This is a genomic window from Gordonia asplenii (genome assembly GCF_012933505.1).
Taxonomy (GTDB): Bacteria; Actinomycetota; Actinomycetes; order Mycobacteriales; family Mycobacteriaceae; genus Gordonia; species Gordonia asplenii.
Map to the genome: position 1 here is coordinate 1 of NZ_JABBNB010000040.1, position 55,662 is coordinate 55,662.

Genomic DNA, 55,662 nt, shown 5'->3' on the forward strand with positions numbered 1-55,662 from the left:
TCCGGCTTCACCCAACCACTCCGAGGCATACCCAAACCATACCCCTTAACTAAACGGTATTGGGTTGAGCCTGGATCCACCGACCGAAGCGTCCCTCTGCTGGTTGAGCCGGACGAGGCGCTAGCCGAGTCCGTGTCGAAACCTCTCAGCCACAACGACTTTCGATGATGCGCGCCAACATCAGAGATGTCACCCGGCAAGTGAGGCGTGTGCACCTACGGGTGCACATGCCTCGATGTTCGATACCATCACAGTTCGACAAGTGCGCTACCATCAAATGCATTGTGGTACAGGGGTTTCGACACGCTCGTCGCTAGCGCTCCTCGCGGCTCAACCAGCAGATGGAGTGGCCCCGACCGGTGAAACCAGGTTGAGCCGGTCCGAGCGCCGTGCTGAGCGAGGCACGAGCTTCGGTGTAACCGCAGTGCTGAGTGACCGCGAGGCACGAGCGTTGTCGCGAAGCAGAGGGCTGGTGAGACGCCGACACAACGCACTCGAACACATTGCACGCAAGAGACTTTCGTCGCCCGCGACCTCTGGTTACGTCGACGAATCCGGCTCACGGCGTCTCGATACACCGTCGAGCTCGTCCCTCGCCACGACGGCACTCGACGAGCGGAATAGGGACGCCCCGCCACTCCCCGGCTACATCAACGAGCGGAAAGGACGCCGTAGCTCCCGTGCGTCGAACCGCACCAGCTGGGTCTGACCACTGCGGGCTCATCTCCCGGGTTACCCTCGACGTCGTGAAATCTGTTCCGCGGCTTTCGAATTGGCGAGCGTTTCCGCGTAATGCCGTGCCGAATCGATCTTCACGAACAGCGCCCGACCGCTGGCGACCGCTTCGGCGCCGGCGTCGACGAGCGGATCGGCAAGGTAGGCAACGACTTCGGTGTACAACTTGCGCCGCTGCCTACCGAGCAGGCGCCCTTCGAAGTAGAGCGTCGACCCGACCGGAATCCCCGCGGCGAAGTCGACTTGAAGGTGCGCGGTGACGCAGTGGCCACCGACGAGAAGGGGCAGGTGGGACATCACTTCGTCGAATGCGGTAGCCAGTATTCCGCCGTGGATCTGTCCTGGGCCGCCTTCCATCCGAGGCTCGACGAGCATTCTGGCCCGCACGGTGAACCCGTCGCCGGCGAAGATCTTGATGTGCAGTCCCTCGGGAGCGTCGTCGCCGCAACCGTGACATTGCGTGTGATGCAGGTTGATGGGTTCGCCCGGCTGACTCGCCTTGGGGTGGCGGGTCAGTGCGTCGAGATCATCGGGCACTACGAATGTACTAGTCACGCCCATATACCCTATCTTCATGCCCGATGTCGTGAAATCCGGTGCCAACCGGGAAAAACCCATGTCAGATCTGACGCGGGCAACGCTTGCGCGTGTCTCCCCGGGCAGCGGACTGCGCGACGGACTCGAACGCATCCTGCGCGGCGGCACCGGCGCCCTCATCGTCCTGGGCCACGACTCCGACGTCGAGCGGATCTGCGACGGCGGCTTTCACCTCGACGTCGAGTTCGCCCCGACACGCCTGCGTGAGCTGTGCAAGATGGACGGTGCGGTGGTGCTGTCCACCGACGGTAAGCGGATCGTTCGCGCGAATGTTCAATTGGTCCCCGATCCGACGATCCCCACCGAAGAATCCGGCACCCGCCACCGCGCCGCCGAGCGCACCGCCATTCAGACCGGCTACCCGGTGATCTCGGTGAGCGCGTCGATGTCGATCGTGAGCGCGTACGTCGACGGGATCCGGCGGGTCGTCGAATCGCCCGATCCGATCCTGTCGCGCGCCAACGTCGCGCTGGCGACGCTGGAACGGTACAAGTCGCGCCTCGACGACGTCAACGCGCAGTTGTCTCGCGCCGAGATCGAAGACTATGTGCTGCTGCGTGATTCGATGAGTGCCGCGCAACGCATGGAGATGGTGCGGCGCGTCTCGGTGGAGATCGACGAGTACGTCCTCGAACTCGGTATCAACGGGCGACAGGTGAGTTTGCAGCTCGAGGAACTCATCAGCGACAACGACACCATGCGCGAACTCCTTGTGCGCGACTACTATTCGGGGCCGGAACCCGCCACCACCGAGGAAGTGCGGATCGCCCTCGAAGCGCTCGAGGCGCTCACCGACGCCGACCTGCTCGATCTCACGCTGATCGCCGGCGCCTTCGGATACCCCACAACTGTTGAGGCACAAGACAATCCGATGAGCCCTCGGGGTTACCGCCTACTCGCACGGGTCTCGCGGCTGCAGTTCGCCCACATCGACCGACTGGTCCGGCATTTCTCGACGCTGCAAGCGTTGCTGGCCAGCAGCGCCGCCGATCTACAGTCGGTCGAAGGGATCGGCAGCATCTGGGCGCGACATATCCGCGAAGGACTGTCGAGGTTGGCCGAGACGAGCATCGAGCGGTACTGAGGCCGCACCTCAGCCTGACGACAGGCGAATCAAGGCCGGCGTAGCAGCCGATGGAGCCTGTAGTCCGTTCAATCCAATTTCTCCCTTTCCCGCGCCGCCTGCCGGGCCATGCGAATAGCTTCATGTCTTCAGCCAGAAACGGAGATGTCGCATGAAGAATTCACGAACAGTCCTCAACGCTGCCGTCGTCGCCCTCGGTGTGGCCGCAGGAAGTGTCCTGCTGACACCGGCGACAGCCCACGCGGCGCAGTCTTACTCGAACTGTTCGGCCATGCACGCCGACTACCCGCACGGCGTCGGCAAAGCAGGTGCTGTCGACTCGACGTCGAAGAAGACGCCGGTCACCGACTTCACCGTCGACAACGACCTCTACTCCGCCAACTCGAGCCTCGATCGCGACGGCGACGGAATCGCCTGCGAGAAGTAGCCGCCGTCAGACACCCACCAACCACGCCACCGGATCGCTGCCGTCGGTCCAGTACCCGGCAAGCGTCGCGACCGCGTCGCTTGGCGGTGCCGACGGAAGCAGGTGCGGTACGACCACGTCGGTTTGTGCAACCTCGCCGAGCGGACCACTGCCGCGCACCTGCACCCCACTCGGCACCGAGACTCCGTGATTGTCGCCGCCCGAGATGATCTGCTCGGTCTCGTGGCCCCGCTCCAGCATGGCGGTGGTGAACGCTTGAACGAACACCGGATCCGACGGCCCCTCGTAGATGTAGCGCAGGCCCAGCACCGAGTGCTCCATCGTGGTCATCAAACGCCCGCCGACGAGCTCGGCGCCGCGATAGGTCATCGGAACCTGGTAGATCTGACCGTCGACCTGACCACGGACCAGGATCGTCTCGATGCCGACCTCCCCGGCGGGGTCGTCGAACCGGTATGACCCGACCCGCTTGAAACGCTGATCCGGTTCACCGGAATACCAATCCTGATCGTGCAGCCAGGTGGTGACCAACTCGATTTTGCCCGGCTTGATGACGGCTTGCGGGTAGACGATGGACATGAGCGCTCCTCGTAGGCGTGACAGCTCGGGTGTCTCAGGGCTCCTGGGCGGGCGCCACCACGTTGAATGTGATCGGCGCCGACTCACGTTCACCGATCTTCCCGGTTGCCTGGTACGCGCCGATCGGAATCTGCACGCGCGGCGTCTTGCACCCCGGGCTCGACGTCGTGCCCGACCAGGTCACGGTGTCGCGGACCTGTTGAGCAGGTTGCAGCAGTTGGTTGTTCACCGTCTGCAGCGGAGAGCAGTCCCGCGCCGACCATAGGGTTCGAGTGCCGTCGAGCGTACGCACGACGACATTCTGCGCGGCCTTGCCGACGTCACGGGTGCACGCGGTCAGCCCCGCGTTGGTGGTGACGATGGTGAATTGCGGCTGGTCGCCGACCTTGTAGGTCGGCTTGTCGGTGTAGAGGACCACCGAGATGTTCTGGTCGGGGCACAGGCCCGACGCCGGAACCGGGGCGGGCGTCGTCGCTGCTGCCTGGGTCTGTCCCGGCGTCGTAGCCGCCGACGTCGACGACGCGGTCGTGGTGGCACCACCGTTGCCGTTGCCACCACCGTTTCCACCGCCGCCCTGATCGCCACCGGTGTTGCCGGGGGCCGGCGCCGCGCTGATCGGCGACGTCGGGGCGACGGTCTGCGAGGTCGATGGCGTTGCGGCGGTCTGCTTGGGGTCGCCGGAACCGGACGTGGTCCAGATGATCAGTCCGACGACCAAACCGACGACTGCCAATGCACCGACGCCGGCCACGACGCGGCGTCGCCAATAGACTTCTGGCGGCAAAGGTCCATGCGGTTCAATCACGGTGCCAACGCTAGCCGCCCCGCGCGGCCGGTTACTTTACCCAATGCGGCGTGTCGGGAGATTAAGACTCGCCGATGTCGCCCACGACGCCACGAAGTTCGACGTGACCGTCGCTGAGGCGGTAGGTGAGTCCGACAATCGCAACCTCACCTTTGTCAACACGATCCGCGATCAGATTGCTGCGCTGAGTGAGCAGCGTTCCGGTCTCCTCGACGTGACGTGCGACGAACTGGTCGACCGTCTCGAGTCCTTCACTCTTTCCGGCGAGCACACTCGGTGCGATCTTCTCGACGACGGTCCGGATGTGTCCACCCGGGATCTCCAGATCATCGATCGCGTTGACCGTAGCGGTGACGGCTCCACAGGAGTCGTGTCCCATGACCGCGATGAGCGGGACCCCGAGGACCTCGGTGGCGTATTCGATCGAGCCGATGACCGACGAGTCGACGACGTGTCCGGCGGTGCGGACGACGAACATGTCGCCGAGCCCCTGGTCGAAGATGATCTCCGCGGCGACGCGCGAGTCCGAGCAACCGAACATGACCACGCCGGGCGACTGCCCGTCGGTCAACCGCGAACGGTCTTCGATACCCTGGCTCGGGTGTATCGAGTGACCCGCGTAGAACCGGTCATTGCCGTCCCGCAGTCGCTGCCATGCCTGTGCTGGAGTGAGTCTCGTCATGTCTAGCAGTTTGCCACCTCGGCGAATTCTCGCTTGGTTCGACCTCGTCGAGCGCGATCTGCCCTGGCGTTCACCCGATGTCACTCCGTGGCAGATTCTGGTCAGCGAGATCATGTTGCAGCAGACTCCGGTCGCACGGGTCGTAGGGCCGTGGACCTCGTGGATCGAGCGCTGGCCGACGCCGTCGGCGCTGGCCGCGGCATCGACCGCGGACGTGCTGCGCGCTTGGGGCAAACTCGGTTATCCCCGACGTGCGTTGCGACTTCAGGAGTGCGCGGCCAGATTGGCCGCCGACCATCACGACACCGTTCCCGACGACGTCGACACCATGCTGACACTGCCCGGCATCGGCGACTACACGGCCCGTGCCGTGGCGTGTTTCGCTTACGGACAGGCCGTGCCGGTGGTCGACACCAATGTTCGACGCGTCATCGCCCGCGCGGTGCACGGACGCGCACTGCCCGGCGGGCCGTCGCGCAACGATCTGGCCGACGCCGACGCGCTCGCGCCGCGCACGGCGTCGGGGCGGTATGCGGCGTCGGCGCCACGCTTCTCGGCCGCCCTGATGGAACTCGGCGCGCTGGTGTGCACCGCCCGCACGCCCGACTGCGCATCGTGCCCGATCCGTTCGACGTGTGCATGGGTCGCCGCGGGCAGCCCCGCACACGACGGGCCGCCACCACGCACGCAGAAGTTCAAGGGAACCGACCGCCAGGTCCGCGGTCTGTTGCTGGATGTGTTGCGCGACAACACTTCTCCCGTCACGCGCGCGCGGCTCGACATCGTGTGGCCCGACGCCGGACAGCGCAACCGAGCGCTGGACTCACTGTTGGTCGACGGCCTCGTCGAGGTCAGCGCGGAGCAGCTGTATTCGCTGCCGGGCGGATAGCGGCAGGTAGGCGTCCCTCGACATGAACTGGCGTCCCCTTCACCGCGATCCGAGGGCAATATGCCCTTCGCCCACCACCACGGGGACACCAATTCACCCCAATTCACCCCCATCCCCCATAGCCATCTTGGCAAGCCGTCGGCCAATCCAGACTCGGTCAGCGGCGAAGCCCGGATAGGAACGCCTCGACCGCGCCGCGGTAGAAGTCGGGAGCGTCGTCGTGGACGAGATGCCCGGCGCCGCGGGCGAACACGTGACACGCGTTGTCGTTGTCGGCCAACATCTTTCGCATCTGGCCGGCGGGTGTGACGCTGTACTCGGCCTCGATCAGCAAGGCGGGCACCGATACCGAACGCCACTGCGCCCAGAAGTCTCGGTGGCCCCACTCCTCGGCGATGGCCGCCCACACCGGCAGGGTGCCGTGCAATCGGCCGTCGTCGAATGCCTCGTAGAAATAGCGACCGGCTATGTCGCCGAACATCTTTCGCGCGTCGTCGAGCGATTCGAAACGCTCCGGCCAGGAATCGAACCACGGCGTCCACGTCTTGGTGGTCTGCCCGCGGAAGTCGGGGGCCATGTCTTCGACGACGATCGCCGAGACCAGTTCCGGGTACTGCGCCGCGGTGCACCATGCGTGCAGCCCACCCATCGAGTGACCGACGAGGACGGCCGGGCCCTGGTCGATCCAGGTGAGTATCTCGGCGAGGTCGGCGATGAACCGCTCGGTGGCGATCTCATCCGGCGCGATGAGCGACGGATCGTCGGGCACGTCGTCGGCACCGGTGTGCCACTCGGAGTCGAGCGTGAAGACGCGCCCGTAACCGCGCAGCCAGGGGATCTGCCGACGCCACGTGCGGCCACGGCCCATCAGACCGTGCAGCAGGACGATGGGCGCGGCGTCCCGCCCGTCGTCCCGGCCGCCGTAGTCACGCAATCCGGTGTCTGGCTCGGTCACAGCGCCACTCTAGATGAGCGCCCGCCATCGTTGCCCTGACTGCGCCTCGACGCACCCCCGCGCCCGACTGCCTCCTCGAATCAACCGTCGAGCGCCGCTTCGGCGAGCGCCCGGTCGATGAGCGCATGCGCGGCCCACACCATTGTGGCGACCCGGTCGTCGGAGGGAAGATCACGGATGTCGGCCAGCACAACCTCGGCCTCCCAGCCGATGGTCACCGACAACGCCGACACCAGCCGCGCGAACCGCGTCGGCGAGAGTTGATCACGGACCGGTTCGATCGCCTGCTCGATCCAGTCGATGCGACGGTAGCCGCGTCGCGGTCCCGAGCGCGATTCGGCGTCGGCGACGGTCAGCTTGATGAGTTGCCGCCCCAAGGGCAGCGTGTCGGACACTCGCTCGGCCAGCGCCCGGATCATCGCCTCGACCCTCGCGTGGACATCACGGCCGCCGGGGTCGGCGGCCGCCACCGCGTCGGCCACCGATCGAGCGCTGAGCAGACCCACGGTCGCGTCGATCAACAACTGATCGACGTTGGGAAAGTGCAGGTAGACAGTCCTTCGGGACATGTCGGCCGCCTCAGCTATGTCGGTGATCGTCGGCTGCGCACCGTCTTCGAGAAGGCGCATCGTCGCATCGACGATCGCCGCCCTCGTGCGTCGACGTTGACGAAACCGGCCGCTCTCGTCGTCTGATCCGTCGGTCATCGCGTTCCCGTCTACCCATTGACATCGCTCCCGTGCCACGTAAGTATACATCAGGTAATTGAATACACACATGTGAATTGAAGGCACACAAATGAATCACGACTCCACGCCCGACCCCGACGATCCGTCGACTCCGGTCACCTTGATCAACTCGTTCACCGTCGCCGCCGGCCGCGACGACGCATTCCGCGCACTGTGGACAGCAACCAGCACGTACTTTCGAGGCTGCCCCGGTTTCGTCGACCTCCGGCTGCACAGGGCCGTCGACGCCGGCCCCGAAGCTCGATATGTGAACGTCGCACGCTGGGCCAGCGCGCAGGATTTCGCCGATGCGCACGCCGGGGAGACCTTTCAGACCCTGGTCCGTGACAGCGCATGGCAGGAGTTTCCATCGAGTCCTCGCCTCTACCGATGTGAGGCCGAGCTCGGCCCGGCCGACCGCCCATGATCACGACACGGACAATCGGGGCGATCACCGTCGCCGTAGCGATATTCGCGTCGACGATCGGATGCGCGACGTCAAATCAGTCGCAAACTCGCCTGGGACCAGCGCAGCGACTCGGCCACGGGGTCGTCCGGACGTACGCGGTCACCGACTCCACCGGTCAGATGACAGGTCTGGGAGTCGCCGTCACCGCCGCGGCCCTCGATGGCCTTCCCGGCGGGAGCACCGCCACGACATTGATGCTCGACCTACCTTCCGGCCTTCCCGCCGAGCCGTTCACCTGCGTCATGCTGAATTGGAACCCCCGTGGCCATCAACCAACCGCCCTGTTTGGAAAGCCCCACTTCGACATTCATTTCGACATGGTGACCATGAGCGACCTACAGGCGATCTCACCGTCGAGCCCCGGCTTCGCCGCCAAGGCCGCGCATCTGCCCGACGCCGCGCACACCCCACAGGGCTTTGCCCCGCTGCCCGGTCCGCCCCTGGCCGCCCAGGCCGTGCCCGGCATGGGACTGCACCTCGCCGACGCCGGCAGTCGGCCGACGCCGGGACACTACAACTTCCAACACATCCTGCTCGCCGGCTCCTGGGACGGCCGTTACACGTTCATCGAGCCGATGATCGCGCGCGACTGGTTGCTGGCCCGCCGACCCTACGCGGAGTCAGTCCACCAACCGGTCGCCTATCAGCACGACGGACGCTATCCTCTTCGGTACTCGTCGCGGTTTGACTCGGGCGACGACACCTACCGCGTCGAATTGTCGGACTTCGTCACTCGTCGCGCGAGCTGATCTCAGCTTGCGCGCACCCCGCTTCGCCACATCCTGCTGGTTGAGCGAGGCGAAGCCGAGTCGAAACCACTGCGACGCTGCGGGTTGCGTCATTGCCCGGCAGGTGGGGTTTCGACTCGCTCCGCTCACTCAACTCAACCGGCAGAGAGTTGGCCCACCATCGGTAGATCCAGGCTTACCGGCAGAGGAACGCAACGGTCATACAACTTCTCTAAGTGCGACGCACTAGCTGGGCCGGGCGTCGAGCACTACCTCAAACTCCAGCAGGTCGGCGCCGCTGGCGACTGGCTTGGCCCGTTCGCCGGAATGAGCCTCCCGCGCGGGACCAGACACCCACGCCTGGAAGTCCTCCTCGGTCTCCCACTGCGTCACCACGAAGTAGCGGTCGTCGCCCTTGACCGGGCGCAGGAGCTGAAATCCGAGAAAGCCCTTCGAGCCGTCGACGGAATGCGCACGGTTGGCGAAGCGCTTCTCGAGTTCCGGGCCGGCACCCTCGGGAACGGAAATGGCATTGATCTTCACAACAGTCATGCCACCCATTCTTACAGGCCGGGGAGCAAGAACCCCCTAGCCCCGAACTAGAACGTGTTCTACTATTGATGGAAGCTGCGTGAGCGAGTTCACAGCCGGAATCGAAACGCCACAATCATATGGAGCACACATGACCGACACCGTCGAAACGCCCGCCACCGATCTCGTCGGCGGAGGCGACCAGCCGAATCTGTACATCGGCGGCGAATGGGTGACACCGCACTCGACGACGATCCTGGAGGTCTTCTCGCCCGCTACCGGCGCCCGGGTCGGGTCGACCCCGCATGCGGACGCCGTCGACGTCGACGCCGCGGTGCGCGCCGCTCGCGCGTCGTTCGATTCGGGCGTGTGGCGCGACAAGACCCCGGCCGAGCGCGCCGCGGTGATCAACCGCGCCGCAGAGCTGATCAATGAGCGCGGAGCCGACATTCAGAACCTCGTCTCAGCCGAGATGGGCGCCTCGCCCACCGACGTCGCGACCCTGCAGCAGATCGCCGGCACCGGAGTGCTGAACGGATACGCCACCGCCGCAACCGAATACCCGTGGGAGGAGAAGCGCACCGGATTGTTCGGCGAGACCCTCGTCGTCCGCGAGGCGGTCGGCGTCGTCGGGGCGATCACCGCCTGGAACGTTCCGCTGTTCCTGCTCTGCAACAAGCTCGGCCCCTCGTTGGCGGCGGGTTGCTCGGTGGTGCTCAAGCCCGCTCCAGAGACACCGCTCGACGCCAACCTGATCGCCCAGATCTTCGCCGACGCCGGTGTGCCGCAAGGGGTTATCTCCGTTGTCCCAGGTGGGGCGGAAACCGGCAAGGCGCTCGTCGAGCATCCCGAGGTCGACAAGATCACTTTCACCGGGTCGACCGCCGCCGGACGCGCCATCGGTGCGCGCTGCGGTGAACTGCTCAAGCGCTGCTCGCTGGAGCTCGGCGGAAAGTCGGCGGCGATCGTGCTCGACGACGTCGACATCGCCTCTGCCGCACCGATGCTCGCCTTCTCGGGCCTGCTCAACGCCGGCCAGGCCTGTGTAGCGCAGACCCGTATTCTGGTGCCCCGCTCGCGTCACGACGAGATCGTCGAGGCAATTGTCAACGTGGCCAAGACTTTTGAGGCCGGCACCAATCTGGGACCGCTGATCACCGAGAAGCAGCGCAACAAAGTCGAGGGCTACGTCAGCAAGGGCAAGGACGAGGGCGCGACCGCAGTCCTCGAGGGTGGTCGGCCCGACGGACACGAAAACGGATTCTTCGTCACCCCAACGGTTTTCACCGGCGTCACCAATGACATGACGATCGCCCGCGAGGAGATCTTCGGCCCCGTCCTGGGCGTCATCGCCTATGACACCGTCGAGGAGGCGATCGCCATCGCCAACGACTCCGACTACGGACTGGCCGGGTCGGTGTGGACCACCGACATCGACCGCGGCGTGCAGATCGCCAAGCAGGTGCGCACCGGAACCTACGGAATCAACTGGTACGCAATCGATCCCACCTCACCCTTCGGCGGCTACAAGAATTCCGGAATCGGCCGCGAGAACGGCCGGGAAGGTTTGGAGTCGTACCTGGAGCACAAGTCGATCCTGATGCCGATGGGCTACACGTCGTAGACGCCGGCCTGACATCAGCACGATAATGACCCGCCGAGGGCAGCTTGCCCTCGGCGGGTCACCTGTTTACCGATCTCTGCCAGACCTACCCGGTCGGCGTGGGCACCGCCGGAACGCTCGACGGCGCACCGGAAGCGGGCAGCGTCGTGGCCCCGGCCGGCGCCTTGGTGTCCTTGGAGATCAACTGCCGCAACGTCGTATCGGTGAGGACGTCGATGCTGTCGATCTTCCAGTCGTCCCCTTGGCGCACCATGTTGAACGTGACACGGCTCGGGTCGATGCGGACGTCTTCCTTGTTTCGTGACACCGATTGATTGATGAACAGCAGGACGGTGGCGGTGTCGCGGGTGTTCTCGACGACGCCCGCGTCTTGAATCGTCGCGGTGGACACGATGTTGTCTTTACGAACGGTGTTGCCGTACTTGGGGTCGACGGTCCACTGCTTGTACTGCGCCGCCGCTTCACCGGTGACGAAGGTCTGCGATCGGGTGATGTGGTCGTCGATGTTCTTCGGGGTATAGCCGAACATCGTTGTGGCATAGTCCTTCGCCGAGGCGAGCGCCGAGTCCCGCGCCTTCTCGGTGCTGCGGGCGGAGAAGTATCCGACGCCGAGCACCACCGCTGCGGCGAGCGCCGCAACCAGTACCAGGGCGTAACAAATCCACGCGATCTTGTTGCGGCTCACTGCCGTTCGCTGCACCATCACCACACCCACTCGAAATTCGTCAGCTTGAGCTGCCCGTTGATCCGGGTCATGTCGACGCGCCATCGGTAGGTCTCGACGGCCATCTCCTGCTTGGGGTCGTTGGGCTTGGAGGTCCAGCCGAACACCATGATCGCCGACCCGCGATCAGCATCGGCCCGGGTGACGGCGGTGCTCAAAACCGTTGTCTTGGTGGACAACTGGCCCTGCTTGACGAGTTCGACGGTCTGCTTGACGGCCTGCTCCATCTGCTGTTTGGCGTAGCCGCTGGTCTGCTCGAGCAATGTCTTCTGCAGTTGGCCGACGTTCGACGGTGTCAGCGTGGTCAGGTTGACGGTGACCTGCTGAGCGAATGACGAGTACTCGGCGCGCAGTTCGTTCTTGCGGTCGTACTGATGTTTCCCGACGCCGAACAGCACGGCCGCCGCTATCACCGCGACGAGTGCGACGCCGGCGAGAATCCGCAGTCCGACCTGTCTGATTCGACCCTGATCGGCTCCGGCACGACGAACCTCACGCCCGACGGCCGACTTCTGTAAATCAACCCGCCCAGAAATCGACGCGGATTCCGCTGCGCCATCCCGCTTGGCCGACGCCGACGCCCCGGACTTCTTCGCGCCCGACATCGTGCCCGCCGCGGCGGCGCCAGCTGTCTCGCGTGCTTTGCGCCGCTCCAAGAACGACTTCTGCAGCGGTGAGGCCTTCACCGGTGCGGCCGGCTTCGTGGCAACCGGTTTCGATGGGGTCTTGTCGTGCTCGGCTACGGTGTCGCTGTTACTAGGCTCTGCCATGTGGTGTCTTTTCCTTGCGAGTCGGTACCCAGACCCGCGTTGTATGTCTTACCGTCGGGGCCGATGTAGTCACCGGTCTGCGGGTCGTACGTCGTGCTGTAGACCGCCGGGGCCGGGTCGTAGCTCGACGGGGTCGCCGGCACGATCGCGCCCTGCGGCACTGCGTTACCCGTCGTCGGCTTGGCGGCCGGCGTCGTGGTCTGCGGCTGCAGGTTGCCCGGCAGCTTCAGACCGAACGGCAGTCCGTTCGGCAGGGCGACGTTTTCGCCCTTGGACTTGTATCCGGTGCGGCATTCCGCGGGCGACGGTGCCCGACGCCCCGGGAACTCCGCGCAGGGGAAGTTGCGCGCACCGCGCACCGCTAGCTGGGAGTCTTGCGGTACCCGGCACAGCATACCGGCGGGCAGCTGGCGGGGTGTCTGAGCGCCGCCCCCACGCCACTGCGTGTACGGCAGAAAGCCGACCGTGCAGGTGCCGGGATCCTGGAAGCCGAGGGCGAAGTCCACGTTCGCGCCATAGCGGTCGGTGTCGCCGGTGTTGACGACCGTGGTCAGCGCGTTGATCAGGCGCGGATAGATCACGATGATCTGCTGCAGGTTGGGATGGTAGATCGCCAACGTGCGCGCGGTGGCCGACAGATTGTTGACCAGCAGCGGAATCGACTGATTCATCGATTCGAACAGCTGCTGCGATTGGCTGGCCACACCCGGCCCCTTGGACAGGATGTCGGTGATCTCCGGCTTGTTGGCCCGCAGCTGATCGGTCACCTTCGTCACGTTCGCCGTCCACGCCCGGATGTCGTCGGCGGTGGCGCTCTGCGTCGACAGCACATCACCGCCCTGACGGACCAGGTCGATCAGCTGATCGGAGTTCTTGTTCGCGTCGTCGACCAGCAGAACCATCGAGTCCAGGAGTCGTTGCAACTGCTCGCCGGTGCCGTTGAACGCGACGAACGCCTCATCCATCAGGGCACGCAATTTGGTGTCGCTGACCTTGTTCAGCAGCGCCGTCGCCTGGTCGAGCATCGTCGAGATCTCGACGGGAATGTCGTCGCTGGTGACGACGGCGCCGTCGGAGAGTTTCGCTCCGTCCCCGTCGTTGCGCGGAGTGAACTCGACGAACTGCTCACCGACCGCGGAGACACTGCGCACCGACGCCTGCGAGTCGGCCGGGATCTTCGCCGACGACTCGATGTCGAGTTTCGCGGCGACACCGGTGTCGGTGAGCGTCACCGACGACACCTTCCCGACGTTCACGCCCCGATAACTGACGTTCGCGTTCTGGTACAGCCCTCCCGAACTGGGTAGCTGCAGGGTCACCGTGTACTTGCCGATGCCCGCCATCTGCGGGAGGCGGATGTAGTACACGGCCATCGCGATGATCGAGACGACGGTGACGATTGCGAAGATGGTCAGCTGCATGCGGACGAATCTGGTGATCTTCATCGCCTACCGCCCGCTCTGCCCGGGCGAGGTGAACGGATTGAGGCCGCGCTTGGCCGCACCGGCGGGTTTGCTGGTCAGACCTTCGGGTCCGACGACCTTGGTGGCCATCAGCGACGAGAACAGTCCCTGTCCGAGCCGCTCGAAGGTCAGGTCCAAAGTGAGGTCGGAGTTCACGTAGTCACCCTTGACGATCTTTGTGATGGCGCCCTCGTAGAACGGGAAAGTGAGCAGCAGACCCAACGACTGGGTGAGCGCGGGCCCGGTCTGCGACAACTGGTCGACCACCGGCACCAGGTTCTTGACGATCACGCGAAGGTCTTTGTCGTTGGCCGTGAGAATGTCGTTCGTCGTCGACGACAGGCGTCCGACGGCCGCGAGGGTGGCGGTGAACTGCTGACGCTGGTCGACGAGCAGCTTCAGGATCTGCGGGCCGTCGCTGAGTGCCTTCTGCAGCGTCGGCGTCTGCTGGTTGATCGTCGTGGTCAGTCGGTCGATGCCCTCCATCGCGCGAATAATGTTGTCGCGCTGCGAATTCAAGTCGCCGACGAGTCGGTTGAGGCGCGGCAGCAGCTTGCTGATCACGTCGTGGCGGCCCACGAAGATGTTGTTCAACTCGTGCACGGTGTCACCGAACTGGGCCAGTCCACCACCGTTGAGAACCACCGACAGCGAACTGAGCACCTGCTCGGTGGTCGGGAAGGTACACGCCTGAACCTGTTGCGCCGCAGTGATATCCGGTACCGGATGCTCCGGCGTGGACAGGTTCTCCTGCTCGGGACACTTGGTGAGACCGATCTCTTCACCCGCGGTCATCATGCCCTGCGCGGCGTTCTCCGGCTGCAGGATCTCCAGGTGCGACGACCCGAGGACGCTGGTCATCCCGACCATCACCTGGGAGCCACGCGGAATCTGGGTGCCCTTGTTGAGTCGCAGCACGACGTCGGCGTTCCAGTCTTTGACCGTGATCACGCCGATCGAGCCGACCGTCGCATCGTCGAGCATGATCGGCGCGTTGGTCACGAGTCCGGCCGCCGATGGGATCATCGCGGAGATCTCGTAGGAACCGTCGCCGGTTCCCGGAGCACCCGGTACCGAAACCGATTGCGGCCCTTCGAAACCGCACGCCGACGCACCGACGAACACCGCTCCGACGGCGGCCAGTGCGGCGACGGTTCGCCGCATGGGCCGCGCCGGACGACCGAAAATGTTGGCGCGCATCACTTCTCACCGCCGTAGGGAACGAGGAGGTTGCCGATGGTGGTGTTTCCGTTGTCAGTGCGCGTCTGCGTGTCGAGCTGGCGGATGTCGGTCTGCGCCCGCTCCTTGACGCTGGCGTTCTGATACTTGATCTGATCGGGCCGGGCGTTCACACCGGTCACCGGGTTCACCAGGAACGGCGGGTAGTTCATCGTGAACGACGCGAACAGCGGAGCGATGGTGTCGACGCACTTGCCGATGTCGGCTTCGTCCTGCCCCGGCCGGTCATTGGCCTGCATGGTGCCGCACAAGAGGGTCACCAGGTTGGAGCCCATACCCAGACCGAAGATGCCCGAGAGCGATCCGAACAACGGGTTGTAGATGTTGTAGAAGTTCGCGAGCTGGGTGGGGCCCGAGTGCAGAAGTCCTTGTACCTGTTCGTCTTTCGTGCGCAGGACCGTCGTCGCGGTGGACAGTCGCTTGATCGAGTCCGACAGCGTCGTGCCGTTGGTGTCGATGAACGACTTGATGTCGGTCAGTGCGGAATCGAGGTTGTGCAGCGCGCCGTTGAGCGCTGTCGTGTTGTCGGCGAGCACGGAGCTGACCGACGCGATGCGGCCGTTGAACTGGACGAGTTGTTCATGGCTCGTCGACAGTGTGTCGGTGAGTTTCTGCAGGCTGCGAATGGTGGCGAACAGATCTCCGCGCCCGGCCGACAGGGTGCCCATCACGTCGGAGAGTTCCTTGATCGACGAGTTGATCGCCTTGCCGTTGCCCGCGAGGTTGTCATACCCGACGTCGACCGCCTTCGACACGGTGCCCGGGTCGGAGCCCTTGGGTCCGACGGCGTCGGTGAGTCGGGTCAATTGCTTCTTGACGTCGTCCCACTCCATCGGAACCGCGGTGCGTTCCATCGGAATGTCGGTGCCGCCCGCCAGCGTCGCACCCGTGGTGTAGACGGGTGTGAGCTGAATGAAGCGTCCCGACACCAGGCTCTGCTCGACGATCACGGCTTTCGCGTCGGCCGGGATCTTGACGTCCTTGTCGAGTTCCATCGTGACCTTGACCGCATCGGGCTGCGGAGTGATGGACGTGACGTGACCGATGTTCACGCCGACGACCCGCACCGGGTCGCCGTTGTAGAGTCCGCTGACCGAGGCGAAGTAGGCGGTGATCTTGTTCTTCGTCGCGGCGGTGTAGCCGTAGTAGCCGGCGAACCCGAGCGCGATGATCACGACGACGGCGGCGAGCGCCAGCCAGTTCTTCTTGCTGATCGACATCGTCACCCTCCTGTTCGCGGCTTGGTCGTGGTTGTCGGTGATTCGGTCAGCGGCGGATACGAGGTCCGCGGCTTGGTCGTCTGCGGCGGGCCGGCCGTCGGATACGGGATGGTCGGCGTCGTACGCGGCTTGTTGGGGTCGTAACCGGGCGCCAGCGTCCAGTTGCCCGGGTCGAGCGAGTTGGTGTAGCTGTAGGCCTGCCAGATCTCCGGGTACTTCTGCCGCAGGATCTTCATGAACACCGCGGTGTAGTCGCCGAAGGTCGGGATACCGACCAGCGACGAGAAGTACGGTCCCGACGCCACCGCCTCACCGAGGGTGTTCGCGTACGGCCCGAGTTGGTCGATCGCCTCGCCGAGCACCTTCTGATTGTCGTTGAGGACGTTGAGCACTCGGTCGAGCTTCAACAGCACCGGTTTGAGCTGCGCGTTGTTGTCGTTGATGAAGCCGCTGATCTGCGCGGTCACGTCGCGGGTGCCGGTGATCAGCAGCCCGATCGCCTGCCGGCGCGTCTGCAGTTCACCGAGCAGCGAGTTCGCGTCCAGCAGCAGGTCGTTGACCTGCTGATTGCGATCGCCGAGAATCTTCGACACGCGGTTGGCCTTGCCGAGCAGTTCGCGCAAAGAGTTGTCACGGTCGGCGATCGCCTTCGACAGTTTCGAGACGCCGTCCACCGCACCGCGCACCGACGACGGCGTATCCGAGAAAGCCTGCGTCATCGTCGAGATCGCCTTGTTGAGCTGGTCGACGTCGGTCTGCGCCAGCGTGTCGGTGGCGCCTTCGAGAGCGTCGGACAGCGAATACGGCGAGACGGTGTTCTCGTTGGGAATCGAACCACCCGGCTTGATGCGCTCGGGGCCGTGCGGGATCAGCGTCAGGTTTCGACGGCCCAGGACCGTCTCGGTCTTGATCGCGGCCTGCGTGTCGAGGCCGAGCAGCACCGAATCCTGGATGCGGAAACTGACGCGCGCCTTGGTTCCCCGGTCGGTCGAGGCCAGGGCGATCTTCTCGACGGTCCCGACGTTGACGCCGGACACCACGACGAGGTCACCGGTGACCAGGCCGCCCGCGTCGTCGAAGTCCGCGCTGTAGGTACTGATCGGCGAGAGGTAGGGCAGTTTGTCCATCTGCAATGCCACGACGACGACCATCGCGATGACGACTACACCGATCACGCCCGCCGCGGTCCGGCTGCGTCCGCCGCGCTTGTCGTCGCGAGCGGCGTCGGCCTCGCCCGACGGGCTGCGCCGGTTCTTGAATAGACCACCGAATGGGACGCTCATGTGTTGTCGCACCTGTTTCCGGGCCGCGAGTTCTTCGTGGCGTCGAGGCTCGTGAAGACGATCTGGGTGTTACCCGGGCCGGTCATGATGATCCGCTGCCGGCACAGCCAGATCTGCAGCCAGGCACCGTAGGAACCCAAGTTCGACAACGTCTTGAAGTCATTGGGCAGCCGCGGCAGCACCTGCCGGACGTACCCCTCACCGCGGTTCATCTCGGTGGCGAGCGAGCCGGTGTCGGTGACCAGCTGCTTGAGCTGCGGACGGGTATCGGTGAGCAGGTCGGCCAGATTGTTGGTCAGCGCCGACGTCGACGACAGCGACTGCCCGATCGTCGTGCGGTCCGCGGCGAGGCCGTCGACCAACTGGTGCAGCCGGTCGAGGTCTTCGGAGAAACCCTTCTTGTCCGCGTCGAGTGTGCCGAGGGTCTGATTGAGGTTGTCGATGACCTCACCGATCAGCTGATCGCGGTCGGCGAGGCTGTTGGTGAACTGCGACGTCGAGTTCAGCAGCTGCGTGAGGGCGGGTCCCTGGCCCTGGAAGACCTCGATCAGCGCCGCGGAGAGCTCGTTGACTTCCTTCGGGTTCAGCGTGCGGAACAGCGGTTTGAATCCGCCGAGCAGTTTGTCGAGGTCGAGGGCGGGTTCGGTCTGCGTGATCGGGATCTGGCCGCCGGGGCTGATCGTCGAGTTCACGTCGCCGACGCCGCGCTGCAGTTCCAGGTAGCGGTCACCGGTGAGGTTCTCGTAGCGGATCAGCGCCCGCACACTCGACGGCAGCGGGTACTTGGCGTCGACGGTGAAATCGACTTTCGCCTCCGACGACTGGGTCAGCTCGATGCCGGACACCGCGCCGACGTCGACGCCGGCGATCTTGACTTTCGCGCCGGACTTCATCGACGACGCACTGGTGAACAGTGCCGAATAGTCGTTGGAGCTGCCGGGCCGATAGCGACTGAAGACGACGACGAGGGCGACGAACACCAACAGCATCGTCACGGCGAAGACACCCAGTTTGATCAGGGTCGCGCGAAAGGCGCGTGCTCTGCTATCCACGGGGCGGTGCTCCAAACAACAACTGAAAGACCTTCTTGGAGTTGAATTTCGGCGTCGTGCGCGGCTGGTAGGGCTGCGGCGCGTTGTCGGTCACGTAGAAGTTCGCCTTGGTCTTGGGGCGCGGATTGCTCAGGCCCCCTTCACACGTCGGCGGGCCGTCGGCGTTGACGACGGGCAGGTTGTACGGATACCGGTACGGTTCCTTGCCCGGCAACAGGCCCGCGTTGAGTTTGAGCTGTCCGTCGTTGAGACCGAAGATCGGCGCGGCCATCTGACCGGCGGCCGCAGTCGCGGTGATGAAGCATTTCAGCCCCGGCGACTGGTAGCCCAGCAGCGCCGCGGTGGGGTTGAGGTTGCTGAGCATCTTGATGATCTGCGCCTTCTGCGGCGCGAGGATGCCGTTGATGGTGTTGGCCATACCGGTGGCGTTGACCAGCAGCGCATCGAGGTTGGACGTGTTGTCGACCAGGGTGTTGCCCAGGAAGATCGTGTTGTCCACGGTCCGCATCAGATTCGGCATGACGTCGGCGTAGACATTGGTCGTGGTCGCGGCCTGCTCGAACAATTCGTTGAGCTCGCTCAGGTGCGGGTTGGTCTTACCCAGCAGCGTCGACAGTCCGGCCAGCCCCGTACCGATGTTGGTGCCGTTGCCGTCGAGCGCGGTGTTCAGCGCACCGATGGTCGCGTTGAGCTTTTCCGGCTGTAGCTTGGCCAGCACGGTGACGAGTCGCTGATAGACGGTGTTGAGTTCGACGACGACGTGATCGGCGTCGATCACCGCACCCGACTGCAGGGTGCCCACCGCGCCACTCGCGGGAATGTCGAAGTAGACGGCCTTCGCACCGAAGATCGTGTTCGATTTGATGTCGGCGGTCACGTTGGCCGGGATCATGCGCATCTGGTCGGATGCGATGTCGAGGACGAGCACCGCGTGGCCGTTGCGTTCGGTGATCGAACTGACGCGACCCACTTCGACGCCGCGCAGTTTGACCTTGGCTTCCGGATTCATCACCAGACCGGCCCGCGGTGCCACCACGGTCACCGCCTCGGTGGACTTGAATCCGCCGACGAACTGCACGCTCGCGCCGACGATCAGCGCGACGATGGACACGATCAAGATCGACGCGGCGAGTTTGCGCACAAGATTGCTGCGCTCCTGTTTACGTGACATTCCTCAGCCCGCCAGGTTGAATTTGCCGTCGGCGCCGTAGATGGCCAACGAGGTCAGCAGGGTGATCACGACGACGACCACCAGCGACGCGCGCACCGCGTTGCCGACCGCGACGCCCACGCCCACGGGACCACCAGTCGCGTTGAAGCCGTAGTAGGTGTGAATGAGCATCACCGCGACGGCCATGCAGATCGCCTGCACGAACGACCACAGGATGTCCGACGGAATCAGGAACGTATTGAAGTAGTGGTCGTAGACGCCGGGCGACTGTCCGTAGAGGAACACCGTCGCGAACCGGCTGGCGATGAACGACGCCAACGACGCCAACGCGTACAACGGAATGATCGCCACCAAACCCGCGACGATGCGGGTGCTGACCAGATATGGGATCGACGAGATCGCCATGACTTCCAGCGCATCGATCTCTTCGCTGACTCGCATCGCGCCGAGCTGTGCGGTCGCACCCGCGCCGATCGTCGCCGCGAGCGCGATACCCGCGATCACCGGGACCGCGATACGCACGTTGATGAACGCGGAGAAGAACCCGGTCAGGGCCTCGACGCCGATGTTGGCCAGCGAGTTGTACCCCTGTACGGCAATCGTTCCGCCGGTGAATAGGGTGAGGAATCCGACGACGACGACGGTGCCGCCGATCATCGCGAGCGCCCCGGTGCCCATCGAGATCTCCGCGATCAGGCGCAGCGTCTCCTTCTTGTACAGGCGCAGCGCCTTGGGGATCGAGATGATGCTGTCCCAATAGAACAGCGCCTGATCACCGATCTGATTCCAGTTCTGCCCGACGTCGCGCACGGCGACCCGCGCTCCGCGCAAGCGAGTGGTGAGCGGAAGTACCATGTCAGCCCGCCGTCGCTTTCAATCCGACCGCCGTCACGACGACGTTGACCACGAACAATGCCATGAAGGAGTAGACGACGGTCTCGTTGACCGCGTCGCCGACACCCTTTGCGCCGCCGGAGACGTTGAGTCCCTGGTAGCAACCGACCATCCCCGCGAACAAGCCGAAGAGCGCCGCCTTGACCATCGAGATCATGAGTTCACCGAAACCGGTCAACAGTGTGAGGTTCGCCAGGAATGCACCCGGGTTCACGCCCTGCAGGTACACCGAGAACACGAATCCGCCGCCGATGCCGATCGTGCAGACCAGGCTGTTGAGCAACAGTGCCACGCCGGTCGAGGCGATGATGCGCGGAACGACCAGGCGGTGAATCGGATTGATGCCGAGTACCTTGAGTGCGTCGATCTCTTCGCGAATCGTTCGTGCGCCGAGGTCGGCGCAGATGGCCGTGGCGCCCGCGCCGGCGACGATCAGCACCGTCACGATGGGCCCGATCTGAGTGATCGTGCCGAGCGCCGCGCCCGCTCCCGACAGATCCTGCGCGCCGATTTCGCGCAGCAGGATGTTCAGTGTGAAGCTGACGAGCACGGTAAACGGGATGGCGACCAGCAGGGTCGGCACCATCGACACTCGCGCGATCGCCCAAGACTGTTCGACTGTCTCGCGCCACTGGAAGGGGCGGCGGAAGAGCTCACGCGACGCCTCCACCCCGAGTGACACGAAGTCACCAGCCGCCGCAAACGGCGTCGCGAGTTTGCGAATCACCTGCACTCCTTACCCCGCGGCTCTCGCGAACCTACCACGCCGGAAACTTTCATACGCCTTAGTTCATCAGCGCACTTGCAGAGAACGACACTGCCGGATCACGATCAGCAAAATAGCTGGTGAGTGACCCATTGAGCTCCCCGGCACCCCAGGCGTCACTGCCGGCGGAGAACACGTGGGCTGCTTGCGGTGCCGCCATCAACGTGACCTTAGGACCGTACACGATGAACACCTGACCGTTGACACGGTCCGAGTCAGGCCCGGCCAGATACTTGACGAGTTCGACGACGTGCTCGGGCGAGAGCGGATCGATCCCCTCCTCCGGAGCCGCACCGAAGACGTTCTCGGTCATCGCGGTGCGCGCCCGCGGGCAGATCGCGTTGGATCGCACCCCGAAACGGTCCAGCGCGCGCGACGCCGACAGCGTCAAGGCGGTGATCCCCGCTTTCGCCGCGGCGTAATTGGGCTGTCCGGCGCCACCGAGGAGGCCGGCCTCCGACGACGTGTTGATGATGCGGCCGTAGACCGGCGCGCCGGCCGCCTTGGACTGGGCACGCCAGTAGGCTCCCGCATCGCGATTGAGCAGAAAATGTCCGCGCAGGTGGATCCGGATGACCAGATCCCAGTCGTCGTCGGACATGTTGAACAGAATCTTGTCGCGGATCACGCCCGCGTTGTTCACGACGATGTCGAGTCCGCCGAGCGTCTCGGTGGCCGTGCGCATGATGTCGGCCGCGGTCTCCGACGCCGAGATGTCCCCCGCGACGCCTACCGCCGTGCCGCCAGCCGCGGTGATCACGTCGATGACGTCACTGGCCGCCAGTGCTCCGGCGAGGTCGTTGACGACGACCGACGCGCCCGCCGAGGCCAGTCCGATGGCTTCCGCGCGGCCCAGTCCGGCACCCGCGCCGGTGACCACCGCTATCCGGCCGTCTAGTGAAGCACCCACTGCGATCAATCCTCCATGCGCTACCGATCAAACGATCAAAACTAGAACCTGTTTCAGTATCCTACCGGCTCGAGTCAAATCGGCAGCCCGATCGAGGAATCTTGATCACTCGTCCAACGACAAGGCCGACTTGGGGCAACTGGCCACCACCTGACGCAGTTCCTCGACCCGGTCGGCGGGGATGTCTTCTTGAAGAATGACCAGGTAGTCGTTGTCATCCAGGTCGAAAATGTCCGGCGCCATGCCTACGCAAATGGCATTGGACTCACACAGGTCGAAGTCGGCCTTGATCCGCATCTCGCACACTCCTCGCAGTCGTCGACGGCTGTTGACGCAGTCGCCTCTTTCGGGTTAGAACGTGTTACAGAATATAGGACGACACCACCCGATTGCGAGAAGAGTTCTGATGCGCATCGCTTACACCGACCAACAAGCGGAGCTGCGGCGCGAGCTGCGCGCGTACTTCGCCGAACTCATGACACCCCAGCGTCGCGCCGCGTTGTCGTCGACGTCGGGTGAGCTCGGCGAAGGCAACGCCTACCGCGACGTCGTGGCCCAGATGGGCGCCGACGGCTGGCTGGCCCTGGGCTGGCCGGAACAGTACGGCGGCCAGAACCGATCGATGATGGATCAGCTGATCTTCACCGACGAAGCCGCCATCGCCGGTGCGCCGGTACCGTTCCTGACCATCAACTCGGTCGCGCCGACGATCATGCACTTCGGCACCGAGGAACAGAAGGCCTTCTTCCTGCCGAAGATCGCTTCGGGCGAACTGCACTTCTCCATCGGCTACTCCGAACCCGGCGCCGGAACCGACCTCGCGTCGCTGCGGACGAGCGCGGTACGCGACGGCGACGATTTCGTCATCAACGGCCAGAAGATGTGGACCTCGCTGATCCCCTACGCCGACTACGTCTGGCTGGCCTGCCGCACCGACCAGAGCGGCCTGGAACCGAACGGCAAGAAGCACCGGGGCATTTCGATGCTGATCGTGCCGACGACGGCCGAGGGGTTCAGCTACACGCCGGTGCATACGATGGCCGGCGTCGACACCAGTGCGACCTACTATCAGGATGTCCGCGTGCCCGCGACAGCGCTGGTCGGCGAGTTGGGCAAGGGTTGGGGCCTGGTCACCAATCAACTCAACAACGAACGCGTCGCACTGTGCAGCGCGGCGCCCATCCAGCACGCGCTGCGCGAGACGATCCAGTGGGCCCAGACGACCAAGACGGCCGACGGGTCCCGCGTCATCGACGCACCGTGGGTCCAGTCGAACCTCGCCCAGGTGCACGCCGGCGTCGAATTCCTCAAACTGGTCAACTGGAAGATCGCTTCGGCGGCGTCGTCGGGCGGTGCCCCGAGCCCCGCGGACGCTTCTGCCACAAAGGTTTACGGCACCGAGTTCGCTCCCGAGGCATACCGGCTGCTGATGCAGGTCGTCGGACCGGCGGCAACACTTCGCCAGAACAGCCCGGGGGCCCACCTGCTCGGACGACTCGAGCGCTTCCAGCGGTCCTCGCTCATCCTCACCTTCGGCGGCGGAACCAACGAAGTGCAGCGCGACATCATCGCCATGCTCGCCCTCGGTCAACCGCACCAGCGTCGCTGACTCTCTCTCGAAAGGTATTCAACCCCCATGGATTTCACCCTCGACGAGACCACGGCCGAAGTAGCCGGACTCGCCGCCGACATCGCAGCGAAACTGTCGACGCCGGAGAAGGTCGCCGAGCTAGAGGCCGCGGGCGCCCGGCTCGACGTCGACCTGTGGCGCGAACTCTCGCAAGCGGGTCTGCTCGGCCTCGAACTGCCGGAGAAGATTCCCGGCGGCGGCGGGCTCAGCGTCGTCGACACCGTCACGATCGCCGAAAAGCTCGGTCGTGCACTGGCTTTGGTCCCGTTCGGCCAGCACGCGATCGCGGCGATACCGATCCTCGCGACGTACGGCGGCACAGCATTGCGCGCCGAGTGGCTCGAACGTGCCGCCGCCGGATCCGCGGTGCTCACACTCGCCGTCGACGAGGATCTCGGTTACGACCCCGACCGTCCGGCGACCACCCTCACCCGCGACAGCACCGGATGGAAGCTCAACGGCACCAAGGTGATTGCCGCCTTCGCCTCGTCCGCCGACGCCGTGCTGGTCACCGCGGCCGGCCCGGACGGCGCCGTCGTCGTGCTGGTGCCGACCGACTCGACGGGGCTGAGCATGACCGCGACGCCGTCGACCGGCCTGCTGCCGACGGCCCAGCTCGATTTCGACGACGTCGCCGTACCGGCCGATGCGGTGCTGGCTGGCGGTTCGGAAACCGTTGCGGCACTGCTGGATCGGGCTGCACTCGCGGTGTGCGCCGAACAGTCGGGAATACTCGATCGTGCGTTGGAACTCACCGCGGCGTATGCCGCCGAGCGAGAGCAGTTCGGCAAGCCGATCGGCGCCAATCAGGCTGTGGCACAACGCCTCGCCGACGGCTACATCGACGTGCAGGGACTCAAGCTGACCACCGTTGCAGCAGCCTGGTTGCTGGCCAACGACACCGATGCGGACGCACCGGTCGGCGTCGCAGTGTCGACGGCGAAGTTCTGGGCCGCGCAAGCGGGACATCGTGTCTCGCATACCGCCGTCCACGTGCACGGCGGCGTCGGCCTGGACACCAGCCATCCGGTGCACCGATACTTCTTGCGCGCCAAGCACAATGAGTACAGCCTCGGTTCGTTGCCGGCGACTCTCGCCCGCATCGGGGCGGCGTTGGCCGTCGAACCGGCCTGACATGCGCGCCGGCTACTCGGTCACCGACGCGCGGACCCTCAGCGGCCTATTGGCACCGCTGGTCGACGTTGACGACCGGGGACTGTACTTCCAGGACGAATTCGTTTCGTGGCGCGCACATTTGACGCACTCCGCGGTACGGTTGGCCGCGCTGCGGACGGTTCTCGACGCCGACCGCCCGCCGCACGTCGGGGTGTTGTTGCCCAATGTGGCGGAGTTCAGTTATCTGCTGGCGGCCGCCGCGATCTCCGACGTCGTGCTCGTCGGGCTCAATACCACCCGACGCGGCGCGGCACTGGCCCGCGACATCGCCGTCGCCGACTGCCAGATCGTCGTCGGGTCCGCTGACACCGTCCGGCTCCTGGACGGAATCGACTGTTCTGCAACGATTTTCAACATCGACACACCGGCCTGGGCCGAGCTGCTGGCGCCTCACGCCGGTAGCCCGGTGGTGATCGACGACCATTCTCCCGACGACTTGCTGATGCTGATTTTCACGTCGGGCACCAGCGGCGAGCCGAAGGCGGTCCGCTGCAGCCAGCGTAAGTTCGCCGGCGCCGGGATGATGCTGGCCGACCGCTTCGGCATCGGAACCGACGACGTCGTCTATCTGTCGATGCCGATGTTCCATTCCAACGCGACGATCGCCGGTTGGTCGGTCGCGGTCGCGGGTGGAGCGTCGATTGCGCTGCGCCGCACTTTCTCCGCCCGCGGATTCATCGCCGACCTACACCGCTACCGGGTGACGTATGCGAACTACGTCGGTAAGCCGCTCCACTACGTCCTGTCCGTGCCGCCTGCGCCGGGCGATGGCGAGACGTCGTTGCGGATCGTCTACGGCAATGAGGCCTCCGCCGAGGACCGCGCAATGTTCGCGCAGCGCTTCGACTGCGTCGTCGTCGACGGTTTCGGTTCGACGGAAGGCGGTGTCTCGATCACCCGCACCGCCGACACGCCGCCGCAGGCCCTCGGTCCGCTACCGACCGGTGTCAGGATCGTCGATCCCGACACCGACCTCCCCGTTCAGCCCGGGCAGGTCGGCGAGATCGTAAACATCAGCGGGGCGGGGCTTTTCGACGGCTACTACGGCGACGACGCCGCAACTGCGGAGCGACTCCGCGGCGGCGTCTACCGAACCGGTGACCTCGGCTGGGTCGACGAGGAGGGCTTCATCCACTTCGCCGGCCGCGCGGGCGACTGGGCTCGCGTCGACGGCGAGAACATCGGCACCGCGCCCATCGAACAGATCCTGGTGCGCCACCCGGCAATTGAGCTCGCGGCCGTGTACGGAGTGCCGGCCGAGATCGGCGACGACCTGTGGGCAGTGCTGGTCGCCGCCGACCTGACCGCTGCATCGCTCGCCGAATTCCTGTCGGCGCAAACCGACCTGGGCCCCAAACAGTGGCCGACTCGAGTGCGCCTGGTGAGCGAGCTGCCGCAGACGGCAACCTTCAAGACGATCAAACGCGTTCTGCGCCAAGACCCGACGCCGCCCGACTGGGTGCGAGTGGACGGGCGGTATTTACCCGACACGTCCGCCGGTTGAGCCGGGACGAAGCGCGTCCGCTGGTCGAGCCGAGACGAAGCCCCGCCCGCCGGTTGAGCCGAGACGAAGCCCCGCCCGCCGGTTGAGCCGGGACGAAGCGCTAGCGAAGTCCCGTGTCGAAACCTCGCATACCCAAACTCCAAACTCCACCGACACTCGTAGCCACCGCACGAACCGCGCCAGCGATGATTTCGACTCACCCCGCTCGCTCAATGAGCTGCTATCACGTCGCCCCAGACGACCCCGACACACTCAATCAACGACGACCACGAGCAGAAATATCCGAGTCACCGCACCCGCTCGATCACCCTGCAGTCACGCGCTCGACGGATTCCTCGTACTCCACTTCGCGCTCAGCGGCATGCTTGGCGAGTACGACGGTCGCGTAGAACATGAGCAGCAGCACCATCCCCACGACGATCCCCTCCAGCACTCCGACCTGGGCGCGTTCACCGAGGAGCAGCACGCCGAGGACCATGGCGACCGCCGGTTCCATCACGGTCATGGCGGGGAACGATGTCTGTAGGTCATGAGCCGCGAACGCCATCTGCTGCGCGACGACCGAGCCGAACGCCACGACGATGATGAGGTAGATCTCGGGGTGGACGAAGATTTCGAGCACCCCCTCACCGAGCTGTTCCATGAGACCTTTGACGAGGAACGACTGCACGCCGGTGAGAACGCCCGACGCCGCGCCGAACAACAGGGCACGGTAGTGCAGCGACACGAATCGGGTAGCGATGACCAGCGCGCCGAGGAGCACCACCAACACCGCGATCACGCCCGCGAGAACTGCGGCGCTCGCCTGGTGCTGCCCGGGACTGGGTCTGGTGATCAGCACGAATGCGGCGATGCACAGCGTGAGGGTGATCCCCCATTTCCATTCGTGCACCGTCAAGCGGCGATGGTCGAGATGTGCTTCCAACGGGAGCGCGAAGAGCACCGACATCACGATCAGCGGCTGAACGAGCAACAGTGATCCCAAGCCCAGCGCCGCAGCCTGCAGTCCGAATCCGAACGCCGCGATCAGAACGCCCAACCACCATCGGCGAGTGATTCCACCGCGTTCCGTCGAGGCCCGTTGCCGGACGAGGGTACCCAGCGCTACCAGAAGCGCGGACACTACGGCCAGCGCGGCGGGCAGGAACAAATGCACGTTGTCGAGGGTAGTCACTCGAACCTGAGCGGGACCCAAGTTGTCATCGATGGAACGTATTGGTATTTTTGTTCCAAACTAGGAGGCGCCCGATGTCCACGAACCTCACGCTCGACCAATTGCGGATCGGGTTGTCGACGGCCGACGCCGCGGCGCTCTTCGACTCGCTGCCCGCGGTCGCGATCGACGACATCATCGGCCGCACCTGGCACGGCGGCGAGGTACCCACCGGCCATCCGATGGACGGAACCTTGAGCCTGTCCGGGTGGTACGGCAAACGATTCGACGACGCCGATCACGTCCACCCGCTGCTCTTCGGCGAACCGGGCTCGCTGTATGCGGTGAATCCGAAGGTGATGCCGGTCGGACTGCTACTGAAGATCGGCCGCCGACTGCCGAGACGCATCCCCGGCGTCGGCCTGGCAATGAAGGCACTGCGTACCCGCAGGCATCGTGCTCGGCTGCGGGTCGTCGAATATCACGCCGGTCCCAACGCGCCCGCGAAGGCAAGTGCCGCAATGTCTTACGACGATCAGCCGATCATCGACCACTTCCGGTGGCTCGACGCGAACACCTTGCTCGGAGCGATGGATCTGCGCGGATCGACCGATCCGTACTTCTTCTATCTGCAGCGCGTCGCGCAATAGTGGGAGTGACGCGTCTACTTTTCCGGGATCGATGCGATAGCGGCGCTGCGGCAGCGCAGCAATTCTTGGTGCGCGAATAGTCGTACCTAATGGTATTGATATCTTGCGCGCACCCTGCTTCGCCGCGTCCTGCTGGTTGACCGAGGCGAAGCCGAGTCGAAACACCGTGACGCTACGGGTTTCGTCATGTCCGGCCGGCGGGGTTTCGACTCGCTTCGCTCGCTCAACCGGCAGAGGAACGCAACGTCAACTTTGAGTGCGACACCTACTAGTCCGATCGCACTGCGGAAGCCAAAATTCCACTGCGGTAACCGAATTCGCGCCACCGTAACCTCTTCCCGCTGCGCACGACCGCACTGCAAACGCGGCCGGGGCGAGCGCAGGACGGGGCGTTTCGTCGACGGCCGACCTGACAAGGCGGAAGAGGGAGCGATAGCAGCACCTATCGTGACCGACGACAACGCAGCCGGGCGGTCAGTTGGCCGCCGACGACCGCAACGGGAATGGGAGACACGTCTTAGCATCGACTCATGTCGACCTACTTGCGCTGTGCACACTCCTTTCGGTCCCTGGTGACCGCGATCCCCGACGACTGTTGGGACGACGAAGGCCTCGGCACCTGGTCGGTGCGGACGCTCGTCGGGCATACGGGCCGTTCCTTCGACACCGTGATCGGGTACCTGGCGACCGGCGAGCCGGCCGAGATCAACACGCCTACCGCCGAGGATTACTACACGACGCTGACCGCTCCGGGCGGTCCCTTGGGCCCGGGCGGCGATGCCGCCGCCATCGACGCTCGCGCGGCCGCCGCCGGCGAGGCGCTCGGCGCCGATCCACTCGCCTCGATCACCACCAAGGTCGACGAGGCGGCCCGATTACTCGCCGACCAACCCGAGAGCCGGCGCATCGAGGTGATCTTCGGATTGACGATGCCGCTGTCGGAGTATCTCCGCACACGCGTCCTCGAACTCGTCGTCCACTCCCTGGATCTGAGCCGAGCCCTGAACCTCCCGCACGACATTCCTCCCGACGCCATCGTCGAGATGGTCCACCTCGCCGCGAATGTCGCCGCCGACACCGGCAAGGCCGAACGGCTTCTGCTCGCCCTGACCGGACGCGAAGCCCTCCCGGAACACTTCAGCGTCGTCTGAGTCACAGTCGGGACGGGATAGACGCCGAACAGTCCCGATGCGGTTCAGTGTCGAGCCGGACCGAAGCACTCGAAAGACCTGCTACCGCTGCGTGTTAAGCGCCCAGCGCAGATCACTTGGCCGTCGGGCGAGCCCGAGCGAACGCGCGGTGATCCGCGCCATCTGCAGCGCGCCGAGCTCATTCGGATGCACCGGAGTCGGATCACCTTGCGGCGCAAGCGGTTCGATCCATCGAATGCCGGCCGCCTCGCACGCGTCATGTCCGACAGACGCGGAAGCCACGTCCACCAGCCGCACACCGGTCTGCTCCGCGGCACGCTCGACGGCGTCGTTCAAGGCGGCTTGAATTCCGTGGACATACGGCATGTCGCCGCGGGCCACCGGGAATCCGGGGCACGACGCCGGGCGATCGGGCATGATCCAGGGATAGTTCAGCGCCGCGACCGTCGCATGCGGGGCTGCCGCGCGAACGGCACGAAACGCCGCGATCAGGTGCGGGTAGGTCTGCGTCTCGATCCGCTGCACGAAGCTGTTGCCGTTGGCGTCTTTGCAGGGCGAGTACGCACCGGGCCTGGTCACCGCGGCCGACGTGCACGCTACGACGAGTGGGGCGAAAACGTCGCCGTCGTTGCCCCCGACCGCGATTGTCACCAGCGCCGCACCCTGCCGAACCGCATCCAGTTGCCTTGGCACACCGGGGTATTGGGCGCTGAAGAAACCTTTTGTGCTCGCACCCGCACAGCTGACATCGGTATACCGGTACCCGAATCGGTCGGCGATGATCTTGGCGTAATTGCGCGCTGACTGCATGCACAGCGGCGCGACCCCGGCGGCAAGCGGCATCACCCCCGACGCCGCAGAGTAGCTGTCGCCGAGATTCACGTATCCCATCGATTTGCCGGCCGGGGCCGACCCACGCTGTGGGGCTGCCGCCGCGCCCGGCGCCACGATTGACACCACCAGCACCGCGCCCGCGACTGCTGTGGCCAATCGACGTCGCAACTGTCCACCTCGCGCTGACACCCGCATGACGCGCCCCCTTCGATCCGACTGAGAGGTCGAATGTAACCCGGCGACGGCGGCGACGGCGGGCTTCTACACGGTCTTGCCGAGCCGCGCGACCGCGTCGTTGTATTCGCTGACCAACTCCGCGATCAGTTCCTCGACCGGTGTGATGGCATTGAGTCGACCGACGATCTGCCCGGCCGGCATCGCAACAACGCCGGGGTCGTCGGCCTGCGAGATCCGCGCATGAGCCTGCGCGACGAGCAGGTTCTGCAGCGGCATGGGCAGCGGTTCGGGTGCCCCCGGAGCGTCCCAGGCGTCGGTCCACTTGGTCTTGAGCAGTCGAGCGGGTTTGCCGGAGTAGATGCGGCGTCGGACGGTGTCGCGCGACGTCGCCGCGAGCAGGGCCTGCTGGATGGTCGACGGCCCGTCGCCGTGCGCACCGAGTTTGTACTCCGCTGCTGTCAGCCAGTAGGTGCCCATCCAGACCCCTTGCGCGCCAAGGGCTATCGCAGCGGCCATCTGCCGACCGCTGCCGACGCCGCCCGCCGCGAGTACCGGCGTCGAATCTCCGACCGCGTCGACGAGTTCGGGCCACAAGATCATCGACGTCACTTCACCGGTGTGTCCACCGCCCTCGTAGCCCTGAGCGATGACGATGTCGACGCCGGCCTCGACGTGATGCAGCGCATGGTCTTTCGCACCCGCGAGTGCGGCGACGGCGACACCGTTGCGGTGCGAGACGTCGATGACGTCGGCGGGCGGCGAGCCGAGCGCATTGGCGATCAGCTTGATCTGTCCGTACTTTCGCGCGTGCTCCATCGCGACGTCGACATGCGAGCGCGCCACCGAGTGCAGCCAGCCGAGCACGCCCGCGTTGACGCGTTCCTCCCCCGCCAGTTTCGGTACGCCGAGTTCGTCGAGGGTCCGTTCGACGAACGCCCGGTGCTCCGGCGGGATCATCGAGTCGAGGTCCACTTGGGAACCCTCGGTCGGGATCTTCGCGGGCATCACGATGTCGACGCCGAACGGTTTGCCGTCGGTGTTCTCGTGCATCCACTCCAGCACGGCGTCGAGTTCTTCGGCCTCGTTGAACCGTACGCAGCCCAGCACACCGAGCCCGCCCGCCCGGCTGATGGCCGCGGCGACGTCCTCGCTGGGCGTGAAACCGAAGATGGGGTAGTCGATGCCGAAGCGGTCGGTCAGTTCGGTACGCATGAAAGTCCTTTGTCTGCAGTGGTTTCGAGAGAGTCTTGGGTGGTCACAGCGCTTCGTCGGCGGGGCGTGATTCAGTCGTCGACACCGCCCAGCGATAGTCGGGTTTACCCGCGGGCGAGCGCTTCACCTCGTCGACGAACCACACGCTGCGAGGCGCCTTGTAGCCCGCAAGCCCTTGACGCACAACGACGTTCAACTCGTCCAGCGTGGGCCGGGCACCGTCGCGGCCGACGATCACCGCCGCCACCCGATGCCCGAAACGATCGTCGGGCACACCGACGACGACGGCGTCGAACACCTGCGGATGGGCCTTGAGCGCCGCCTCGACCTCTTCCGGGAACACCTTTTCGCCGCCGGTGTTGATCGACACCGAGCCGCGCCCGAGCATCGTGATGGTGCCGTCGGCTTCCAGCGTGGCGTAATCGCCCGGCATGGAATGGCGCACACCGTCGTACTCGACGAATGTCTTCGCCGACTTCACCGGATCATTGTGGTAGCGCAACGGAATGTTGCCGGTGCGCGCGATCAGCCCGACCTCGCCGGTGCCCGGTTCGATGTGCGTACCGTCCGCGCGGATGACGTGCGTCGACGGGTCAGCTTTCACCCGCGGTGCGCCCATGTGGCTCTGCCCCTTGACCACGGGGCTCATTCCACCGAACCCGGTCTCCGACGACCCGATGGCGTCGATGATGACGGCATTGGGGAACCGTTCGGCGAAGCGTTCCTTGACCGCGGGCGAGAACAGCACCGACGATGACGCCACCGACACGAGAGTCGAAGTGTCGTACTCGGTTTCACCGTCGAGCGCCTCAATCATGGGGCGCCCCATGGCATCTCCGGTGATGAATACGACGTTGACGCCGTGGCGGGCGATGATCTCCCAGCTTCGGGCACCACTGAACTCCGGGTACACGACGGCTTTGCCACCGGCGAAGAGCGACTGGAAGATGGCCCATTGCGAACCACCGTGGATGAACGGCGGAATGGGAAAGCGCACCAACTGCCCACCTGCGGCGCCAGCCTTGGCCGGCTGCCACTCGTCGGCGATCGGCTCACCGGTGTACCAGTCGATGCCGCCGCCCAGCACACGGAACACGTCTTCTTGGCGCCACACAACACCTTTCGGCTTTCCCGTGGTTCCGCCGGTGTAGAGCATGTAGAGGTCGTCGTCGGAGCGGGTCGAGAAGTCGCGCACACTCGACGACGCCGCGATCGCGTCCTCCAGATCGATGACCGAGTCGGTCTCGCCGGGGATCGACGTCGGGGTGTCGGTCCCGTCGTCGATGACGATCCGATGAGCGATCCGCGGCGTGGACGGCAGCACGTTGCACACCCGCGGCGAGTACTGCCGCTCGTGGATCAGCACCTTCATCCCCGAGTCGGTGAAGATGTGCTCGAGCTCGCTCTCCACGTAGCGATAGTTCACGTTGACCATGACGGCCCGAGCCTTGAAGATCGCGACCATCGCTTCGACTGCTTCGATGGTGTTTCTGCTGTACAGCCCTACCGTGTCGCCGGGCTCGACGCCCCGCTCGATGAGTGCGTGGGCGAGCGCGTTGCTGCGTGCTTCAAGTTCGAGGTAGGTGTGCGCGCGGTCCCCCGATTCGAGCGCGACGCGGTCCGGCATCAAATCGACGGCATGCTCGATCAGATCGGCAATCGTATAGGCCATGCGTCAAAAGTAGAACGTGTTATTGTTTTCGGCAAGCAGTACTTTGCGCAGATCATCGAGGAGCTTTCATGTCCACTCCCACCGACACCGCCCCGCAGACGCAGGAGCACGCACCCGAGTGCCTCGTCGAAAAGCGCGGCCACGTTCTGATCGTCACGATGAACCGCCCGCAGGCGCGAAACGCGCTGTCGGGCGAGATGATGCGGATCATGGAGGCGGCGTGGGATCAGGTCGACGCCGACCCAGAGATCCGCGTCGCCGTCCTCACCGGCGCGGGCGGCTACTTCTGCGCGGGCGCCGACCTGAAGAACATGAACAGTAACGCCCCCGGTGACTCGTTCGCCAAGGGCGGCTGGGATCTCACCAGACTCCCGGCACTGCTCAAGGGGCGTCGACTCACCAAACCGTTGATCGCCGCGGTCGAGGGCCCCGCCATCGCCGGCGGCACCGAGATCCTGCAGGGCACCGACATCCGGGTAGCCGCCGAATCCGCGAAATTCGGTGTGTCCGAAGCCCGCTGGGGACTCTTCCCCCTCGGCGGCAGTGCCGTGCGCCTAGTCCGTCAAATTCCCTACACCATCGCCGCCGACATCCTCCTCACCGGCCGCCACATCACCGCGGCCGAAGCCAAGGAATACGGTCTCGTCGGACACGTCGTCCCCGACGGCACCGCCCTGGACAAAGCCCTCGAACTCGCCGACAAGATCGCTGCGAACGGCCCGCTCGCCGTCCAGGCCATCCTCAAGACCATCCGCGACACCGAGGGGATGCACGAAGAGGAGGCGTTCAAGATCGACGCCGTGCTCGGCGCCCAGGTGTTTCAGTCCGCCGACGCCAAGGTCGGACCTCGAGCGTTCGCGCACAAGGAGATTCCGGTCTTCACCGGGGAGTGACCGTCAGCTCTCGCTCCGGCCCGCGCCGCACTACTGCGACTCGCGTTCCCGCAACCAGGGTCGCGGCCACCAACGCCGTCAGCAGCGCGCCCGTCCCGAACACGGTCAGATCGAACGACCGCGCCGGCTTCGACCCGCCCTGCATACGCGCCGAACCGGACAGGAACGGCACGATCACCAGCACGGTCAGCCCCAGAACAGCCTCCACCGCAACAACTTTCGGGAAGTGCTCGACGGCGAGTCGCCACACCGCGCGGCGGTCGTCGGCCGCCCGGGCGGCGGCGAGCCGCGGCAACAGCACCCGCGTGTTGTAGGCCCCGGCGCACACCAACAACATCACCACGACGAGCTTGGCGAGCAGCAACCGGCCATAGTGCGTGGTGAACAACTGCGCGGGGCTGCCGACGTGTGTCCACGCCATCCACGTCCCGGTCACGATCAGCACGCCGACTGAACACAGCGCGACGTTGCTGAACCGGCCCCAGACCCCGGCCCAGTCGGCGGCGATGGCGTCGTCGTCGGCGACACCGGCGTCCCAGCGCCCCAGGATGCCGAGTATCGCCAGAATCAGCAGGCCGCCGATCCACAGGACCACAGCGGTGAAATGCAGCGCCGTCATCGTCCCGGTGGCCACCCGCTGCGCCAGCAGCGGCCCGACCGGCAGTTGCGGGATCACCACGGTGGTCACACCCAACGCGAGGACGATCAGCGCCATTCCACGGGCCGATGTCACCCGCCAGGCGATCAAAGCCGCGACAAGCAGCAGATAGGCCATCATCTGCGCAAGCGTCAGACCGGTCGGTTTGCCCGGGCCGTGCGGAGCGATGAAGAAGTCTTGCAGCGTCGACGGCGCGAGGCCGCTCCACAACGACGTTCCCTGCCTGGTCGACGCCAATTCCGCCAACGCGAGGACCGCGGTCACCGCGACGACCACGGCAATCGGAACCGCCAGTCGACGCGCGCGGCGCGCCAGCGGCCCGTCGGGCGCCAAGACGCCCACGGTCAAACCCAGCCCGACAGCCAGCGCCAACGCCGCGAAGTAGACCGACCAGATCAAGGCGGTGCCGACCGTCGGCGGCGCGGGCGGCTGCGGACCCGCGGCCAGAATGTTCCACGACATAACCGACATCTTAGGGTCCACTTAGTTCAGAAATGACTTGGGCCGGGTCAGTGTCGTTCAGTAGGGTCCCACCATGTACATCGCCCGACCCGACCGCACCTCCGACCGTCACGCACGTGAGGTGGTGTCCGCAGCGGGCATCGCGACCCTGTTCTCCTCGATCGATGGACTCCGCGCGACGACGCTACCCGTTCTGTGGCGCGACGACGATACCGTCGTCGCCCATTTCGCGCGGGCGAACGATCACTGGCACCATCTCGACGGTGCGCCGGTCCTCCTCGTCGCCACCGCTCCGGACGCCTACATCTCACCGAGCTGGTATGCCGCGAAAACGGAGCACGGACGCGTCGTCCCGACGTGGAACTACAGCTCCGTTCAGTTGTCCGGCGTCGCGCACATCACGCACGACGCCGACGAGATCTTGTCGATCGTCGAGGCCCTCACCACCCGTCACGAAGGCGGCCGCACCGATCCATGGGCGGTGTCCGACGCACCGGAATCGTATGTGGCACAGCAACTCAAAGCGATCGTCGGGATCACGGTCACGGTCGACGAGGCGAACGCCAAAGCCAAGTGGAGCGCCGCCCGAAGCGAGGCCGACCGAGACGGAGTGCTTCGGGCGCTGGATGTCGAAAACCCCTCTGCGGCAACCGAGATGCGCTCAGCCGACCACCCCTGAGCGAGCTCTACTGATCGCGGTCGCATCCGGGAGCACGCCCACAGCGCCGCGGCGACCAGCGCTCCCACACCCGGTGGCGTCGAACGACCGGCCCCACAACACCCTGGATCCACCGATGGCGGGCCCATTTCACCGTGGTTTCGACACGCTCGTAGCTAACGCTCCTCAGGGCTCAACCCAGACTCAACCAGCGGAGAGCGCCTGCCATCGGTGGATCCAGGCAACAGTGGCCGATCATCGGTCTCCGCAGCGCCATTCGATCACGTCGAACCGACCCACTCGGCGCCGGACCGCTCAAGCACCGCCGACGCCAGCCCGAAGGGCGGCGGCGTGATTCCCCGACGCAGATCCCAGATCTCGATTCGGTTCGGCACACAGCGGAAGACCGCGAAGTCGGCGCTCTCCGGCCCGTCGGGCCAGAAGGCCGACCACCCGGACATGAACCGGCGGCGATTCTCACTGGCCGACACCGGCTCGACGACGCAGCGGATAGTCGCCGACGACCGGCTCACCTCGTCGAGGTATACCAGCGATGCTTGGCGAGTTACATTGAGCTGCTGCGCCTTTCGAGTCATCGGCGAGGTACCGATGTGCACGCACAACCGATCGTCGGGCTTGTGCGGTTGCACCACTCGCGCCGACGGCCCGTCATCGTCGTGCGTGACCAACACGCAATAGGTTCGGCTGCGCATTATCGCCCGCGCGGCAGCGAGCACGGCCGTGGGATCGTCGTGTCTGCTGCGTCGAATCGCCCAGCGGCGCATCGCAGCCGACGCCGCGGCGCCCACTCGGACGACAACACTCATCTCCACGAGTACCTCCGTTGACAACGACAATATTAGAGACGACCCTCTAATAATGTTCACTCTCGACCTTGCCCGAGAAGTACTCGCAGCACAACCCTTCAGCGCCATGCTCGGCACGCGGATCAGCCATCTCGACGACGAGACGGTCGTCTTGGAGCTCGACGTCGACGATCGACTCCGCCAGCAATACGGACTCATCCACGGCGGTGTGCTGGCCTACCTCGCCGACAACGCACTCACCTACGCCGGAGCCCTGAGCCTCGGCGCAAATGTCGTGACGAGCGGCTTCACCATCGACTACGTATCTCCCGCCCGCGACGGCGCGGTGCTGCGGGCGACGGCTCACCTCGCTCATGGCGGACGCCGAAAAGCGTTGGCCACCTGCGACATCGACATCGTCGACGCCGCCGGCACCGCCAAACGCTGCGCGGTCGCCATGGGCACGACGTTGACGACCAACTGACGTGGGCCGCAAGCCTCGGTTCTCCACCGACGAGTTGCTCGACGCCGCAATGGATTTGATCAGTGCGGGTGGCGCCGCATCCGCGACGATGACCGCTGTCGCCGGCGCGGTCGGCGCGCCGTCGGGCTCGATGTATCACCGTTTCGCCAGTCGCGACGAGATGCTCGCCCGTCTCTGGCTGCGCACCATCGGCGAATTTCAGACCGGATTCGTCGACGCGCTCTCCGACGTCGACACCATAGCTGCTATCGACTCGACCATCGCCTTCGTCTTCGATTGGACCGCAGCCAATCCCACGAAGTCGGCGCTGCTGTTGCAGTTCGACGAGAAGGCTATCGTCGACGCGTGGCCGGAGTCCTTGGCCGCCGACCTGTCTACGGCGAACAACACTGTGCGCCAGGCACTTCGGGAGTTCACACAACGTCATCTGGGGTCGTCGAGCAAGCCCGACGTCGACCGCGTGATCTACGCCCTGGTCGACCTGCCGTATGCCGCGGTGCGCAGGCACCTTCCGTCGGGGCGACCGCGCCCATGGTTGCGAGAGTTCACTTTCGACGCCGCGCACCAAGTACTGAGACCTGAACGGCAAGACGCCTGAACTGCCACACGAGCGCGCCGGCACCCGCCGCCCAATGGGATGCACTCCGGATGCACTCGTCCACCCGGGAAACCACTCGCCCAGCCGCGATACCTCAGACCGGGTTGAATCATCACCCTGCCAATCGGCCCAGCGCCTTGATCGTCTCGGTTTCCCGCGCGGTCACCATCAGCATCGTGACGCCTGCCGATTCCCATTGCGCTATCTGGGTTTTCACCTCATCGAATGTTCCGGCGATCATCGTCTCGCGCACCATCTCATCGGGTACGGCGGCTACCGCCTCCGCTTTGCGTCCCGCTTGGAACAGCCGACCGATCTCGTCGACGGCCGCGCCGTATCCCATCCGCCGGTACAGATCGGCGTGAAAGTTCTTCTCCTTCGCACCCATCCCGCCGACGTAGAGCGCCGTCGACGGTCGATACCGATCGATCGCCGCGGCGACGTCGTCGGTGACGACGACCTGGCAGTTGGCGGCGACTTCGAAGTCGGCGCGCGATCGTCGCGCGCCGGGTCGAGCGAATCCCTCGTCGAGCCAGGTGTTGTACTGCTCGGCGAGTCCGAGGCTGAAGAACACCGCGAGCCAGCCGTCGGCGATCTCCGCGGTCTGCGCGACGTTGCGCGGTCCTTCGGCGCCGAGCCAGACAGGCAGGTCGGCCCGCAGCGGATGCGTGATCGCTTTGAGCGGCTTACCCAGTCCAGTGGCACCCGCGGCGCTCGCGGGATAGGGCAGCGGATAGTGGTCGCCGTCGCTGGTAACACGCTCGGCGCGGGCGAGGACGTCGCGCACGATCCGCACGTACTCGCGCGTGCGGGCCAACGGCGCGCCGAAGGGTTGCCCGTACCAGCCTTCGACCACTTGCGGCCCGGACACTCCGAGCCCGATGATGTGTCGCCCACCGGAGAGATGGTCGAGCGTCAACGCCGCCATGGCCAATGACGTCGGTGGCCGCGCCGACAACTGGGCGACTGCGGTTCCGAGTCGGACCCGCTGCGTCGACGACCCCCACCAGGACAGCGGCGTGTACGCGTCCGAGCCCCACGATTCGGCTGTGAACACTGCGTCGAATCCTGAATCTTCTGCTGCGGCAACGAGTTCGGGTGCCCCGACGATCGGACCCGCTCCCCAGTACCCCAATTGCAGACCAAATTTCACGCCGGTGATCCTTCCCGTTCGCGACAGCTCCTTGCGCCCAATACTAGAACCTGTTCTACTCGATGGTGTGACCATCAACGCAACCGCACCCGGTGACGCGAGTCCCGTCGCGCCGGTCCCCGCCCCCGAGTCGACGATCCTGTCGGCACCACTGAACAACCGATTCGACTACACCCGCTCACTCGGACCCGTTCTGTCGCAGTTCGCGCTCGCGCTGCGCGACGGTCGGATCGTGGGCAGTCGCAGCAGCGACGGACGCGTCTTCGTTCCACCGGTCGAATTCGATCCGGCCACCGGGGCCGTCACCACCGACATCGTCGACGTCGCGTCGGCGGGTACCGTCACCAGTTGGTCCTGGCAGCCCGAGCCACTCGAGGGTCAACCGCTCGACAAACCCTTCGCGTGGGCACTGATCACACTCGACGGCGCCGACACCGCGTTGCTGCACGCCGTCGCCGTCGATTCGGTCGACGACCTGCATACCGGCGATCGCGTGCACGCCGTGTGGCGGGCCGCCCGCACCGGTCACATCGCCGACATCGCCTACTTCGCTCCGGGCGAGCACGCCGACGCCGCGCCGGCGAACACCGCCGACCCCGACGACGCCGTCGCGGGTCAAGTCATCATCACCACCCCGATCGGTCTGACCATCACACACACGGCGTCGGAGGAAGAATCCTGGTATCTCGAAGGACTCAAGGCGGGCAAGCTCATCGGCGGCCGGGTCGCCACCGGCGAGGTCTACTTCCCGCCCCGCCAGGCGTCCCCGGCCGACGGATCGCCGACGACGGGCCGCGTCGAACTTCCCGACACCGGCATCGTCACCACATTCTGCATCGTCAACGTGCCGTTCCTCGGACAGCAGATCAAGCCGCCCTACGTCGCCGCCTATGTGCTGCTCGACGGCGCCGACATTCCGTTCCTGCATCTGATCCTCGACGTCCCCGCCGACGAAGTGCGGATGGGTATGCGAGTCAAGGCCGTCTGGCGCCCGGAAGCCGAGTGGGATTTCACCATGCGCAATATCAGCCACTTCGCCCCGTCCGGCGAGCCCGACGCCGACTTCGAGTCGTACCGAAACCACCTGTAGATCAGGAGCTTTGACGTGACCACCGCTAAACTCCCCCGCATCGCGGTCATCGGGTTCGCCCATGCACCGAACGTCGCGGAGACCCACGGCACCACCAACGGTGTCGAAATGCTCATGCCTTGTTTCGCCAAGCTCTTCGCCGAACTCGGCATCACCCGCACCGACATCGACTTCTGGTGCAGCGGGTCGTCGGATTACCTTGCCGGACGGGCGTTTTCGTTCATCTCCGCGATCGACTCGATCGGCGCGGTGCCGCCGATCAACGAGTCACACGTCGAGATGGACGGTGCTTGGGCACTGTACGAGGCGTTCGTGAAGATCGCCACCGGCGACGTCGACGTCGCACTCGCCTACGCCTTCGGCAAGTCATCGGCGGGCAACGCCGATCAGATCCTCGCCCTGCAGACCGATCCGTATACGGTCGCGCCGTTGTGGCCCGACACCCGGTCGCTGGGTGCCTTGCAAGCACGTGCCGGACTGGATTCCGGGGCCTGGACCGAAGCCGACATGGCGGCCGTCGCCGCGCGAACCTTGGACCGCTCGGTCGACGAGCTACTCGCCGCCGACTACGTGGCGAATCCATTGCGCGCCCACGACATCGCACCCTACGCCGACAGCGCCGCCGCCGTGATCCTGGCCAGCGAGCACAAGGCGCGCGAGCTCGTCGCCAACCCGGCGTGGATCACCGGGTGGGATCATCGCATCGATTCGCCGAACTTCGGCGCCCGCGACCTCACCGCATCGCCGTCGACGAGACTTGCCGGGGACACCGCGTTCGGCGATCGCAGCCGCGCGGTCGACGTCGCCGAGATCCACGCCGCGTTCACGCATCAGGAGTTGATCGTCGCCAAGGAGCTGAGACTGCCCGAGTCGGTGCGCATCAACCCTTCGGGGGGATCGTTGGCAGCCAACCCGCTGTTCTCCGCCGGGCTGCAACGTATCGGCTACGCCGCCCACGAAATCCTGACCGGCAGTGCGGGCACCGCCGTCGCACATGCGACGAGTGGCCCACTGCTGCAACAGAATATGGTCGTCACTCTGGGCAATGAGGAGAATATCGGGGCGAACGAAGTGACGGGAGAGAACTGATGGCGCGTAACAGAGCCGCCGTGCTCGGCACCGGGCAGACCAAATACGTCGCGAAGCGACACGACGTCACCATGGCCGGCATGTGCCGCGAAGCGATGGACCGTGCGCTCGCCGAGGCCAAGGTCTCGATCGACGACATCGACGCGATCGTCATCGGCAAGGCCCCCGACCTCTTCGAGGGGGTGATGATGCCCGAGCTGGCAATGGCCGAATCCCTTGGCGCCGTTGGCAAACGGCTCATCCGCGTGCACACTGCGGGCTCGGTCGGCGGTTCGACGGCCAACGTCGCGGCGTCGCTGGTAACGTCGGGCATCCATCGTCGAGTGCTGGCCATCGCCTGGGAGAAGCAGTCGGAGTCGAATGCCATGTGGGCGTTGTCGATTCCGGTTCCGTTCACGATGCCGGTCGGCGCGGGCGCGGGCGGATTCTTCGCACCGCACGTGCGGGCATACATCCGGCAGTCGAACGCTCCGGACAACATCGGCGCCATCGTCGCCGCCAAAGATCGACGCAACGGCGCGATGAACCCGCTCGCCCACCTGCACCAACCGGGAAAGACCGCCGAAGAGGTCATGGCCTCCCAAATGCTCTGGGACCCAATCCGATTCGACGAGACGTGTCCCTCCTCGGACGGCGCGTGCGCCGTCGTGATCGGCGACGAGCAAGCCGCCGACGACGCCGTCGCCGCGGGCGATCCAGTGGCGTGGATTCACGCGACGGCGATGCGCACCGAGCCGTTGTCGTATGCGCACCGCAACGTCGTAAGCCCGCAGGCCGGCCGCGATGCCGCGGCCGCGCTGTGGAAGGCCGGCGGCATCAGCAATCCGCTCGAGGAGATCGACGCCGCCGAGATCTACGTGCCGTTCTCCTGGTTCGAACCGATGTGGCTGGAGAACTTGGGCTTCATGCCGGAGGGCACCGGTTGGCAGCTCACCGAGTCCGGCGGCACCGAGATCGGCGGCAAGTTGCCGGTGAACGCATCCGGCGGCGTCCTTTCGTCGAATCCCATCGGGGCGTCGGGCATGATCCGCTTCGCCGAGGCCGCCCTGCAGGTGATGGGCCGAGCCGGTGACCACCAGGTGCCGGATGCGCGTAAGGCGGTCGGCCACGCGTACGGCGGTGGGTCGCAGTACTTCTCGCTGTGGCTGGTCGGAGCCGACAAGCCCGCCTGATCGTCGGCGTCGGCAGATCCGACCGAGCGCTCATATCCGACACGGTTCGTCTTCAGGTGCCGGATATGAGCCGTGCAGTCGGATCTGCGCCTCCGCCACCGGATTCGCCGCTCACGCCCGCCTTCTGGTGAACTCCGGCACTGTCGTACTCAGCAGTCGTGGATCCGGCGCTCCACCGGTCATCGACAACACACCCTTCAGAACCCGACCGAGCGTCAGCAGCCCCTTGAGGCTTCGCTTGTCGATGCCCGCCAGAAGTTGCTTGAGAATGGTCAGCTGGTCGAAGTAGATGCGCTCAGCAACGAGATTCTCATCGGCGTCGAACACGAAGTACGCGGTCATGCGGGTGCGGTGAGTTGATCCAGTGGCCGGAATGACCCCGCCGAGCGGGCCGAGATGTGTTCCGAGAAGCCAGAATTCGACGATGACAGCGTCCACGCTATGGCGGAACTCGATGATCTCGTGATCCTGGTCGGGAAAGGCGACGCGGGTGTCGTCGTAGTACTTGCGGACTTCGACGTCGCCGTCGTGCACGACCATCTGTGCGACCAGTTCGTAGTGCGGATGCGGGAAGGTCGACAGGGTCGCATCCCAGTCCTGCACGACCTCGTCGTGGAAATGGTCGAGCACCAGCTTCTCGCGCGCTCGAAGTACGTCCGCGGACGGAAGCGTGAAACGGTCGCGTGTGGTGGCCACGTTCGAACTCCTTGCGCCTTTTACCCACAGTGTGGGTTATAAATGACACGAGTATTACCCACGTTGTGGGTTTTTGCAAGAGCAGGCATGATCGACGCATGACATCCGCATCGCGGACCCGCCGCGGCCGCCCGCCCCGAGGCACGACCGCCCTGTCGCGAGAATCGATCGTCGAAGCCGCGCTGACCCTGATCGACGACGACGGTATCGCGACCGTCAGCATGCGTTCGGTCGCCCGACGACTCGGCGTCGACGCGAAAAGCCTGTACAACCACGTCCCCGACAAGGACGGACTGCTCGACGCCGTCGCCGAGTCTCTGCTCGGCGCAATGCGATTGCCGCAACCGACGGGCGACCTGCGCGCGGATCTCGTCGCGATCGGGCACGCGTTCCGGGAGGCCGCACTCAGACATCCGCGGGCCGCGCCGCTGGTGCTCACGCGACAACTCGAGTCGAATCGAGGACTCGCCCCGATCGAGGCAACGCTCGCGGTCCTCCTCGACGCCGGATTCCCACCCGACGAGGCCGTGCACATCCTGCGGGCGACGATCGCCACGCTCATCGGCACACTGCTACGCGAGGTCGATGCCGGTCCGACGGTCGGTTCGGCCGACGCCGGCCACGTCGCGGCCCGCACCGCGTCGCTCACCTCAGCCGGGTTTCCCCGGATCGCCGCGGCGGCGCCCGCACTGGCTCATCTCGACGCCGACGCCGAGTTCGCCTTCACCCTCGACCTTGCACTCGACGCGATCACGGCGCGCCTCGACGCGGGCGGCCACCCACACTCCGCCGGTTGAGCCGGACCGAAGCGCAAGCGAAGGCCACCCAACCCGCCGGTTGAGCCAGGCCGAAGCGCCAGCGGAGGCCCTCCACCCCGCTGGTTGAGCCCACCCATCCCGCCGGTTGAGCCAGGCCGAAGCGCTTACAGCTAGCGAAGGCCCTCCACTCCGCCGGTTGAGCCGGGCCGAAGCGCTAGCGAAGGCCCGTGTCGAAACCACGCAACCCGACGATGCCAACGCACCAAACTCGAAGCGACAGTTGATAACTCATCTTCGCCACGGTTTCGACACGGGCGCGTCTCGCTGCGCTCGTCGGGCCCGGCTCAACCAGCGAGGATGCACCGTGGTTTCGACACGCTCGTCGCTAACGCTCCTCACGGCTCAACCAGCGGGGGGCCTGCCGTCGACGGATCCAGGTTGAGCCGCCGAAGCGCAAGCGAAGGCCGTCCACCCCGCTGGTTGAGCCAGGCCGAAGCGCAAGCGAAGGCCACCCACACTCCGCCGGTTGAGCCGGGCCGAAGCGCTAGCGAAGGCCCGTGTCGAAACCACGCAACCCGACGATGCCAACGCACCAAACACATAGCGACAGTTGATAACTCGTCTCGCCATGGTTTCGACACGGGCGCGTCTCGCTGCGCTCGTCGGGCCCGGCTCAACCAGCGGGGGAGGCGCGTCTCGCTGCGCTCGTCGGGCCCGGCTCAACCAGCGAGGGAGGCGCGTCTCGCTGCGCTCGTCGGGCCCGGCTCAACCAGCGAGGGGGATGCGACTCGCTGCGCTCGCTCAATCAGCAGACCGCTGCGCCCGCTCAATCAGCAGACTGGAGCTGTCGCTGAAATCAGCGGGAGAACCTCTTAGCCACGGGGCCGACGGCCCGGCACCTCAGGCCCGACGCGGCTCCGGCAGGGCACATGCCGCACCGTCCGACATTCCGGTCGGGCGCACACCCAACCCCTGGTTCAGTCGAGCCCGCTGGTTCTCCCACGCGACGGCCGCGGCCAGTTCGGCGACTTGCCCCTTGCTGAAGTGCACCAGCAGTTCCGACCTGATCGGTTCGATGTCGACGGCCGGTGTCACCGTCAGTGCTTCGGCGAACGAGATCACCAACTTCTCGATGTCGTCATATGCGTCGCTGTCGGCGTACACCGGGAGATCACGGATCTGCCGCTCGCTGATTCCCGCGGTGCGGGCCAGCGCCGATCCGATGTCGAGGCAGAATTCGCAGTTGATCAGCCCGGCCGTCTTCAGTTCGGCCAGCTCTTTGAGCCGCGGATCCATCCGATTGCTGAACATCAGCGCGAACTCGTAGAACCCCGTCATGACCAGGATCAACGGGCGGCGGATCAACCAGCCGTACAGGTCGACGCGATTTCGCTTGGCTTGCGCGAAGACCGTCACGTAGGCCCTGATCCGATGCGCTGCTCTCATGACTTCTCCTTCAGTCGAGTCCACCACGATGGGTTCACATGTCGTCTTCGGCACCTTCGACTCGGCTGTAACGCCACGCGACCCCAAATGTGACGAGCACCACAATCGCGGCGATGCCCTCGCTGAAATGAAGCACCGCGCCCCACGCGAATTCGGTAGCCTCCGGTACCCCGTGCGCGCCCAACGCGAGCCCCAGCGGCACACCGGCGACGATCCCCAGCGGTAACCAGCGTCGTCGCGTCGCCGACGCTAGAACGGCGATGCCGACCGCGATGAACGCCAGCGCGCCTTCGAACGCCATGTGCTCGCCGTACGGCTCACCGAGATGCCGCGAAATCCATTGGCCGAGAATCAAAATGCTGACACCCTGCCAGCAGATCAACAGCCCGAGCAGCACCGCCGCCACCTGGGCCGCCCGCCACCACCTGGCCCGACGTACCCCGATGCCGCGCTCGATGCGGCGGTAGAGATTCGACGGCGGGTCGACGCTCATCGCGTTGGACAACCACCGCAACTGCGGATCCGCCGATTCCCCATCGCGCATCGCGGCGATCTCGGCGTCGAGCGCGTCGGCAGCCGCCTGCGCGGCGTCGTCGGGTACATCACGACTGATGCTCATCGCTCATCACCTCCCTGAGTTTGCCGACGCCCCGGTACACCAGCATCCGCGCCGCGGGAGCCGAAATCCCCATCGCCGCACCGATCTCCTCCGACGACAATTGCGAACCGAACCTCAGTGCGACCGCTTCGCGCTCCCGCGGAGTGAGCACCGACAGATGCCGTCGGAGAACGTCGGAGTCGGCGTGGCGCAACGCCATCGACTCGGGATCGGCGGTGTCGTCGACGTCGCCGGACTCCCCGACGTCGTCGGTCGGTAATTCCCGTACGCGGCCGGCCCACCAATCGGCGACGACGTGGTGCGCGATGCCCGTCAACCACCCGCCGACGCTGCCACGCGCCGGATCGAAGCGTTTCCACGACCTCATCGCCCGGACGAATACCTCGCTCGTGACATCCTCCGCGTCCGCGTCGCTGGGCACACGAGCACGCACGTAACGCCAGACGGGCGCGACGTGCTCGCGGTAGACGGCGTCGAACTTTCCCGTCGCCATCTCACCTACCTTCGGCGGATCGGGCCGCTGCGTAACGATTCACGCGCGGCGGTTGTGGCGGGTCGTCGATCGGTGCACGTCGTCTGACATTACTTCGTGACGGTACCCACCCACTCGATGAATGCCGCGGCGTCGTCGTTGGCGCCGTGCCCCTGATCCCAGTACATGCGGTGGTTCACCTCGTCGCCGAGCCCGGCAGCGGCGGCCGCGATATTGCTGGACACCGTCAACGATGTGTCAGAGTCCTTGGTGCCCAACCGAATCCACCACTTCCGGCATCGTTGCGAGTTGGCGGTGCGAAGGTGATACATCGGGTTCATCAGGTTGAGGAGATCGGGGATGTCGGCATCGACGGCCTTGCTGCCCGACGTCGAGCGCGCCGCGCTGTAAGCGGTGAAATGTCGCGCCTTCGTGGTGCCCCTGCCGAACAGATTGTTCTCGCCCGCCGACAGGTCGAAGGCGTCGAACGCGGGCAGCGACTTCTTGCGTGCCCCGACGTGATCGACATAGCCATCCCAGTCGAAGAAGGCCGTACCCGCGGCGAAATCGATGAACGGATTCTTGGCGAGATAGGCAGAGCGCGCCGCGGCCGACATCGCGGTGAGGAACCGCGTAGCCGAAGGTCGAAGGTAGGTGGTGAGCAGATAGTCGGTGTAGTTGTCGGCGGTCAGCGGGCCGTAACCGTTGCGCCCCGTCAATTTCAACGACTGCTGGTACGTCACGAACTTGTCGCGCAACTGGGCGGAGAGCTTCTGGTCGGCGAGCTTGCCCGTTCCCGCAATGGAATTGGTACCCCAATTCCATTCGTAAGCGCCGTCGGCGTTCTCCAGATCGGCGATCGGGCACCAACAACCTGCCGCGAAGATCGCGTCGCTCGCCGACGCCGCGCCCAGGTCACGCAGATAGGAGTCATACAGCGGACTGTCGCCCGACGCTCCGAGCAGCGCCGACAGCGCACCGCCCGCACTCGTTCCGGTCGACACCAGCCGTTCGACGTCGCCGGGCAGCCGGCCGGCGTTGGCCCGCAGGTACCGGACCGCCGCTTTCAGATCGACGATCGCGGCGGGCGCGACGCCGTAGTAGTCGCCCTTCGCGTTGACCAGCGTGCGACCGCGGACCCCGGGTTCGACCGCCACATACCCCGCCGCGACTGCCAGCTTCGCCAGGCTGACCGTCTTGCCTGCTCCGTTGAGCATCGTATTTCCGCCGGACGCCACTTCGCCCGACGGCGCAGCACTCCCCGAGGCAGCGGCTGACCCGGCGGGCACCCCGGTCATTGTCTGCTCGCCTACGCCGGTCGATCCTTTCACCGACGAAGGCATATATCCCCCAACGGAATTCGCGAGAACAATCGGCGCGTTGGCCGCGTCGACCGGTCGCCCGTCGATGCTGATCGGGACACTGACGGTGAGACTCTGATAGTCGGCGTCGACCGGATTGGCGACATAGGTGACCGGACCGTAGAACCGGTAGGTGACCGACTTGGCGCCCGACGATGTGGCAACGGTCGTCGTCTTCTCGGTGTAGGCAGTCGGATCGAAGGTCAGGCCGACGTGGGTGGGGCCGATCGGTTCGTCCGGTGTCGCACAGCCCGCCGCGACCGCAGCCACCAGCGTCGCCGCTCCACCGAGAAACGCGCGCCGGGACACGTCCTGCATCGCTTCGCTCCAATCAGGTCGAGTGCACTCAATAGTCCATCTTGCTGGCAATTTCCTTCGCCGCTACCGGCGAGAATTCTGCGCGCTCACTGTGAGTCCAGTCGAGCACGTGCCGCATCTACCGCACTCTGGGCGGCGATCCGTTCCCGATCAGCTTGTGCCCGTTGCTTTTTCGCGGTCTCCTCGGCGAGCTTCGCGGTTCGCAGATCAGCCTCGGCAGTGCTGAGTTCACTGCGCAGTTCGTCGATGCGCTCCTGTGATTCGACGCGCCGCAGAGTCGCGTCGTCGAGCGTCTCCTCGGCCTGTTCTGCGCCGGCGGTTGCGGCGTCGAGCACCGCCTCGGCGTCGGACAGGGCTTTGCGCAGCGCTCTGCGCACCTCCGCGGCGTCGGGCTTGGGCCGCCGAGTCGTGCGCCCACCGTCGATGACGCGCAGCCCGGCGCGCCCGAACACCTCCTCGCCGCCGCTGCCGAATCCCGCGTGCTGCACAGCGGTGATGACCCTGCCGAGGCGGACCTGCTCACCGAATTCCGGGTCGGCCATCGCGGCGCCCAGCGTCTGGCCGACTTCACGAGATGCGTTCTCGCTCAACGTCTGTCCACGATCCGCGGCGAGCGAGACCGCACGTTTGGTGAGACCGCGGACCACCTGCTGGCGCTGCTTGTCCAGCGCGCGCAACTGATCCGCCGACAGCGCATGCTGCGCTTCCCGCAGAGCGTCGCCGACCTCGAGGAGCGCACCGACGTCGTCGGCGGACTCGCGCGCGAGAACGTTGAGCGCCCAGCCGACGAGGGTGGGTTTGCGCAGCAAGCCGATTTCGCGGGCCAGCTCACGCTCCCCGTCGGCGCGCGCCTGGGCGACTCGTTCTTTGCGGACCGCGACGAAGTCGGCCGGGTCGAGTGCGTACAGCTCGTCGGCCACGTCGTCGATGTCCATACCGACCACCCTAGGCCGTGGCGGCGACCGCCTTCCGAATCCCACCGATGAGTTGATTGGTCAGCGCCCGCAGACCGGCGGTGAGAACCGGTGCCGGCACCGGCAACGACGGCTCCGACTCCATGGTGTAGACGACCTTGGTACCGCCCGACGGATCGTCGGCGAACGTGACGATGCCGACGTGCCGCTTCACCGGGGCACCCTTGGCGACCTTGTACTCCATGCGTTCGCCGGGAACCAACTTGGTGATCTCTTCGGTGATCCCGACCTTGCCGAAGCCCAGCGAGTGCTGTGCGCCCACGCCGGACTCGTCGCCCGGACGAACCAGCTTCACCTGGATCGGGAGGTACGGGCTCACGCTCTCGCGCTCGGCGAAATGCCGGTAGACGACGTCGCGCGGGGCGTCGAAGACGGTCTCTACGGTGCTGCTGGGCATTGCTGACTCCTTGGCCGATTTATCTGTGACCGGAGTATACGAGTAACTCGACACCGTCGACGATGACAGCCCCGGCACAGACGACTCGACCCGAACGGACATCCGTTCGGGTCGAGTCAGCGACATCGAGTCTCGGCTGTCAGGCTTTGCGCAACGAGTTGATGGTCTTCTCCACTTCCCAGAACGCCCGCAGCGCCGACATCTTGCCGTCGGCGTCGGCACGATAGGTGAACACGCCGTGCGCTTCGGAGATGTGCCCGGCGATGTGGGTGAGGATCTTGCCGATGTAGGCGACCTCGTTGCCGCAGATCACTTCCTCGTCGAAGACGAAGTCGATCTTCTCCGTGGTCGCAATCGTCTTGTCCCAGAAGGCCGAGATCTCCGCCAGCCCGTGATGACCCTTGCCCTCGGGATCGAACATCGACGGGCCGACCGGGTCTTCGACGCTGCCGTCGGCCGCGAAGTTGTCCAGCCACGCCTGCTTGTCGCGGGCCGCGACGGCGTCGCGCGAACGACGACCCGCCACCACCGCGGGGTGGTTCTCCCGGTCGATGTTGAGGTAGGCGGGAACCTCGGTCACATCACTTGACGCCATAGTCGACCCTCAACTCCTTGACTCCGTTGATCCAGCCGTGGCGCAGTCGCCGCGGCGCCTGCAGCTTGGTGATGTCGGGGACGAGGTCGGCCAGCGCGTTAAACATCAGGTTGATCTCCATGCGCGCCAGGTTGGCGCCGACGCAGAAGTGAGCGCCGTTGCCGCCGAAACCGACGTGTGGGTTGGGATCGCGCAGGATGTTGAACGAGAAGGGATCCTCGAAGACCTCTTCGTCGTAGTTGGCCGATCCGTAGAACATGCCGACGCGCTGGCCCTCGCTGATCGCGACGCCACCGATCTCGGTGTCGCGCTTGGCACTTCGCTGGAAACAGTTGACCGGCGTGGCCCAGCGGACGATCTCGTCGACCGCGGTGGCGGGCCGATGCTCCTTGAACAGTTCCCACTGGTCGGGGTTGTCGAGGAACGCGTTCATGCCGTGGCTGATGGCGTTGCGGGTAGTCTCATTGCCCGCGACGGTCAGCAGGATGAAGAAGTATCCGAACTCGATCTCGTCGAGGTGCTGACCGTCGATGTCGGCGTTGACGAGCACCGAGACGATGTCCTCGACCGGATCCTTGCGGCGCGCCTCGGCCATCTGATAGCCGTAGCCGAGGATCTCGGCCGACGCCATCTGCGGATCTTCACCGAACTCGGGGTCGTCGTAGTTCATCATGTTGTTCGACCAGTTGAACAACTTGACGCGGTCTTCCTCCGGGACGCCGAGCAGGTCGGCGATCGCCAGCAGCGGAAGGTCGACGGCGACGTCGTGGACGAAGTCACCGGTGCCGGACTCCGCGGCGCGCTTGACGATGGTCCGCGCTGCCTCGTCGAGCTTCTCCTCGAGGGCGTGCACCGCCCGCGGCGTGAAAGCCTTGGAGACGAGCTTGCGCAGCCGGGTGTGCGACGGCGGGTCGTGGTTGATCAGCAGCGCCTTGGTGATCTCGAGCTGCTCGGAGGTCATCTCGTCGTCGAAGCGGATGATGACACCGTTGGTGTTGGTCGACCAGTCGTCGTTGTTCTTCGAGATCTCGCGGATGTGGGCGTGCTTGGAGACCACCCAGTAGCCGCCGTCATGGAATCCGCCGCCCTTACCGGGTGCCTGAGCGTTCCACCAGACCGGCGCTGTCTTGCGGAGTTCGGCGAACTCCCGCACCGGAATGCCGTTCTGGAGCAGGTCCGGACTGGTGAAATCCCAGCCGTCCTGACCCAGGAACGAACTCGAGACCGGGGCGTCTTGGGCCTGGGTCAACTTCGATCACCTCGTTCTGTGAATCTTTCCCACACCACCGTCGACAGCGCGAGAACCTGTTCTAAGATTTGCTGTATCCCAGAGTGCCACACAGGATGGACATCAACAAGAACCTGTTCTAGTTTTGATGTTGGAGACCTCCGCTCCGGAGGTACTGTCCCCGCCCCGAGCGGGGTGGCGGGAAGCGAAACGTCGAAGGATGAATTCATGGGTGTGCCGGTAATCGTCGAAGCAGCGCGAACCCCGATCGGAAAGCGCGCCGGTTGGCTTTCCGGGTTGCATGCGGCGGAAATTCTCGGCGCGGCTCAGCGCGGCGTCGTCGAGCGCGCGGGCATCGACGCGGAGCTGGTGGAACAGGTCATCGGCGGCTGCGTGATGCAGGTCGGCTCGCAGGGCAACAACATCACCCGCACCGCATGGCTGCACGCGGGATTGCCGTGGCAGACCGGTGCCACCACCATCGATTGCCAGTGCGGTTCGGCGCAACAGGCCAATCACCTCATCGCCGGCCTCATCGCCACCGACACGATCGACGTCGGGATCGCGTGCGGCATCGAAGCGATGTCGCAGGTTCCGTTGGGCGCCAACGTCGTCGACGGTGCGGGCCCTCGTCGCCCGGAGTCATGGGACATCGACATGCCCAACCAGTTCGAGGCGGCCGAGCGAATCGCCACGCGCCGCGGCATCACGCGCGCCGACGTCGACGCACTCGGCGAGCGCAGCCAGCGGCTGGCCAAGCAGGCCTGGGACGAAGGCCGATTCGACCGCGAGGTGCTCACTGTCAAGGCACCCGAGCGACTCAAGGACGGCACCCTCACCGGCGAGATCCTCGAGGTGAACAAAGACCAGGGCCTGCGGGCTACGACGCTGGAATCCCTTTCGGCACTGAAGCCCGTCCTGGAGGGCGGCATCCACACCGCCGGAACGTCGTCGCAGATCTCCGACGGCGCCGCCGCGGTCCTCATCATGGACGAGGCGAAGGCCAAGGCACTCGGGCTGACGCCCCGCGCGCGCATCGTGTCACAGGCACTCGTCGGCGCCGAACCGTATTACCACCTCGACGGCCCCGTTCAGGCGACCGAGCGAGTGTTGGCGCGTTCGGGGATGAGCATCGACGACATCGACCGGTTCGAGGTCAACGAGGCCTTCGCGTCGGTGCTGCTGAGCTGGGCCAGGGTGCATCAGCCGGACATGGACAAGGTCAACGTCAACGGTGGCGCCATCGCGCTGGGCCATCCGGTGGGCAGCACCGGATCCCGCCTCCTCACCACCGCCCTGCACGAGTTGGAGCGCAGCGACAACACCACCGCGCTGATCACCATGTGTGCGGGTGGTGCGCTGGCGACCGGCACCATCATCGAACGCATCTGAGCCCGCAGCACCGTAGATCCGACTCGACGGCCCAGATCCGACTCTAAACGTGTCGGACCTGGGCCTTTCTGTTGGACGTGTCGCTATGCCGTATCCCCCATCGCCCGGATCGACGCTCCCGTCCACCGGTCCAGGAACCGTCCCAACTCCTCCGTCGACCGACCTCGCCCATGATCGACGATCAGTGATTGCAGCGTGCGCAGCAGGATCTCGATCACCACGTCGACGTCGGCGTCGGTGAAACCCCTTGCCGCCCAGTCCACATCCATCCGCCCGACGATGGACCGCGCGAAACCATAGGCGATGTCGGAGGTGACGCCGCCGAGCCTGGTCATCGTCAAGTGATCGCCGTTGAGCACGAGTCCCACATACGATTGCGCAGACAGCTCTGCCATCACGAGCACCAGCCCCCGGACCACCGCGGCGTCGGGCTCGGTGATTCCGGCCAGCCCCGCACTGACCCGCGTCAGCAGATCGCCCACCGCATCCATCGCGGTGGCCTCCAGCAATTCCTCGGTGCCTTTGAAGTATCGGTACACCGTCTGCCGAGTGACCTGCAGTTCCCGCGCGACATCGGCGACGCCGGTCGACGTCGGATTGCGATCGATGCATGTTCGAGTCGCCGCCAGGATGCGGGCGACCGCTTCATCGTCGTCGACGGGTACGTCGCCACCCCAGCCGTGCGTGCGCATGACTGCCCACACTACCCGGGAGTCACCCGAGCCCTGTCGCGTCGACGTCGAGCCGCTCAGACAATACACATTTCGACTCGGTGTATGGTGTGGTGACACAGCCCACAACGCAGCGAATCGGAGGCCTCAGATGACCACGACCAGCAGCTCGACGGACGGTTGTCGCTTCGGCGAGGGATTCGACTTCACCGACCCCGACGTGATGGTCAACGGAGTCCCGCACGATCAGTTCGCGGAGCTCCGTTCGACGATGCCGGTCTGGTGGAACGGCCAGCCCCGCGAAGGCAACGTCTTCTCCGACGCCGGCTACTGGGCCGTCACCAAACACGCGCACATCCGCGAGATCTCGAAGAACAATCACGCGTGGTCGACGTATCGCAAGGGCGCGGTGATGCGCCTGCCCGACGGCATCACCGCTGAGCAGCTCGATCTGACGCGCGCCCTGCTGATCAACCACGACGTTCCCGAACACACGCGACTGCGCAAGATCATCTCGCGTCTGTTCACTCCGCGCGCGATCAGCTCGCTGACCGAGATATTGCGCGAGTCGGCACGCCGGATCGCCATGGAGGCAGCGTCGAAGACGGACGGCGACTTCGTGGCCGACGTCGCCATTCACCTTCCGCTGCAAGCGATTCTGGATCTCGTCGGCTTCCCGGCCGAGGACCACGCCCGCATCTTCACCCTCGCCAACGCAATGATCAACACCCACGATCAGACGCCCGACCTCACCCCGGAGATGGCGAACGCCGAACTGCTCGGCTACGCCTACCTGCTCGCCGAGGAACGTCGTAAGCACCCGACCGACGACATTCTCACCACCCTGGTGCAGGCCGACATCGACGGCGAAGCACTGAGTGAGGCCGAATTCGGTTTCTTCATCGTGCTTTTGGTGATCGCGGGCAACGAGACCACCCGCAATGCGACAACCCACGGCATGAACGCCTTCCTCGACAACCCCGACCAGTGGGAGCTGTACAAGGCGCAGCGGCCGGCCACCGCCGTCGACGAAATCATTCGCTGGGCTACACCGGTCCACTGTTTTCAGCGAACGGCCCTCGTCGACACCGAGATCGGCGGCGTGCCAATCGAATCCGGCGACCGCGTCGGCCTGTTCTACAGTTCGGCCAACTTCGACGAGGACGTCTTCAATGATCCGTTCACGTTCGACATCCTACGAGATCCCAACCCGCACTTGAGTTTCGGCGGCAGCGGCGCGCACTTCTGCGTCGGCGCGAACCTCGCCCGACTCGAGGTGGGACTGATGTTCGACGCCATCGCCGACGTCCTACCCGACATCACGAAAGTCGCTGAGCCCCAACGCCTACGCGCCGGCTGGCTCAATGGCGCGAAGGAGTTCGACGTCCGCTATCGGTAGGTCGATGTTCACCTCACCCAACAAGAATCGGTGAACCCGAACGAATACTTCGTTCGGGTTCACCGATTCGAGTTGGGTTCAGCCCACCGATCGCGTCGACGATTCCCAATAGCGTGCGCGCAGCGCCTTCTTGTCCGGTTTGCCCAGCGCGGTCAGCGGCAACGCGTCGGTGAAGACGACCTGCTTAGGCGACTGAACCGCGCCCTTGCGCTCCTTCACCGCGGTCTGGATCTCCGCTGCGATCCGAGCCTTGGCCTCTTCGGAGGCGTCCACCTCGGCACGCAGTACGACGACGGCGGTGACCGCCTCGCCCCACTTGTCGTCAGGCACACCGATCACACCTACCTGACCCACCGAACTATGTTCTGCGACAACGTCTTCCACTTCACGCGGGAAGACATTGAAACCGCCGGTGACGATCATGTCCTTGGTGCGGTCGACGATGAACCAGAATCCGTCCTCGTCTTCGCGCGCGACGTCGCCGGTACGCAGCCAACCGTCACGGAAGGTCTCCGCGGTCTGTTCGGGCAGCCCGCGGTAGCCACCAGCGAGGAGCGGGCCGGAAACGCACACCTCACCCGGCTCACCCTGCGCGACAGGATTGTCGTCGGGGCCGAGCAACGCGGTGCGCAGAAACACCGAGGGTCGCCCGCAACTCGACAGTCGGGCCGGATCGTGGTCGTTCTTGCCGAGGTAGCTGATCACCATCGGCGCCTCGGACTGCCCGTAGTACTGCGCGAAGATCGGGCCGAAGCGCTCGATCGCCTCAGCCAGGCGCACCCGATTGAT

General features: G+C 65.4%; 58 protein-coding genes (1 of these 58 only partly in view). 21 read left to right on the forward strand and 37 right to left on the reverse strand.

Annotated elements, in window-relative coordinates:
- Positions 1 to 732 precede the first annotated feature (732 nt).
- Positions 733 to 1,296: a PaaI family thioesterase gene (locus HH308_RS26170; protein ID WP_246284859.1), complete on the reverse strand. Its 564-nt coding sequence runs from the start codon at positions 1,294 to 1,296 to the stop codon at positions 733 to 735.
- 13 nt (positions 1,297 to 1,309) lie between these two features.
- On the opposite strand from HH308_RS26170, the gene disA reads away from it, so the two are divergent.
- A complete protein-coding gene (disA, locus tag HH308_RS26175) occupies positions 1,310 to 2,416 on the forward strand; it encodes a DNA integrity scanning diadenylate cyclase DisA (RefSeq protein ID WP_211188870.1) in 1,107 nt (368 codons plus the stop codon).
- Positions 2,417 to 2,567: 151 nt separating this feature from the next.
- Positions 2,568 to 2,843 (forward strand): excalibur calcium-binding domain-containing protein, encoded by a 276-nt coding sequence (locus HH308_RS26180; RefSeq protein WP_170197221.1) that lies wholly within the window; start codon positions 2,568 to 2,570, stop codon positions 2,841 to 2,843.
- A 6-nt stretch (positions 2,844 to 2,849) separates the two neighbouring features.
- Here the strand turns inward: HH308_RS26180 and HH308_RS26185 are convergent, their stop codons facing one another.
- From HH308_RS26185 to HH308_RS26195, 3 genes are all read right to left on the reverse strand, one after another.
- Positions 2,850 to 3,422, reverse strand: coding sequence for a maltokinase N-terminal cap-like domain-containing protein (locus HH308_RS26185; protein WP_170197222.1), 573 nt, complete (start codon positions 3,420 to 3,422; stop codon positions 2,850 to 2,852).
- Positions 3,423 to 3,456: 34 nt separating this feature from the next.
- A complete protein-coding gene (locus HH308_RS26190) occupies positions 3,457 to 4,227 on the reverse strand; it encodes a hypothetical protein (protein WP_170197223.1) in 771 nt (256 codons plus the stop codon).
- A 61-nt stretch (positions 4,228 to 4,288) separates the two neighbouring features.
- Complete coding sequence (locus tag HH308_RS26195) at positions 4,289 to 4,909, reverse strand: carbonic anhydrase (RefSeq protein ID WP_170197224.1); 621 nt, start codon at positions 4,907 to 4,909, stop codon at positions 4,289 to 4,291.
- On the opposite strand from HH308_RS26195, the gene HH308_RS26200 reads away from it, so the two are divergent.
- Complete coding sequence (locus HH308_RS26200) at positions 4,908 to 5,798, forward strand: HhH-GPD family protein (RefSeq protein ID WP_170197225.1); 891 nt, start codon at positions 4,908 to 4,910, stop codon at positions 5,796 to 5,798. The two genes, HH308_RS26195 and HH308_RS26200, sit on opposite strands and share 2 nt — an antisense overlap.
- Before the next feature lie 157 nt (positions 5,799 to 5,955).
- On the opposite strand, the gene HH308_RS26205 is transcribed toward HH308_RS26200, so the two are convergent.
- Positions 5,956 to 6,753 (reverse strand): alpha/beta fold hydrolase, encoded by a 798-nt coding sequence (locus tag HH308_RS26205; protein WP_170197226.1) that lies wholly within the window; start codon positions 6,751 to 6,753, stop codon positions 5,956 to 5,958.
- A gap of 80 nt (positions 6,754 to 6,833) precedes the next feature.
- Positions 6,834 to 7,460 (reverse strand): TetR/AcrR family transcriptional regulator, encoded by a 627-nt coding sequence (locus tag HH308_RS26210; RefSeq protein ID WP_170197227.1) that lies wholly within the window; start codon positions 7,458 to 7,460, stop codon positions 6,834 to 6,836.
- 91 nt (positions 7,461 to 7,551) lie between these two features.
- Between HH308_RS26210 and HH308_RS26215 the strand changes: the two genes are divergently transcribed.
- Together HH308_RS26215 and HH308_RS26220 are read left to right on the forward strand one after the other, a co-directional pair.
- Positions 7,552 to 7,908 (forward strand): antibiotic biosynthesis monooxygenase family protein, encoded by a 357-nt coding sequence (locus tag HH308_RS26215; RefSeq protein WP_170197228.1) that lies wholly within the window; start codon positions 7,552 to 7,554, stop codon positions 7,906 to 7,908.
- Positions 7,909 to 8,069: 161 nt separating this feature from the next.
- Positions 8,070 to 8,699: a hypothetical protein gene (locus tag HH308_RS26220; protein ID WP_170197229.1), complete on the forward strand. Its 630-nt coding sequence runs from the start codon at positions 8,070 to 8,072 to the stop codon at positions 8,697 to 8,699.
- 225 nt (positions 8,700 to 8,924) lie between these two features.
- Here HH308_RS26220 and HH308_RS26225 read toward each other — a convergent pair whose 3' ends face one another.
- On the reverse strand, positions 8,925 to 9,230 hold the full coding sequence (locus HH308_RS26225; protein ID WP_170197230.1) for an antibiotic biosynthesis monooxygenase family protein: 306 nt from the start codon (positions 9,228 to 9,230) through the stop codon (positions 8,925 to 8,927).
- 130 nt (positions 9,231 to 9,360) lie between these two features.
- On the opposite strand from HH308_RS26225, the gene HH308_RS26230 reads away from it, so the two are divergent.
- Positions 9,361 to 10,833, forward strand: a complete 1,473-nt coding sequence (locus HH308_RS26230; protein WP_170197231.1) for an aldehyde dehydrogenase — start codon at positions 9,361 to 9,363, stop codon at positions 10,831 to 10,833.
- Between the two features lie 85 nt (positions 10,834 to 10,918).
- On the opposite strand, the gene HH308_RS26235 is transcribed toward HH308_RS26230, so the two are convergent.
- The 12 genes from HH308_RS26235 to HH308_RS26290 form a co-directional block, all read right to left on the reverse strand.
- Positions 10,919 to 11,536 (reverse strand): hypothetical protein, encoded by a 618-nt coding sequence (locus tag HH308_RS26235; RefSeq protein ID WP_170197232.1) that lies wholly within the window; start codon positions 11,534 to 11,536, stop codon positions 10,919 to 10,921.
- Positions 11,536 to 12,327 carry an Rv1363c family protein gene (locus HH308_RS26240; RefSeq protein WP_170197233.1) on the reverse strand — a complete coding sequence of 264 codons (792 nt, stop codon included), beginning with the start codon at positions 12,325 to 12,327 and terminating at the stop codon, positions 11,536 to 11,538. Before HH308_RS26240 ends, HH308_RS26235 begins: the two co-directional genes overlap by 1 nt.
- On the reverse strand, positions 12,297 to 13,772 hold the full coding sequence (locus HH308_RS26245) for an MCE family protein (RefSeq protein WP_170197234.1): 1,476 nt from the start codon (positions 13,770 to 13,772) through the stop codon (positions 12,297 to 12,299). The genes HH308_RS26240 and HH308_RS26245 overlap by 31 nt, the downstream gene beginning before the upstream one ends.
- Positions 13,773 to 13,775: 3 nt before the next feature.
- Entirely contained in the window at positions 13,776 to 14,990 is a 1,215-nt protein-coding gene (locus HH308_RS26250; RefSeq protein WP_246284860.1) for an MCE family protein, read from the reverse strand.
- Positions 14,990 to 16,249 carry an MCE family protein gene (locus tag HH308_RS26255; protein ID WP_170197235.1) on the reverse strand — a complete coding sequence of 420 codons (1,260 nt, stop codon included), beginning with the start codon at positions 16,247 to 16,249 and terminating at the stop codon, positions 14,990 to 14,992. The genes HH308_RS26250 and HH308_RS26255 overlap by 1 nt, the downstream gene beginning before the upstream one ends.
- Before the next feature lie 2 nt (positions 16,250 to 16,251).
- Entirely contained in the window at positions 16,252 to 17,532 is a 1,281-nt protein-coding gene (locus HH308_RS26260) for an MCE family protein (RefSeq protein WP_170197236.1), read from the reverse strand.
- Entirely contained in the window at positions 17,529 to 18,584 is a 1,056-nt protein-coding gene (locus HH308_RS26265; protein WP_170197237.1) for an MCE family protein, read from the reverse strand. The genes HH308_RS26260 and HH308_RS26265 overlap by 4 nt, the downstream gene beginning before the upstream one ends.
- Entirely contained in the window at positions 18,577 to 19,755 is a 1,179-nt protein-coding gene (locus HH308_RS26270) for an MCE family protein (RefSeq protein ID WP_211188872.1), read from the reverse strand. The genes HH308_RS26265 and HH308_RS26270 overlap by 8 nt, the downstream gene beginning before the upstream one ends.
- A 3-nt stretch (positions 19,756 to 19,758) precedes the next feature.
- The gene (locus HH308_RS26275) at positions 19,759 to 20,610 is read right to left on the reverse strand and encodes an MlaE family ABC transporter permease (RefSeq protein WP_170197238.1); all 852 of its coding nucleotides are present in this window, start codon (positions 20,608 to 20,610) and stop codon (positions 19,759 to 19,761) included.
- 1 nt (position 20,611) lies between these two features.
- The gene (locus HH308_RS26280) at positions 20,612 to 21,376 is read right to left on the reverse strand and encodes an MlaE family ABC transporter permease (RefSeq protein ID WP_170197239.1); all 765 of its coding nucleotides are present in this window, start codon (positions 21,374 to 21,376) and stop codon (positions 20,612 to 20,614) included.
- 58 nt (positions 21,377 to 21,434) lie between these two features.
- Entirely contained in the window at positions 21,435 to 22,325 is an 891-nt protein-coding gene (locus HH308_RS26285) for a 3-oxoacyl-ACP reductase (RefSeq protein ID WP_170197240.1), read from the reverse strand.
- A gap of 105 nt (positions 22,326 to 22,430) precedes the next feature.
- Positions 22,431 to 22,622 carry a ferredoxin gene (locus tag HH308_RS26290; RefSeq protein ID WP_170197241.1) on the reverse strand — a complete coding sequence of 64 codons (192 nt, stop codon included), beginning with the start codon at positions 22,620 to 22,622 and terminating at the stop codon, positions 22,431 to 22,433.
- 109 nt (positions 22,623 to 22,731) lie between these two features.
- Here HH308_RS26290 and HH308_RS26295 point away from each other — a divergent pair, with 109 nt between their 5' ends.
- From HH308_RS26295 to HH308_RS26305, 3 genes are read left to right on the forward strand one after another with little or no spacing between them, the layout of a single operon-like run.
- Positions 22,732 to 23,934, forward strand: coding sequence for an acyl-CoA dehydrogenase family protein (locus tag HH308_RS26295; protein WP_170197242.1), 1,203 nt, complete (start codon positions 22,732 to 22,734; stop codon positions 23,932 to 23,934).
- Positions 23,935 to 23,961: 27 nt separating this feature from the next.
- Positions 23,962 to 25,089, forward strand: a complete 1,128-nt coding sequence (locus HH308_RS26300; protein ID WP_170197243.1) for an acyl-CoA dehydrogenase family protein — start codon at positions 23,962 to 23,964, stop codon at positions 25,087 to 25,089.
- 1 nt (position 25,090) lies between these two features.
- A complete protein-coding gene (locus HH308_RS26305) occupies positions 25,091 to 26,635 on the forward strand; it encodes an AMP-binding protein (protein WP_170197244.1) in 1,545 nt (514 codons plus the stop codon).
- A 304-nt stretch (positions 26,636 to 26,939) separates the two neighbouring features.
- On the opposite strand, the gene HH308_RS26310 is transcribed toward HH308_RS26305, so the two are convergent.
- Complete coding sequence (locus tag HH308_RS26310) at positions 26,940 to 27,791, reverse strand: DMT family transporter (protein WP_170197276.1); 852 nt, start codon at positions 27,789 to 27,791, stop codon at positions 26,940 to 26,942.
- Between the two features lie 92 nt (positions 27,792 to 27,883).
- Here HH308_RS26310 and HH308_RS26315 point away from each other — a divergent pair, with 92 nt between their 5' ends.
- Positions 27,884 to 28,438, forward strand: a complete 555-nt coding sequence (locus HH308_RS26315) for a GXWXG domain-containing protein (RefSeq protein WP_170197245.1) — start codon at positions 27,884 to 27,886, stop codon at positions 28,436 to 28,438.
- 530 nt (positions 28,439 to 28,968) lie between these two features.
- Positions 28,969 to 29,589 carry a maleylpyruvate isomerase family mycothiol-dependent enzyme gene (locus tag HH308_RS26320; RefSeq protein ID WP_170197246.1) on the forward strand — a complete coding sequence of 207 codons (621 nt, stop codon included), beginning with the start codon at positions 28,969 to 28,971 and terminating at the stop codon, positions 29,587 to 29,589.
- Positions 29,590 to 29,670: 81 nt separating this feature from the next.
- Here the strand turns inward: HH308_RS26320 and HH308_RS26325 are convergent, their stop codons facing one another.
- The 3 genes from HH308_RS26325 to HH308_RS26335 form a co-directional block, all read right to left on the reverse strand.
- On the reverse strand, positions 29,671 to 30,618 hold the full coding sequence (locus tag HH308_RS26325) for an SGNH/GDSL hydrolase family protein (protein ID WP_170197247.1): 948 nt from the start codon (positions 30,616 to 30,618) through the stop codon (positions 29,671 to 29,673).
- Between the two features lie 66 nt (positions 30,619 to 30,684).
- Entirely contained in the window at positions 30,685 to 31,812 is a 1,128-nt protein-coding gene (locus tag HH308_RS26330; protein ID WP_170197248.1) for an NAD(P)H-dependent flavin oxidoreductase, read from the reverse strand.
- 43 nt (positions 31,813 to 31,855) lie between these two features.
- The gene (locus HH308_RS26335; protein WP_170197249.1) at positions 31,856 to 33,484 is read right to left on the reverse strand and encodes an acyl-CoA synthetase; all 1,629 of its coding nucleotides are present in this window, start codon (positions 33,482 to 33,484) and stop codon (positions 31,856 to 31,858) included.
- A gap of 68 nt (positions 33,485 to 33,552) precedes the next feature.
- Between HH308_RS26335 and HH308_RS26340 the strand changes: the two genes are divergently transcribed.
- Positions 33,553 to 34,377, forward strand: coding sequence for a crotonase/enoyl-CoA hydratase family protein (locus tag HH308_RS26340; protein ID WP_170197250.1), 825 nt, complete (start codon positions 33,553 to 33,555; stop codon positions 34,375 to 34,377).
- On the opposite strand, the gene HH308_RS26345 is transcribed toward HH308_RS26340, so the two are convergent.
- Positions 34,364 to 35,497, reverse strand: coding sequence for a CopD family protein (locus tag HH308_RS26345; RefSeq protein WP_170197251.1), 1,134 nt, complete (start codon positions 35,495 to 35,497; stop codon positions 34,364 to 34,366). The two genes, HH308_RS26340 and HH308_RS26345, sit on opposite strands and share 14 nt — an antisense overlap.
- Before the next feature lie 73 nt (positions 35,498 to 35,570).
- Between HH308_RS26345 and HH308_RS26350 the strand changes: the two genes are divergently transcribed.
- On the forward strand, positions 35,571 to 36,176 hold the full coding sequence (locus HH308_RS26350) for an FMN-binding negative transcriptional regulator (protein ID WP_170197252.1): 606 nt from the start codon (positions 35,571 to 35,573) through the stop codon (positions 36,174 to 36,176).
- Positions 36,177 to 36,436: 260 nt separating this feature from the next.
- On the opposite strand, the gene HH308_RS26355 is transcribed toward HH308_RS26350, so the two are convergent.
- Positions 36,437 to 36,982: a pyridoxamine 5'-phosphate oxidase family protein gene (locus HH308_RS26355; RefSeq protein ID WP_246284865.1), complete on the reverse strand. Its 546-nt coding sequence runs from the start codon at positions 36,980 to 36,982 to the stop codon at positions 36,437 to 36,439.
- 52 nt (positions 36,983 to 37,034) lie between these two features.
- Here HH308_RS26355 and HH308_RS26360 point away from each other — a divergent pair, with 52 nt between their 5' ends.
- Positions 37,035 to 37,445 (forward strand): PaaI family thioesterase, encoded by a 411-nt coding sequence (locus HH308_RS26360; protein WP_170197254.1) that lies wholly within the window; start codon positions 37,035 to 37,037, stop codon positions 37,443 to 37,445.
- Between the two features lies 1 nt (position 37,446).
- Positions 37,447 to 38,043 carry a TetR/AcrR family transcriptional regulator gene (locus HH308_RS26365; RefSeq protein ID WP_170197255.1) on the forward strand — a complete coding sequence of 199 codons (597 nt, stop codon included), beginning with the start codon at positions 37,447 to 37,449 and terminating at the stop codon, positions 38,041 to 38,043.
- Between the two features lie 112 nt (positions 38,044 to 38,155).
- On the opposite strand, the gene HH308_RS26370 is transcribed toward HH308_RS26365, so the two are convergent.
- Complete coding sequence (locus HH308_RS26370) at positions 38,156 to 39,196, reverse strand: LLM class F420-dependent oxidoreductase (RefSeq protein WP_170197256.1); 1,041 nt, start codon at positions 39,194 to 39,196, stop codon at positions 38,156 to 38,158.
- 67 nt (positions 39,197 to 39,263) lie between these two features.
- Between HH308_RS26370 and HH308_RS26375 the strand changes: the two genes are divergently transcribed.
- The 3 genes from HH308_RS26375 to HH308_RS26385 are packed head-to-tail and all read left to right on the forward strand — an operon-like array spanning position 39,264 to position 42,547.
- Positions 39,264 to 40,286: a Zn-ribbon domain-containing OB-fold protein gene (locus HH308_RS26375; RefSeq protein WP_312870862.1), complete on the forward strand. Its 1,023-nt coding sequence runs from the start codon at positions 39,264 to 39,266 to the stop codon at positions 40,284 to 40,286.
- A 15-nt stretch (positions 40,287 to 40,301) separates the two neighbouring features.
- Complete coding sequence (locus tag HH308_RS26380; RefSeq protein ID WP_170197257.1) at positions 40,302 to 41,375, forward strand: thiolase family protein; 1,074 nt, start codon at positions 40,302 to 40,304, stop codon at positions 41,373 to 41,375.
- Positions 41,375 to 42,547 carry a thiolase family protein gene (locus HH308_RS26385; RefSeq protein WP_376767283.1) on the forward strand — a complete coding sequence of 391 codons (1,173 nt, stop codon included), beginning with the start codon at positions 41,375 to 41,377 and terminating at the stop codon, positions 42,545 to 42,547. The genes HH308_RS26380 and HH308_RS26385 overlap by 1 nt, the downstream gene beginning before the upstream one ends.
- 111 nt (positions 42,548 to 42,658) lie before the next feature.
- Here the strand turns inward: HH308_RS26385 and HH308_RS26390 are convergent, their stop codons facing one another.
- Positions 42,659 to 43,243: an ester cyclase gene (locus HH308_RS26390; RefSeq protein ID WP_170197258.1), complete on the reverse strand. Its 585-nt coding sequence runs from the start codon at positions 43,241 to 43,243 to the stop codon at positions 42,659 to 42,661.
- Between the two features lie 98 nt (positions 43,244 to 43,341).
- Between HH308_RS26390 and HH308_RS26395 the strand changes: the two genes are divergently transcribed.
- Positions 43,342 to 44,040, forward strand: coding sequence for a TetR/AcrR family transcriptional regulator C-terminal domain-containing protein (locus HH308_RS26395; protein ID WP_170197259.1), 699 nt, complete (start codon positions 43,342 to 43,344; stop codon positions 44,038 to 44,040).
- An 861-nt stretch (positions 44,041 to 44,901) separates the two neighbouring features.
- Here the strand turns inward: HH308_RS26395 and HH308_RS26400 are convergent.
- The 8 genes from HH308_RS26400 to HH308_RS26435 form a co-directional block, all read right to left on the reverse strand.
- The gene (locus HH308_RS26400) at positions 44,902 to 45,447 is read right to left on the reverse strand and encodes a carboxymuconolactone decarboxylase family protein (RefSeq protein WP_170197260.1); all 546 of its coding nucleotides are present in this window, start codon (positions 45,445 to 45,447) and stop codon (positions 44,902 to 44,904) included.
- A 34-nt stretch (positions 45,448 to 45,481) separates the two neighbouring features.
- Positions 45,482 to 46,066, reverse strand: a complete 585-nt coding sequence (locus tag HH308_RS26405; protein WP_170197261.1) for a hypothetical protein — start codon at positions 46,064 to 46,066, stop codon at positions 45,482 to 45,484.
- On the reverse strand, positions 46,050 to 46,559 hold the full coding sequence (locus tag HH308_RS26410) for an RNA polymerase sigma factor (RefSeq protein WP_170197262.1): 510 nt from the start codon (positions 46,557 to 46,559) through the stop codon (positions 46,050 to 46,052). Before HH308_RS26410 ends, HH308_RS26405 begins: the two co-directional genes overlap by 17 nt.
- An 89-nt stretch (positions 46,560 to 46,648) precedes the next feature.
- The gene (locus HH308_RS26415) at positions 46,649 to 48,217 is read right to left on the reverse strand and encodes a subtype B tannase (RefSeq protein ID WP_170197263.1); all 1,569 of its coding nucleotides are present in this window, start codon (positions 48,215 to 48,217) and stop codon (positions 46,649 to 46,651) included.
- Between the two features lie 86 nt (positions 48,218 to 48,303).
- Complete coding sequence (locus HH308_RS26420; protein WP_170197264.1) at positions 48,304 to 49,152, reverse strand: HlyD family secretion protein; 849 nt, start codon at positions 49,150 to 49,152, stop codon at positions 48,304 to 48,306.
- Between the two features lie 10 nt (positions 49,153 to 49,162).
- The gene (locus HH308_RS26425; RefSeq protein ID WP_170197265.1) at positions 49,163 to 49,588 is read right to left on the reverse strand and encodes an SRPBCC family protein; all 426 of its coding nucleotides are present in this window, start codon (positions 49,586 to 49,588) and stop codon (positions 49,163 to 49,165) included.
- A gap of 139 nt (positions 49,589 to 49,727) precedes the next feature.
- The gene (locus tag HH308_RS26430; protein ID WP_170197266.1) at positions 49,728 to 50,183 is read right to left on the reverse strand and encodes a nuclear transport factor 2 family protein; all 456 of its coding nucleotides are present in this window, start codon (positions 50,181 to 50,183) and stop codon (positions 49,728 to 49,730) included.
- Positions 50,170 to 51,432, reverse strand: a complete 1,263-nt coding sequence (locus tag HH308_RS26435) for a cytochrome P450 (protein ID WP_170197267.1) — start codon at positions 51,430 to 51,432, stop codon at positions 50,170 to 50,172. The genes HH308_RS26430 and HH308_RS26435 overlap by 14 nt, the downstream gene beginning before the upstream one ends.
- 207 nt (positions 51,433 to 51,639) lie before the next feature.
- On the opposite strand from HH308_RS26435, the gene HH308_RS26440 reads away from it, so the two are divergent.
- Complete coding sequence (locus HH308_RS26440) at positions 51,640 to 52,803, forward strand: steroid 3-ketoacyl-CoA thiolase (RefSeq protein WP_170197268.1); 1,164 nt, start codon at positions 51,640 to 51,642, stop codon at positions 52,801 to 52,803.
- Positions 52,804 to 52,886: 83 nt separating this feature from the next.
- Here the strand turns inward: HH308_RS26440 and HH308_RS26445 are convergent, their stop codons facing one another.
- The gene (locus tag HH308_RS26445) at positions 52,887 to 53,495 is read right to left on the reverse strand and encodes a TetR/AcrR family transcriptional regulator (RefSeq protein ID WP_170197269.1); all 609 of its coding nucleotides are present in this window, start codon (positions 53,493 to 53,495) and stop codon (positions 52,887 to 52,889) included.
- A gap of 130 nt (positions 53,496 to 53,625) precedes the next feature.
- Between HH308_RS26445 and HH308_RS26450 the strand changes: the two genes are divergently transcribed.
- Positions 53,626 to 54,873: a cytochrome P450 gene (locus tag HH308_RS26450; protein ID WP_170197270.1), complete on the forward strand. Its 1,248-nt coding sequence runs from the start codon at positions 53,626 to 53,628 to the stop codon at positions 54,871 to 54,873.
- 78 nt (positions 54,874 to 54,951) lie between these two features.
- Here HH308_RS26450 and fadD8 read toward each other — a convergent pair whose 3' ends face one another.
- A protein-coding gene (fadD8, locus tag HH308_RS26455) for a fatty-acid--CoA ligase FadD8 (RefSeq protein WP_170197271.1) crosses the window boundary here: on the reverse strand, positions 54,952 to 55,662 show its final stretch. It continues 918 nt past the right edge of the window; only the last 711 of its 1,629 coding nucleotides appear in the window; its start codon lies beyond the right edge, outside the window — the gene reads right to left on this strand; the stop codon is at positions 54,952 to 54,954.

What these genes read in the sequence shown, in the direction of transcription:
- HH308_RS26170 (WP_246284859.1), bottom strand. Translation starts at nt 1,296, where the DNA reads ATGGGCGTGACTAGTACATTCGTAGTGCCCGATGATCTCGACGCACTG.
- disA (WP_211188870.1), top strand. Translation starts at nt 1,310, where the DNA reads ATGCCCGATGTCGTGAAATCCGGTGCCAACCGGGAAAAACCCATGTCA.
- HH308_RS26180 (WP_170197221.1), top strand. Translation starts at nt 2,568, where the DNA reads ATGAAGAATTCACGAACAGTCCTCAACGCTGCCGTCGTCGCCCTCGGT.
- HH308_RS26185 (WP_170197222.1), bottom strand. Translation starts at nt 3,422, where the DNA reads ATGTCCATCGTCTACCCGCAAGCCGTCATCAAGCCGGGCAAAATCGAG.
- HH308_RS26200 (WP_170197225.1), top strand. Translation starts at nt 4,908, where the DNA reads ATGTCTAGCAGTTTGCCACCTCGGCGAATTCTCGCTTGGTTCGACCTC.
- HH308_RS26195 (WP_170197224.1), bottom strand. Translation starts at nt 4,909, where the DNA reads ATGACGAGACTCACTCCAGCACAGGCATGGCAGCGACTGCGGGACGGC.
- HH308_RS26210 (WP_170197227.1), bottom strand. Translation starts at nt 7,460, where the DNA reads ATGACCGACGGATCAGACGACGAGAGCGGCCGGTTTCGTCAACGTCGA.
- HH308_RS26215 (WP_170197228.1), top strand. Translation starts at nt 7,552, where the DNA reads ATGAATCACGACTCCACGCCCGACCCCGACGATCCGTCGACTCCGGTC.
- HH308_RS26220 (WP_170197229.1), top strand. Translation starts at nt 8,070, where the DNA reads ATGACAGGTCTGGGAGTCGCCGTCACCGCCGCGGCCCTCGATGGCCTT.
- HH308_RS26225 (WP_170197230.1), bottom strand. Translation starts at nt 9,230, where the DNA reads ATGACTGTTGTGAAGATCAATGCCATTTCCGTTCCCGAGGGTGCCGGC.
- HH308_RS26230 (WP_170197231.1), top strand. Translation starts at nt 9,361, where the DNA reads ATGACCGACACCGTCGAAACGCCCGCCACCGATCTCGTCGGCGGAGGC.
- HH308_RS26235 (WP_170197232.1), bottom strand. Translation starts at nt 11,536, where the DNA reads ATGGTGCAGCGAACGGCAGTGAGCCGCAACAAGATCGCGTGGATTTGT.
- HH308_RS26240 (WP_170197233.1), bottom strand. Translation starts at nt 12,327, where the DNA reads ATGGCAGAGCCTAGTAACAGCGACACCGTAGCCGAGCACGACAAGACC.
- HH308_RS26245 (WP_170197234.1), bottom strand. Translation starts at nt 13,772, where the DNA reads ATGAAGATCACCAGATTCGTCCGCATGCAGCTGACCATCTTCGCAATC.
- HH308_RS26250 (WP_246284860.1), bottom strand. Translation starts at nt 14,990, where the DNA reads ATGCGCGCCAACATTTTCGGTCGTCCGGCGCGGCCCATGCGGCGAACC.
- HH308_RS26255 (WP_170197235.1), bottom strand. Translation starts at nt 16,249, where the DNA reads ATGTCGATCAGCAAGAAGAACTGGCTGGCGCTCGCCGCCGTCGTCGTG.
- HH308_RS26260 (WP_170197236.1), bottom strand. Translation starts at nt 17,532, where the DNA reads ATGAGCGTCCCATTCGGTGGTCTATTCAAGAACCGGCGCAGCCCGTCG.
- HH308_RS26270 (WP_211188872.1), bottom strand. Translation starts at nt 19,755, where the DNA reads ATGTCACGTAAACAGGAGCGCAGCAATCTTGTGCGCAAACTCGCCGCG.
- HH308_RS26275 (WP_170197238.1), bottom strand. Translation starts at nt 20,610, where the DNA reads ATGGTACTTCCGCTCACCACTCGCTTGCGCGGAGCGCGGGTCGCCGTG.
- HH308_RS26290 (WP_170197241.1), bottom strand. Translation starts at nt 22,622, where the DNA reads ATGCGGATCAAGGCCGACTTCGACCTGTGTGAGTCCAATGCCATTTGC.
- HH308_RS26295 (WP_170197242.1), top strand. Translation starts at nt 22,732, where the DNA reads ATGCGCATCGCTTACACCGACCAACAAGCGGAGCTGCGGCGCGAGCTG.
- HH308_RS26300 (WP_170197243.1), top strand. Translation starts at nt 23,962, where the DNA reads ATGGATTTCACCCTCGACGAGACCACGGCCGAAGTAGCCGGACTCGCC.
- HH308_RS26305 (WP_170197244.1), top strand. Translation starts at nt 25,091, where the DNA reads ATGCGCGCCGGCTACTCGGTCACCGACGCGCGGACCCTCAGCGGCCTA.
- HH308_RS26315 (WP_170197245.1), top strand. Translation starts at nt 27,884, where the DNA reads ATGTCCACGAACCTCACGCTCGACCAATTGCGGATCGGGTTGTCGACG.
- HH308_RS26320 (WP_170197246.1), top strand. Translation starts at nt 28,969, where the DNA reads ATGTCGACCTACTTGCGCTGTGCACACTCCTTTCGGTCCCTGGTGACC.
- HH308_RS26325 (WP_170197247.1), bottom strand. Translation starts at nt 30,618, where the DNA reads ATGCGGGTGTCAGCGCGAGGTGGACAGTTGCGACGTCGATTGGCCACA.
- HH308_RS26330 (WP_170197248.1), bottom strand. Translation starts at nt 31,812, where the DNA reads ATGCGTACCGAACTGACCGACCGCTTCGGCATCGACTACCCCATCTTC.
- HH308_RS26335 (WP_170197249.1), bottom strand. Translation starts at nt 33,484, where the DNA reads ATGGCCTATACGATTGCCGATCTGATCGAGCATGCCGTCGATTTGATG.
- HH308_RS26340 (WP_170197250.1), top strand. Translation starts at nt 33,553, where the DNA reads ATGTCCACTCCCACCGACACCGCCCCGCAGACGCAGGAGCACGCACCC.
- HH308_RS26345 (WP_170197251.1), bottom strand. Translation starts at nt 35,497, where the DNA reads ATGTCGTGGAACATTCTGGCCGCGGGTCCGCAGCCGCCCGCGCCGCCG.
- HH308_RS26350 (WP_170197252.1), top strand. Translation starts at nt 35,571, where the DNA reads ATGTACATCGCCCGACCCGACCGCACCTCCGACCGTCACGCACGTGAG.
- HH308_RS26355 (WP_246284865.1), bottom strand. Translation starts at nt 36,982, where the DNA reads ATGAGTGTTGTCGTCCGAGTGGGCGCCGCGGCGTCGGCTGCGATGCGC.
- HH308_RS26360 (WP_170197254.1), top strand. Translation starts at nt 37,035, where the DNA reads ATGTTCACTCTCGACCTTGCCCGAGAAGTACTCGCAGCACAACCCTTC.
- HH308_RS26385 (WP_376767283.1), top strand. Translation starts at nt 41,375, where the DNA reads ATGGCGCGTAACAGAGCCGCCGTGCTCGGCACCGGGCAGACCAAATAC.
- HH308_RS26395 (WP_170197259.1), top strand. Translation starts at nt 43,342, where the DNA reads ATGACATCCGCATCGCGGACCCGCCGCGGCCGCCCGCCCCGAGGCACG.
- HH308_RS26400 (WP_170197260.1), bottom strand. Translation starts at nt 45,447, where the DNA reads ATGAGAGCAGCGCATCGGATCAGGGCCTACGTGACGGTCTTCGCGCAA.
- HH308_RS26405 (WP_170197261.1), bottom strand. Translation starts at nt 46,066, where the DNA reads ATGAGCATCAGTCGTGATGTACCCGACGACGCCGCGCAGGCGGCTGCC.
- HH308_RS26410 (WP_170197262.1), bottom strand. Translation starts at nt 46,559, where the DNA reads ATGGCGACGGGAAAGTTCGACGCCGTCTACCGCGAGCACGTCGCGCCC.
- HH308_RS26415 (WP_170197263.1), bottom strand. Translation starts at nt 48,217, where the DNA reads ATGCAGGACGTGTCCCGGCGCGCGTTTCTCGGTGGAGCGGCGACGCTG.
- HH308_RS26420 (WP_170197264.1), bottom strand. Translation starts at nt 49,152, where the DNA reads ATGGACATCGACGACGTGGCCGACGAGCTGTACGCACTCGACCCGGCC.
- HH308_RS26425 (WP_170197265.1), bottom strand. Translation starts at nt 49,588, where the DNA reads ATGCCCAGCAGCACCGTAGAGACCGTCTTCGACGCCCCGCGCGACGTC.
- HH308_RS26430 (WP_170197266.1), bottom strand. Translation starts at nt 50,183, where the DNA reads ATGGCGTCAAGTGATGTGACCGAGGTTCCCGCCTACCTCAACATCGAC.
- HH308_RS26440 (WP_170197268.1), top strand. Translation starts at nt 51,640, where the DNA reads ATGGGTGTGCCGGTAATCGTCGAAGCAGCGCGAACCCCGATCGGAAAG.
- HH308_RS26445 (WP_170197269.1), bottom strand. Translation starts at nt 53,495, where the DNA reads ATGCGCACGCACGGCTGGGGTGGCGACGTACCCGTCGACGACGATGAA.
- HH308_RS26450 (WP_170197270.1), top strand. Translation starts at nt 53,626, where the DNA reads ATGACCACGACCAGCAGCTCGACGGACGGTTGTCGCTTCGGCGAGGGA.